The organism is Nonomuraea sp. NPDC049141 (assembly GCF_040648415.1).
In the GTDB taxonomy this organism is placed as follows: Bacteria; Actinomycetota; Actinomycetes; order Streptosporangiales; family Streptosporangiaceae; genus Nonomuraea.
The window spans coordinates 421,786-478,802 of the sequence record NZ_JBEZDR010000006.1 but is presented as its reverse complement, the minus strand read 5'-3'; the positions used below and the strand labels follow the sequence as shown (position 1 = coordinate 478,802).

At 69.6% G+C, this 57,017-nt stretch carries 49 protein-coding genes, 1 tRNA gene and 4 pseudogenes; 33 read left to right on the top strand and 21 right to left on the bottom strand.

Going from position 1 to position 57,017, the window contains the following annotated elements:
• Nucleotides 1-462 precede the first annotated feature (462 nt).
• Nucleotides 463-1,368, top strand: a complete 906-nt coding sequence (locus AB0B91_RS21135) for a LysR family transcriptional regulator (RefSeq protein ID WP_358321904.1) — start codon at nt 463-465, stop codon at nt 1,366-1,368.
• Here AB0B91_RS21135 and AB0B91_RS21130 read toward each other — a convergent pair.
• On the bottom strand, nt 1,317-2,069 hold the full coding sequence (locus AB0B91_RS21130; protein WP_358321901.1) for an SDR family oxidoreductase: 753 nt from the start codon (nt 2,067-2,069) through the stop codon (nt 1,317-1,319). The two genes, AB0B91_RS21135 and AB0B91_RS21130, sit on opposite strands and share 52 nt — an antisense overlap.
• Nucleotides 2,070-2,315: 246 nt before the next feature.
• Nucleotides 2,316-2,840: a helix-turn-helix domain-containing protein gene (locus AB0B91_RS21125; protein ID WP_358321899.1), complete on the bottom strand. Its 525-nt coding sequence runs from the start codon at nt 2,838-2,840 to the stop codon at nt 2,316-2,318.
• A gap of 108 nt (nt 2,841-2,948) precedes the next feature.
• Between AB0B91_RS21125 and AB0B91_RS21120 the strand changes: the two genes are divergently transcribed.
• Both AB0B91_RS21120 and AB0B91_RS21115 read left to right on the top strand, forming a co-directional pair.
• Nucleotides 2,949-3,302, top strand: coding sequence for a nuclear transport factor 2 family protein (locus AB0B91_RS21120; protein WP_358321896.1), 354 nt, complete (start codon nt 2,949-2,951; stop codon nt 3,300-3,302).
• A complete protein-coding gene (locus tag AB0B91_RS21115; protein ID WP_358321893.1) occupies nt 3,299-4,162 on the top strand; it encodes an SDR family NAD(P)-dependent oxidoreductase in 864 nt (287 codons plus the stop codon). Before AB0B91_RS21120 ends, AB0B91_RS21115 begins: the two co-directional genes overlap by 4 nt.
• A gap of 407 nt (nt 4,163-4,569) precedes the next feature.
• Here AB0B91_RS21115 and AB0B91_RS21110 read toward each other — a convergent pair whose 3' ends face one another.
• The 5 genes from AB0B91_RS21110 to AB0B91_RS21090 all read right to left on the bottom strand — a co-directional run bounded on the left by AB0B91_RS21110 (nt 4,570) and on the right by AB0B91_RS21090 (nt 7,717).
• Complete coding sequence (locus tag AB0B91_RS21110) at nt 4,570-4,989, bottom strand: hypothetical protein (RefSeq protein WP_358321890.1); 420 nt, start codon at nt 4,987-4,989, stop codon at nt 4,570-4,572.
• Between the two features lie 103 nt (nt 4,990-5,092).
• Nucleotides 5,093-5,758 (bottom strand): hypothetical protein, encoded by a 666-nt coding sequence (locus AB0B91_RS21105; RefSeq protein ID WP_358321888.1) that lies wholly within the window; start codon nt 5,756-5,758, stop codon nt 5,093-5,095.
• Between the two features lie 50 nt (nt 5,759-5,808).
• Entirely contained in the window at nt 5,809-6,327 is a 519-nt protein-coding gene (locus AB0B91_RS21100; RefSeq protein ID WP_358321885.1) for a hypothetical protein, read from the bottom strand.
• Between the two features lie 171 nt (nt 6,328-6,498).
• Nucleotides 6,499-6,870 carry a Tn3 family transposase gene (locus AB0B91_RS21095; protein ID WP_358321882.1) on the bottom strand — a complete coding sequence of 124 codons (372 nt, stop codon included), beginning with the start codon at nt 6,868-6,870 and terminating at the stop codon, nt 6,499-6,501.
• Nucleotides 6,871-7,111: 241 nt separating this feature from the next.
• Complete coding sequence (locus AB0B91_RS21090; RefSeq protein WP_358321879.1) at nt 7,112-7,717, bottom strand: TetR/AcrR family transcriptional regulator; 606 nt, start codon at nt 7,715-7,717, stop codon at nt 7,112-7,114.
• Between the two features lie 185 nt (nt 7,718-7,902).
• Here AB0B91_RS21090 and AB0B91_RS21085 point away from each other — a divergent pair.
• Nucleotides 7,903-8,304, top strand: a pseudogene (locus AB0B91_RS21085) (DUF1338 family protein); the annotation flags it as partial.
• 19 nt (nt 8,305-8,323) lie between these two features.
• Nucleotides 8,324-8,483, top strand: a pseudogene (locus AB0B91_RS21080) (transposase); the annotation flags it as partial.
• A 117-nt stretch (nt 8,484-8,600) separates the two neighbouring features.
• Here the strand turns inward: AB0B91_RS21080 and AB0B91_RS21075 are convergent.
• On the bottom strand, nt 8,601-9,050 hold the full coding sequence (locus AB0B91_RS21075; RefSeq protein WP_358321876.1) for a hypothetical protein: 450 nt from the start codon (nt 9,048-9,050) through the stop codon (nt 8,601-8,603).
• Nucleotides 9,051-9,528: 478 nt separating this feature from the next.
• Between AB0B91_RS21075 and AB0B91_RS21070 the strand changes: the two genes are divergently transcribed.
• Together AB0B91_RS21070 and AB0B91_RS21065 are read left to right on the top strand one after the other, a co-directional pair.
• Nucleotides 9,529-9,753 carry a hypothetical protein gene (locus AB0B91_RS21070; protein WP_358321873.1) on the top strand — a complete coding sequence of 75 codons (225 nt, stop codon included), beginning with the start codon at nt 9,529-9,531 and terminating at the stop codon, nt 9,751-9,753.
• Between the two features lie 919 nt (nt 9,754-10,672).
• Nucleotides 10,673-11,350 (top strand): site-specific integrase, encoded by a 678-nt coding sequence (locus tag AB0B91_RS21065; RefSeq protein WP_358322208.1) that lies wholly within the window; start codon nt 10,673-10,675, stop codon nt 11,348-11,350.
• 425 nt (nt 11,351-11,775) lie between these two features.
• Here the strand turns inward: AB0B91_RS21065 and AB0B91_RS21060 are convergent.
• The 4 genes from AB0B91_RS21060 to AB0B91_RS21045 all read right to left on the bottom strand — a co-directional run bounded on the left by AB0B91_RS21060 (nt 11,776) and on the right by AB0B91_RS21045 (nt 15,245).
• A tRNA-Met gene (locus tag AB0B91_RS21060) sits at nt 11,776-11,838 on the bottom strand.
• 82 nt (nt 11,839-11,920) lie between these two features.
• Complete coding sequence (locus tag AB0B91_RS21055) at nt 11,921-13,108, bottom strand: tetratricopeptide repeat protein (RefSeq protein ID WP_358321871.1); 1,188 nt, start codon at nt 13,106-13,108, stop codon at nt 11,921-11,923.
• Nucleotides 13,105-14,496 carry an AAA family ATPase gene (locus AB0B91_RS21050; RefSeq protein WP_358321868.1) on the bottom strand — a complete coding sequence of 464 codons (1,392 nt, stop codon included), beginning with the start codon at nt 14,494-14,496 and terminating at the stop codon, nt 13,105-13,107. Before AB0B91_RS21050 ends, AB0B91_RS21055 begins: the two co-directional genes overlap by 4 nt.
• A 71-nt stretch (nt 14,497-14,567) precedes the next feature.
• On the bottom strand, nt 14,568-15,245 hold the full coding sequence (locus tag AB0B91_RS21045; RefSeq protein ID WP_214636703.1) for a GntR family transcriptional regulator: 678 nt from the start codon (nt 15,243-15,245) through the stop codon (nt 14,568-14,570).
• Nucleotides 15,246-15,322: 77 nt separating this feature from the next.
• Between AB0B91_RS21045 and AB0B91_RS21040 the strand changes: the two genes are divergently transcribed.
• From AB0B91_RS21040 to AB0B91_RS20995, 10 genes are all read left to right on the top strand, one after another.
• Nucleotides 15,323-15,850: an FAD binding domain-containing protein gene (locus tag AB0B91_RS21040; RefSeq protein ID WP_358321865.1), complete on the top strand. Its 528-nt coding sequence runs from the start codon at nt 15,323-15,325 to the stop codon at nt 15,848-15,850.
• Complete coding sequence (locus AB0B91_RS21035) at nt 15,835-16,125, top strand: hypothetical protein (protein ID WP_358321862.1); 291 nt, start codon at nt 15,835-15,837, stop codon at nt 16,123-16,125. Before AB0B91_RS21040 ends, AB0B91_RS21035 begins: the two co-directional genes overlap by 16 nt.
• Before the next feature lie 27 nt (nt 16,126-16,152).
• Nucleotides 16,153-16,638, top strand: a complete 486-nt coding sequence (locus AB0B91_RS21030) for a (2Fe-2S)-binding protein (protein ID WP_358321859.1) — start codon at nt 16,153-16,155, stop codon at nt 16,636-16,638.
• Nucleotides 16,635-18,044: a molybdopterin cofactor-binding domain-containing protein gene (locus tag AB0B91_RS21025; RefSeq protein WP_358321856.1), complete on the top strand. Its 1,410-nt coding sequence runs from the start codon at nt 16,635-16,637 to the stop codon at nt 18,042-18,044. Before AB0B91_RS21030 ends, AB0B91_RS21025 begins: the two co-directional genes overlap by 4 nt.
• A gap of 2 nt (nt 18,045-18,046) precedes the next feature.
• Nucleotides 18,047-19,051, top strand: coding sequence for a molybdopterin cofactor-binding domain-containing protein (locus AB0B91_RS21020; RefSeq protein ID WP_358321854.1), 1,005 nt, complete (start codon nt 18,047-18,049; stop codon nt 19,049-19,051).
• A gap of 13 nt (nt 19,052-19,064) precedes the next feature.
• Complete coding sequence (locus AB0B91_RS21015; RefSeq protein ID WP_358321851.1) at nt 19,065-19,367, top strand: EthD family reductase; 303 nt, start codon at nt 19,065-19,067, stop codon at nt 19,365-19,367.
• Nucleotides 19,364-20,242 carry a MoxR family ATPase gene (locus tag AB0B91_RS21010; RefSeq protein WP_358321848.1) on the top strand — a complete coding sequence of 293 codons (879 nt, stop codon included), beginning with the start codon at nt 19,364-19,366 and terminating at the stop codon, nt 20,240-20,242. The genes AB0B91_RS21015 and AB0B91_RS21010 overlap by 4 nt, the downstream gene beginning before the upstream one ends.
• A 26-nt stretch (nt 20,243-20,268) precedes the next feature.
• Complete coding sequence (locus AB0B91_RS21005; RefSeq protein ID WP_358321845.1) at nt 20,269-21,441, top strand: VWA domain-containing protein; 1,173 nt, start codon at nt 20,269-20,271, stop codon at nt 21,439-21,441.
• Nucleotides 21,438-22,346, top strand: a complete 909-nt coding sequence (locus tag AB0B91_RS21000) for an amidohydrolase family protein (protein ID WP_358321842.1) — start codon at nt 21,438-21,440, stop codon at nt 22,344-22,346. The genes AB0B91_RS21005 and AB0B91_RS21000 overlap by 4 nt, the downstream gene beginning before the upstream one ends.
• Nucleotides 22,347-22,546: 200 nt before the next feature.
• Nucleotides 22,547-23,281, top strand: coding sequence for an NPP1 family protein (locus AB0B91_RS20995; protein ID WP_358321840.1), 735 nt, complete (start codon nt 22,547-22,549; stop codon nt 23,279-23,281).
• Nucleotides 23,282-23,296: 15 nt separating this feature from the next.
• Here AB0B91_RS20995 and AB0B91_RS20990 read toward each other — a convergent pair whose 3' ends face one another.
• Genes AB0B91_RS20990 through AB0B91_RS20980 form a run of 3 tightly spaced genes read right to left on the bottom strand, consistent with a single transcriptional unit; the run spans nt 23,297 to nt 27,716 of the window.
• A complete protein-coding gene (locus AB0B91_RS20990) occupies nt 23,297-24,865 on the bottom strand; it encodes a tannase/feruloyl esterase family alpha/beta hydrolase (RefSeq protein WP_358321837.1) in 1,569 nt (522 codons plus the stop codon).
• On the bottom strand, nt 24,862-26,382 hold the full coding sequence (locus tag AB0B91_RS20985; RefSeq protein WP_358321834.1) for a CocE/NonD family hydrolase: 1,521 nt from the start codon (nt 26,380-26,382) through the stop codon (nt 24,862-24,864). The genes AB0B91_RS20990 and AB0B91_RS20985 overlap by 4 nt, the downstream gene beginning before the upstream one ends.
• Before the next feature lie 17 nt (nt 26,383-26,399).
• Nucleotides 26,400-27,716 (bottom strand): citrate:proton symporter, encoded by a 1,317-nt coding sequence (locus AB0B91_RS20980; RefSeq protein ID WP_358321832.1) that lies wholly within the window; start codon nt 27,714-27,716, stop codon nt 26,400-26,402.
• Between the two features lie 103 nt (nt 27,717-27,819).
• Here AB0B91_RS20980 and AB0B91_RS20975 point away from each other — a divergent pair, with 103 nt between their 5' ends.
• The 6 genes from AB0B91_RS20975 (at nt 27,820) to AB0B91_RS20950 (ending at nt 35,777) form a co-directional block, all read left to right on the top strand.
• Entirely contained in the window at nt 27,820-28,737 is a 918-nt protein-coding gene (locus tag AB0B91_RS20975; protein WP_358321829.1) for a LysR family transcriptional regulator, read from the top strand.
• A 97-nt stretch (nt 28,738-28,834) separates the two neighbouring features.
• The gene (locus tag AB0B91_RS20970) at nt 28,835-30,046 is read left to right on the top strand and encodes a CoA transferase (RefSeq protein ID WP_358321826.1); all 1,212 of its coding nucleotides are present in this window, start codon (nt 28,835-28,837) and stop codon (nt 30,044-30,046) included.
• Nucleotides 30,036-30,926: a CoA ester lyase gene (locus AB0B91_RS20965; RefSeq protein ID WP_358321823.1), complete on the top strand. Its 891-nt coding sequence runs from the start codon at nt 30,036-30,038 to the stop codon at nt 30,924-30,926. The genes AB0B91_RS20970 and AB0B91_RS20965 overlap by 11 nt, the downstream gene beginning before the upstream one ends.
• Before the next feature lie 161 nt (nt 30,927-31,087).
• Nucleotides 31,088-32,629: a carboxylesterase family protein gene (locus tag AB0B91_RS20960; RefSeq protein ID WP_358321820.1), complete on the top strand. Its 1,542-nt coding sequence runs from the start codon at nt 31,088-31,090 to the stop codon at nt 32,627-32,629.
• A gap of 628 nt (nt 32,630-33,257) precedes the next feature.
• Nucleotides 33,258-34,598 (top strand): discoidin domain-containing protein, encoded by a 1,341-nt coding sequence (locus AB0B91_RS20955; protein WP_358321817.1) that lies wholly within the window; start codon nt 33,258-33,260, stop codon nt 34,596-34,598.
• A 297-nt stretch (nt 34,599-34,895) separates the two neighbouring features.
• Nucleotides 34,896-35,777: an IclR family transcriptional regulator gene (locus AB0B91_RS20950; protein WP_358321814.1), complete on the top strand. Its 882-nt coding sequence runs from the start codon at nt 34,896-34,898 to the stop codon at nt 35,775-35,777.
• 34 nt (nt 35,778-35,811) lie between these two features.
• Here the strand turns inward: AB0B91_RS20950 and AB0B91_RS20945 are convergent, their stop codons facing one another.
• A complete protein-coding gene (locus AB0B91_RS20945; RefSeq protein WP_358321811.1) occupies nt 35,812-36,855 on the bottom strand; it encodes a LacI family DNA-binding transcriptional regulator in 1,044 nt (347 codons plus the stop codon).
• A gap of 190 nt (nt 36,856-37,045) precedes the next feature.
• Between AB0B91_RS20945 and AB0B91_RS20940 the strand changes: the two genes are divergently transcribed.
• Genes AB0B91_RS20940 through AB0B91_RS20925 form a run of 4 tightly spaced genes read left to right on the top strand, consistent with a single transcriptional unit; the run spans nt 37,046 to nt 41,660 of the window.
• Nucleotides 37,046-38,326 (top strand): extracellular solute-binding protein, encoded by a 1,281-nt coding sequence (locus AB0B91_RS20940; RefSeq protein WP_358321808.1) that lies wholly within the window; start codon nt 37,046-37,048, stop codon nt 38,324-38,326.
• A gap of 7 nt (nt 38,327-38,333) precedes the next feature.
• Nucleotides 38,334-39,278 carry a sugar ABC transporter permease gene (locus tag AB0B91_RS20935; protein WP_358321805.1) on the top strand — a complete coding sequence of 315 codons (945 nt, stop codon included), beginning with the start codon at nt 38,334-38,336 and terminating at the stop codon, nt 39,276-39,278.
• Nucleotides 39,278-40,120, top strand: coding sequence for a carbohydrate ABC transporter permease (locus tag AB0B91_RS20930; protein ID WP_358321802.1), 843 nt, complete (start codon nt 39,278-39,280; stop codon nt 40,118-40,120). The genes AB0B91_RS20935 and AB0B91_RS20930 overlap by 1 nt, the downstream gene beginning before the upstream one ends.
• Nucleotides 40,121-40,154: 34 nt before the next feature.
• Nucleotides 40,155-41,660 (top strand): glycoside hydrolase family 43 protein, encoded by a 1,506-nt coding sequence (locus AB0B91_RS20925; RefSeq protein ID WP_358322205.1) that lies wholly within the window; start codon nt 40,155-40,157, stop codon nt 41,658-41,660.
• Between the two features lie 16 nt (nt 41,661-41,676).
• On the opposite strand, the pseudogene sbnB reads toward AB0B91_RS20925, so the two are convergent.
• Nucleotides 41,677-42,621: pseudogene (gene sbnB / locus AB0B91_RS20920) on the bottom strand (2,3-diaminopropionate biosynthesis protein SbnB); the annotation flags it as partial.
• A gap of 236 nt (nt 42,622-42,857) precedes the next feature.
• On the opposite strand from sbnB, the gene AB0B91_RS20915 reads away from it, so the two are divergent.
• Complete coding sequence (locus AB0B91_RS20915) at nt 42,858-43,715, top strand: MMPL family transporter (RefSeq protein ID WP_358321799.1); 858 nt, start codon at nt 42,858-42,860, stop codon at nt 43,713-43,715.
• Complete coding sequence (locus AB0B91_RS20910; RefSeq protein ID WP_358321796.1) at nt 43,676-44,995, top strand: MMPL family transporter; 1,320 nt, start codon at nt 43,676-43,678, stop codon at nt 44,993-44,995. Before AB0B91_RS20915 ends, AB0B91_RS20910 begins: the two co-directional genes overlap by 40 nt.
• A 56-nt stretch (nt 44,996-45,051) precedes the next feature.
• Here AB0B91_RS20910 and AB0B91_RS20905 read toward each other — a convergent pair whose 3' ends face one another.
• Nucleotides 45,052-45,882 (bottom strand): MBL fold metallo-hydrolase, encoded by an 831-nt coding sequence (locus AB0B91_RS20905; RefSeq protein WP_358322203.1) that lies wholly within the window; start codon nt 45,880-45,882, stop codon nt 45,052-45,054.
• Between the two features lie 101 nt (nt 45,883-45,983).
• Between AB0B91_RS20905 and AB0B91_RS20900 the strand changes: the two are divergent.
• From AB0B91_RS20900 to AB0B91_RS20890, 3 genes and pseudogenes are all read left to right on the top strand, one after another.
• A pseudogene (locus tag AB0B91_RS20900) lies at nt 45,984-47,282 on the top strand (nucleotide pyrophosphatase/phosphodiesterase family protein); the annotation flags it as partial.
• A 264-nt stretch (nt 47,283-47,546) separates the two neighbouring features.
• Nucleotides 47,547-49,244 (top strand): DEAD/DEAH box helicase, encoded by a 1,698-nt coding sequence (locus AB0B91_RS20895; RefSeq protein ID WP_358321793.1) that lies wholly within the window; start codon nt 47,547-47,549, stop codon nt 49,242-49,244.
• Between the two features lie 368 nt (nt 49,245-49,612).
• Nucleotides 49,613-51,454, top strand: coding sequence for a glycoside hydrolase family 97 catalytic domain-containing protein (locus AB0B91_RS20890; RefSeq protein WP_358321790.1), 1,842 nt, complete (start codon nt 49,613-49,615; stop codon nt 51,452-51,454).
• A gap of 44 nt (nt 51,455-51,498) precedes the next feature.
• Here AB0B91_RS20890 and AB0B91_RS20885 read toward each other — a convergent pair whose 3' ends face one another.
• From AB0B91_RS20885 to AB0B91_RS20875, 3 genes are read right to left on the bottom strand one after another with little or no spacing between them, the layout of a single operon-like run.
• Complete coding sequence (locus tag AB0B91_RS20885; protein ID WP_358321788.1) at nt 51,499-52,329, bottom strand: carbohydrate ABC transporter permease; 831 nt, start codon at nt 52,327-52,329, stop codon at nt 51,499-51,501.
• Nucleotides 52,319-53,218 carry a sugar ABC transporter permease gene (locus tag AB0B91_RS20880; protein ID WP_308127419.1) on the bottom strand — a complete coding sequence of 300 codons (900 nt, stop codon included), beginning with the start codon at nt 53,216-53,218 and terminating at the stop codon, nt 52,319-52,321. The genes AB0B91_RS20885 and AB0B91_RS20880 overlap by 11 nt, the downstream gene beginning before the upstream one ends.
• Nucleotides 53,185-54,444: an extracellular solute-binding protein gene (locus AB0B91_RS20875; protein ID WP_358321785.1), complete on the bottom strand. Its 1,260-nt coding sequence runs from the start codon at nt 54,442-54,444 to the stop codon at nt 53,185-53,187. The genes AB0B91_RS20880 and AB0B91_RS20875 overlap by 34 nt, the downstream gene beginning before the upstream one ends.
• 199 nt (nt 54,445-54,643) lie before the next feature.
• On the opposite strand from AB0B91_RS20875, the gene AB0B91_RS20870 reads away from it, so the two are divergent.
• Nucleotides 54,644-56,914: a glycoside hydrolase family 95-like protein gene (locus AB0B91_RS20870; RefSeq protein ID WP_358321783.1), complete on the top strand. Its 2,271-nt coding sequence runs from the start codon at nt 54,644-54,646 to the stop codon at nt 56,912-56,914.
• Nucleotides 56,915-57,017 lie beyond the last annotated feature (103 nt).

Genomic DNA, 57,017 nt, shown 5'->3' with positions numbered 1-57,017 from the left:
GTGCCCCGGCAGAAGAGCTCTGATGCGCTGACCACCTGCCGGCGACAATACAACAGAATGACGGTTGTAAACCGTATTGTAGAACGCTGTGCCAGGGAGGCGTCGACGTTGGTCGGCCGACCAGGGCGGAGCAGATAGCCGCGTCGGCTCGGACAACCCAGGACTTGCTCGTTCGCAGCGGCCCCGTCTCGGATTCCCGCGGTCCTTGACTTTGCCTGTACGGGCGTTTCCGGCGCCCGGGGAGGTGCAGGCTTGCCCATGTGGTGTCACCGAAACGGCAGGGCCGATCGGCGAAGACCGGGCGCGCTGACCAGCGGGAGCCGCGCTAGCGCCGGATTCCATTCCAAAGCTCTCTGACCCCCGACTCGCCGCCCCCGAGAACGGACCTCGTAGCCGTATCGGCCGACGAGGTCGGGAAGAACGTCAGCCGGTCACCGCTGCCGCGGCTGTACTTTTATGGCTATGGACCACCTGGAAGTGCGAGAACTCCTCTACTTCATCGCCCTGGCGGAGAAGATGCACTTCAGCCGCGCCGCCGAGCAACTGGGCATCGCGCAACCGGCGTTGTCGCGGGCGATCAGCAGGCTGGAGCGCCGGATGGGGGTCCAGTTGTTCGAGCGCACCAGCCGACGGGTCAGCCTGACCGAGGCCGGCGAGGTGCTCCTGCGCGAGAGCCGCAAGGTCCTCGCCGCGGCGGACGGCGCGGTACGTCGTGCCCAGCGGGCCGCGCGCCCGCAGCGGTTGGTGATCGCCGCCCCGCCTGGCACCGGCGCGGCCCTGCTGTCCCTGGTGCTGGACGCGTACCGGAGCGGCCCCGATCCGGTGCCGGTGGAGGTGCTGTTCACCGTCGATCTGGCCGCTGCCCTGCGGGACGGCACCGCCGACCTGGCGCTGATGTGCGGCAGCGACGATCTCGACGGCCTGGACACCGTCGATCTCCTCGATGAGTCCCCGGTCGCGCTCCTCCCGGCCGGGCACCCGCTCGCCGCGCGTGGCAGCCTCACCGCCCGCGACGTGCGGGCCGATACCGAGTTCCGCGAGCAACCCCCGCGGGTCGGACTGGACGAAGATCATCGACCGGGTCGCGATCGGAGACCTCGTGGTCGTACTGGGGGCGAGCGCGACCAGCCGGCTCGGGCCGTCCGTCGTGGCCGTCCCGGTGACCGGCGCGCCACGCAGCCGACTCGTTCTGGCCTGGCCACGCGCCACCCCGCTGGCCGTCCGCGACCGGCTGACCGGCGCCGCGGCCGCGGTGGCGCGGAGCCGACCGGACGTCGACCCGGTGTCGGCAGGCCGGGACCACGATCGGCTGTCGGTCAGATCTGGTTGATGCCGCCGTCCACGAGCAGTTCGATGCCGGTGATGTAGCTGCTCTGGTCGGAAGCCAGGAACAGGGCCGCCGCGGCCTGTTCGGCCGGCTCGGCGACGCGCCCGAGCGGCACTTGTCCGGCCAGCATCGCGCGGAACTCGTCCAGGCTGGCCCCTTCCGGGGTGGCGGCCGCGAAGGCCGGTGTCTCCGTACCACCCGGTGCGAGGGCGTTGACCCGGATGCCCCGGTCTTTCAGCTCGTTCGCCCAGGTGCGGGTCAACGACCGGACCCCGGCCTTGGACGCGGCGTAGACGCCGACGCCCGCCGACCCCCTCCCGGCCGTGGTGGATGAGGCGAGGATGACCGACGCGTTGTCGTTGAGCAGTGGCAGAGCCTTCTGCACGGTGAACAGCGCGCTGCGCACGTTGAGCCTCATGCTCCGCTCGTAGTCCTCCTCGGTCACGTCCGCCAGCGGGACGAAGGTCGTACCGCCGGCGTTGGCGAAGAGCACGTCGATGCGGCGTCCATCGGCGTTGATGGACGCGAAGAGCCGGTCGAGGTCGGCCAGGTCCGTGACATCGCCGGGCACCCCGGTGGCGCGTGCCGCGCCGATCTCCGACACCGCCGCGTCGAGCTCCTCCTTGCCACGTCCGGTGAGGTAGACGTACGCGCCTTCCTCGGCGAAACGCAGGGCGGAGGCGAACCCGATCCCCTTGCTGGCGCCCGTCACCACCGTGACCTTGCCGTTGAGCTGACCCATATTAGATCTCCCCTGATTCCTCTGTGGACGCGGGCCCATGGCGGCCCGCCTCTCCAGCACACCCCATGCCACCTGCGCGAACAATGATCGCTTTGGCATGATCCGATGCCGGGCGGTTATCGATGGGAGCTCGGTCCGGTGATCGCGTTCGGTCGATCGGCATCCCCGCCGACACGCCCGAGGAGATCTACGGAGGTGCCTGGGTGACAGCCCCCTCCACGGCGGCGGAGCACGGTGTGCAGCATGTCACCGATGATCATCGGGGGATCGGTCGCCGCGTTCCCCTTGCTGCGGGGTGTAGCGGGCGCGCATGGCGGGGCCGGCGGCCGGGCCGGCGGTGAAGACGTACGCGCGGCTGTCGTCCAGGCGGCGGCCGGTCTTGGCGTCGATCATGACGGGCTCGACCTCCTCCCCGGTGGCCGTGTCGACCAGGATCATGCTGCGCTCCTCGGGCGCCAGGCGGGCATTGCCCCAGGCGGCCATCGCGACGATGACCGGGCGCAGCGAACGGCCCAGCTCCGTCAGCACGTACTCGTGGCGCACCGGGTTCGTCTGGTACGGGCGGCGCTCCAGGAGGCCGTCGGCGACCAGGGTCTTGAGCCGGCTGGTGAGCATGCTGGAGGAGATGCGCAGGTTTTCCTGGAACTGGTCGAAGCGGGTATAGCCGTCGAAGGCGTCATGCAGCAGCAACAGAGTCCACCACTCGCCGATGTGCTCGATCGTGGCGGACAGCGGGCACTCACGGTCTTCTTGCCTGATCCGGGCCGGCATGGGACAACCCTCCAACGGTCACTGCTATTGTCGAAGTAAGTAGGTTTCATTTTAGCAGTAACTAGGTCGCCTGTGCGACGCCCACCATCGACATGCGAGGGACATGCCATGCCCGACAACCAGGCAATCGCCTTTGACGTGCTGCCCGGCACCATCACCGCCTACCTCACCGCCCACCGCGACCGCGCCATCGCAGCCCAGCTCGGTCTGTTCGCCGCCGACGCCACGGCGGTCGACGAAGGCCACACCCACGTCGGGAGCAGCGCTATCGCCGCGTGGATGAACCGTTCCGCCGGCGCCTATACGTACACGATCACCCCGATCGCCGCCGAGCAGTCCGGCGAGGGCGACTACAGCGTCACCCAGCACCTGGCCGGCGACTTCCCCGGGGGCACCGTGGACCTGCGCTTCCGCTTCACCCTTCGCGACGGCCTCATCCAGCGCCTGGTCATCGAGCCATGAACAGGACCTGGTTCATCACCGGAGGCACGCCCGGCGGGTTCGGCATGGCCTTCGCCGACGCGGCCCTGGAGTCCGGCGACCGCGTCGCCCTGACCGCCCGCAGGCCCGGGGAACTGCGCGACTGGGCCGAACCGCACGGCGACAGGGTGCTGGTGCTTCGGCTCGACGTCACCGACACCAGGCAGGTCCACCAGGCCGTCGCCGCCGCCGAGGCGCACTTCGGCGGCATCGACATCCTGGTCAACAACGCCGGACGCGGCTGGTACGGCTCGGTGGAAGGCATGGATGACGCGGCCGTCAGGCAGCTGTTCGAACTGAACTTCTTCGCCGTGCTGACCGTCACCCGCGCCGTCCTGCCCGGCATGCGCGCCCGGCGCAGCGGCTGGATCATCAACCTCTCGTCCGTCGCCGGGCTGAGAGGGGTGCTCGGCTTCGGTTACTACACCGCGGCCAAGCACGCCATCGAGGGCATGACCGATGTCCTGCGCCAGGAGGTGGCTCCACTGGGCGTCAAGGTGCTGGCCGTGCAGCCGGGGGCCTTCCGCACCCGTGCGTACGCCGGGTTCGCCGACGAGCCGGTGCGGGAGAGCATCGAGGACTACCGGCCGATGCTGGACAACGTCCGCGCGGTCATGATCGAGCAGGACGGCAACCAGCCCGGAGACCCACTCCAGGGCGCGAGGGCCGTCGTGGCCGCGATCGACCGGGACGACCCGCCTCACCGTCTCGTGCTCGGGGGCGCCGGATACGACGCGGTGATCGGCGAGCTGGAGCCCATGCTCACCGAGATCCGCGCCCACGAGAACGTCTCCCGCTCCGTGGATTTCCCCCAGGCCGATGACCCGTCGCCCAGGACGTAGATCGAGTCCTTGGCGTGGGTCTACGAGCCCGAACCGCGGACATGCAGGTGGAGGTCGAGCCGGACCAACCACGGGCTCTGCGACCACGGCCCGGCACGCATGGAGTAACTGCGACGAACCGCGGGACTTCAACCTGCTGCCGAGGATCCTTCTGTCGGCTCGGGTTCCCAGCAGTTCCGGTGCCCGCGCGACGGCTGCGGCGTGACCTAGCTTTCACGGGCTGGTCGGAGCACGCTACCAGCGTCCATCACTCCGTCCGCGGGCACGCCCGACCGTAGCGCCCCGCCCATCCCGGGCAGTGACCCGTCCGCCAAACCCAGAGGTGGCCGGGTCACTGGACGTCATCGGCTACGACGCGGCGCACAGATTAAGAGATAAGCCTCAGGTTCCCTGAGGCCACAGTGGCCTCAGGGAACCCAAGGCTTATCTCTTACCAGGGCGGCCTGGGCGAGCCGTACGAGGATGTCATTCTTGCCGCGCACCCGGGCGAACTCGGTGCTGATCTCGTTTTCGACCTTCTTCTTCTGTGCCCGCATGCTGATCGTGTGCACGAGCTGGATCAGCAGCCACCCAGGCCGTCGATCATCTCGGTCTTGCGTAACCAGCACTGCGCGGCCAGCAGCCTCGCCCGGACCGGCGGCTGGGCGGCGGCGAAGTCGGAGGGGTACATCTTCATCGCCCGGCCCGCCAGCCTCCACGACCTTCTCCGACGCCCCCTCCGGCAGCCCGATCGCCTTGACCCGCTCCAGCTTGACGATCTCGCCCAGCGGCGTCTCCAACTGCCGCGGCCCGGGATTCTCCTTCGACTCCTGCAGGAAGCTGCGCATTCCGCCGCCCGATGCGCCCTCGGTATCGGGGTCCTCGATCGTGATCAGCTCCTCCAGCCGCGCTATCGCCCGACAGCGGTCGCGGGCGCAAGGGTCTGGTTGTTTATGGGAATGGGATGGTCTGGAAGTCCTGTCGCACCAGGGATTTACCGTTCGGCAAGGGGTACTCGCAGCGGCCCAGGGCTGCGAACCCTGCATCCGACATCGCTGAGGTCAGCGTCTCGGGGTCGATGTCCGATGACACCGAGGCGAGGGTGTCGAACGACGATGAGTAGTCCGTCGAGCTGACGAAGCCTGCCGCGTCGTTGCGCTGGATCACGCACGACAGCACGCCGATGGAGCGGGCGTTCGCGGCCGCGAAGGCGACGAACTCTTCGACGCCCACATACTCGATGATGAGGTTGGCGATGAGGAGGTCGACGCGCTCGATCCTCACGGAGCGGTCGATGCTCGTCTCGATCAGATGGAGGCGATCGCCGAGGGTGTCGCGATATCGGGTCTCGCAGGCGTCGAGGTAGTCGGGGTTGATGTCGTACCCGTACACGGCGTCCGTGGTCTCCGGGTGGATGAGGTCGAGTCCGTTGCCTCCCGCGATTCCCAGCACGCCGATTGCACGGAATGGGTACGCCGCGAGCTGTTCACCGGTGATATCGCGGAGCCGCTGAAGCTGCCCTACCCCTGGGTCGCCCATGTGTCGCTCGTACACGTCGAGGTGAATTCCACGCCAAGGATGCTCGGGCGTGCCCCGGCGGCGATCGGAGGTGGTCATCGCGCCGGACCAGACGGGTGCTGTCGTGGCTGCATCAGCCGGTTCGCTCCTCAACTGCTCCGCCGATGGAACGGAGGTACTGGCGGAACGTCGTGCCATCCTGCTCGCACGGCGAGGCAGCCGGAGAACCTGGCCTGGTCTCGGAGGCTGTCGCCGAGGTTCATGCGAGCAGTCTGGCGCCGTTCGGTGTCTCTGATCCTACTCGCCGGCTCGGCGATGTCCGCGGCGCGGTCGAGCGGGAGGCACAGCACGCCGTCGTCGGCGAGGACGAAGTCATCCCCGGTCACGAGGTGGTCCCAAATCGCGCGGAGGCGAGCGCGTCCGGTTCCTGCGCGTCGAGTCGTTGCGGGCCCACGGGGGAGCGCTCCCTGGCTGACCACGGGCAGCCGGATGACGCACAGCTCGGAGGTGTCTCGGTGCAGACCCCAGATCACGATGCCGGAGAGCCCGGAGTGCCGGACCTCGAGGGTAATGAGGTCACTGACGCAGGCCTCGTCGTCTCGTCCGGCGTTGTCGACCACGAGCACGTCCCCCGGGCTCGGCGTGTTCGAGGGTTTTGAGCAAGACATCGACGCTGCCGTAGTGGCGCGCTGGTTGGACCCGGCCGACGATGTGCGTGCCACCCCATACGGGGTGGACGTTCGCCGGTGCCCGTCGGACGGAGATACCGAGGCGCATGATCGCATCGGCGACATGGGGCGTGGTGAGGCCGAGGTAGGTGCGTTGCAGCTCAAGCGGGTTCATAGGGCGGGTGCTAGGTAGTACTGGTCGACGTGGACCATGCGGGCCCGGGTGAGCGCCGCGTAGTCCGGGTTGATGACCGGGGTCATGCCGATGTTGCAAGCCTCGCTCATGAGCATGGCGACGACCGTGGTGGTGAGGTCCTTCACGCGGGCCCGGCCGTCGCCCAGGTGTACGAAGGCGTCCAGGAACCTGGTCCAGGCGTGCACCTCGAACAGCAGGTCCGGCAGGTCGGTCTTCGGGAGCATCTTCTCGACCCGGCAGGCGGGCGCGCGGGTCGGACCAGCGCTGCGAGGAGAGGCGTAGATGTCGCGGCGCTTGAGCCTGTGAAGAGCTGCCAGTACGCACACCACGTAAGCGTCGCGGTCCACCGCCCTCTCCGGGCAGGTCCGCGTTCGCGTAAGTCGGTCTCCTCGATGAGCTCCGGCTCCTCGATGAACACCTTCGCCGTCCTGGCCACGATCCGCGACGACTTCTTCAGCTGCGGCAGGGTCGAGATCCGCTGACGACGTGTTATGGCATGCGACCGCAGAAGGGTGAAGGCCCTCAGGAGCTTTGATTGGATGCGTAAGCGAGAGAGGCTGAGAATCGAGTCGCAAGATTAGCGGCTCGTCAGCGGAAGTTCGCCCAACCGCGGATGGCGCCCTTGAAGGCGCTCACCATGCGTCGCTTGATCTCGTCGTCGCTGAGCCCCAGGTCGTTGAGATCGAGGATCTCCCGCGCGTCGAACATCAGGTTGTGCAGGAAGAAGGCGGGCTCGAAGGTGTCGTCGGCGAGCCTCTCGCTGCGCAGCACGGCCCGGATGGGGCGTTCCCATGCGTCGCGGCTGGCGGTGATGACGGAGTCGTGAGCGCGCAGCCGGGCCAGTAATCCCGTACGGGGGCGGAGCTGGACCATCGTACGCCCGTATACGTGCACGAGCCGGATCCACTCGTCGATGACGCGCGAGTAGAGCTCCAGTCCCGTGGCGGGGCAGTCATGGCTGAAGTCGCGCAGTTGTACCAGCACGCTGTACAGGTAGTGATTGAGCAACTCGCCGAGAGTGGGGTAGTAGCGGTACGCGGTGGCCGTGGACAGCCCGGCGGCTTTGGCGATCTTCGGCATCGTCGCCTCTTCCGGGGATGTCCTGATGATCTCGCCGGCGGCTTCGAGCAGTCGTTGACGGTTGCGCACGGCATCCTTGCGCGCTCCGCCACCGGCCCAGTCGTTTGCGATCACAGGCCCAAGCGTAGGGGCTGACAGGGACGGCGCACATGACCTCGGTACCTAGAACCGAGAATCAAGTCTCAAATATTCTCCAGTAAAATATGCCAGAATAGTTGCTTGACGGGCATATTGGCTGGCCATCATGCTGAGAATTCGAGAATAGAGTCTTAGATTTACACTTCGGGGAGGGGTTAACTTTGGCCACCACCTGGCAGTTGCGGGCGTGGTTCGCGCACCGCCTCTCCGAGCTGTACGGAACCGAGGTCGCGGCGGACTCGACCTTGCTGGAGGTCTCGAACGAGGTAAACGTCGACGTGCTCGAACGCCGCGGAGGCGACGCCGCGCCGATCGGCTCCATCGCCAGGGTCACCGCCGAGCGGCACGGAGTCATCAGAGTGGGCAGTCCGCGGGAGCTCACGCCGCGCGTCCTCGACATCGATGAGCTCTACCGGCGGATGGTCGCACGCGGCATCGAGATGATCGACCGGCTCCAAGGGCCGCCGAGGTGGCAGGGGCCCGACATCTCGCTGCGCCAGACCTTGTTCCGCGCTCTCGCGGAACCCCGGCGCTTCCGCGAGAGCGACGGGGCGGTGAGCGAGGGGGAGCTGCGGTCCGCAGCGCGAGTGGGACACCCGCGCAGGATCGGTCGAGCTGGCCATCCCCAAGCTCCGCTCCGGCTCCTACTTCCCCCGACTGGCTGCTGGAACGACGGCGGCGGGCCGAGCAGGCGCTGATCAGCGTGATCGCCACCAGCTATCTGCTCGGCGTCTCGACCCGGCGCACGGACTGCAGGACGGAGGGGGCGGACTACGAGAGCACGGCCGATCGTCCTGCCTGCCTCCGAGGATGGGCCGATCAAGGGTGAGGACTACTCCAGTCTGCCGTGAACGAGAGGCTACTCGGGAGCGTCTTTAGGGGGCTCAGAAGATCGCCGTTTCCTCCTCGCGGCTTCAACCCACTCAGCGAACTTCGCCCACTGTCGCTCTGTACGGATGTCTGGCTCTGCTTCCACCCATGGCCCCTGGCTGATGATTCCCAACGCGCCGAGTTCCTCAGCTCGTTCGGCGAGTTCTTCGGCGGCTTGCTTTCTCGCGTGAGGGTCGAGTTCCGTCGCTGCTCGTTCCACGAGAGATTGAATTTCGTCGCGAGCCTGCTGTTCGGCCACTTTCAGGCGAATCTCAAGCCCACCGGGAAGCATGATCTGTTCCAGCCGGTCAATGAGCCGGGCAACGGCATCCTTGTGGCGTCGCATCACAAGCCACACCGCGACGGCAAAAGCCGCAGGCCAAGCGACAGCCCCTACCAAGCCTGCGACCGCTTCGATCAACTTCGCCCAGTCCGCCATGGCCTGAGCATCGCGGCGCTAACAGCCGTACGGAAGGCCAGTGCCCAGACCGTGACCAACCAGGTGCCGCCATTGCGGAGCGGATTCCGATGTCGGCTTGACCAAAGGCTGACCTATTGCGCTGTCCTAACTCGGCTCTTCTGGTCGGTATTTAGATAAGTGACGGGATGAGTTGGCCCGCCGGATCGGGGCGTTTGATTGTGACCGTAAAGTCCAGCTACTTCGCCGCCTCTTCATGCTGTGCCTTTCACGCCAGATGGGGCGGCCGCCATGTGATCAGCGCGGGGCCTTTGTGCGTAAGGCTGGCGTTTTCCGGTTGAGGTACGTAACCGGATGCCCGAGCTTGGCCGGAGTGGGGCCGGGGACATGCGACCAGCGGATATCGCTTGACATGGGTGGTGGAGGTGGGCGTCGATACCGACCGCCCCGGGCCAGCCGGTGGCCCGCACGTCCCCGCTGCGGCCCCCATAACGGGCCTGTGCGGGCCGACGGGGCCGCCCTCCGGCCCCGGGGCACGGCAACCCCCCGCTCCGGGCCGCCGGACGGCGACCCCGCGGTGATGGGCCGGGTACGCGATGCCGCCGGCGCCGCCGGTGGCGTCCTGCACGGGCCGTACCGTACCGACGGCGCTCGGCGGGGGCGCGGGGGCGGGGGAGCGCCGCAGGGACGCGACGCCGAGCAAGCGGTGACGCGAGGTCAGTGAACAAGGGAAGGTACGACAGCGACGATGAACGGAACCACCTTCAAGACGTGTTCCTGCCGGGATGAGGCGATCGGCAAGAAATTGGGCAAGGCCTGCCCGAAGCTGCGCCGCCCGGGCGGTGGGGAGTGGTGGAGCAGCACCCACGGCCGCTGGGCCTACCAACTCGAGTTGCCCGCGCACGCGGACGGGCGGCGGCGCAACCCGCTGCGACGGCGCGGTTTTGCCACGCTGGAGGAGGTCGAGGCCGAACTGGAGCACGCCCGCGCCCTGCTGGCGCTGGATGAAGACCCGCACATCCAGCGGAAGATCACCGAGCTGATGCTGGCCATGCTCAAGGACACCAAGACCCTTCCCGCGGTGGAAGAGGTCCGGCGCAAGGTCCGCACCCGCCAAGACCTCAACCCCACCGTCACCGTCGCCGAATGGATGCAAGAGTTCCTGCGGCGCAAGCGGAAGATCGACGCCACCACCCGGCGCTCGTATGAGGCGCACATCCGCCTGTACTTCACCCCCTACCTGGGTGACATCCGGCTGGATCGGCTGCGGGTGTCCGATGTGGCGGGGATGTTCGACGCGATCGAGGAGTTTAACGACGTCATCACCTCTGCCCGCGCCGGCGGCGTGCGGTATCGGCGGCCGGTCGGCCCGGCCACCATGCACCGCATCCGCGCCATCCTCCGGCACGCGCTGAACATCGCGATCAAGCAGGACCGGCTGATCGACTTCAACCCCGCCGCGGTGGTCGAACTCCCCGACGCCGACCGCCCCAAAGCACTGGTGTGGACCGATGAGCGGGTCGCCGACTGGAACCGCCACCTGCAAGACCGGCTCGGCGTCGAGCAGCGGCGGCGCGGGGCCCGGCTCAGCCGCGCCAGCATGATCAACGTGTACGCGTCCGTGCCGGAGGCCGTCGCCGGTGATGGTCTGGACGCCCTCCCACACCTACACCTTCCTCGCCCAAACAGCCACCCACCGGCTGTCGGCTCTCTATCGGCTGATCGCCCTGCGCGGGCTGCGCCGGGGCGAGGCGGTCGGGCTGCGCTGGAAGGACGTCGACCCGACCGCCGGGACCGCCGGGGTGCACTGGCAGATCACCCAGCTGGGCTGGGAACCGGTACAGGGCACGCCGAAGACCGAGGCCAGCGACCGCACCATCGCCCTCGACGAAGACACCATCACCGGGCTGCGCGGGCATCGCAAGCGGCAGGCTGCTGAGCGGCTGGCTGCGGGCGAGGCCTGGACGAACAGCGGGTTCGTGTTCACCGACGAGATCGGCGGGCCGCTGCATCCGCAGCAGGTCAGCGACCAGTTCTACCAGCTGGCCTTTCAGGTGGGGCTGCCACCGGTGCGGCTGCACGATCTCCGCCATGGGGCCGCCTCGCTGATGCTGGCCGCCGGGGTCGATCTGAAGGTCGTGCAGGAGACCCTCGGCCATGTCTCCTCCACCTTCACCCGCGACACCTACACCAGCGTCTACCCGGAGGTGGCCCGCGCCGCCGCCGAATCCACCGCCGCCATGGTCAACACCGCGGCCGCAGGCGCCCAGACCGCCCGGCTAATCACACTGCCGACCCACATCGGCGACACCACCAGCTGAACCACCAAAACCCAACAGGCCCGCCGATCCTCCGGCGGGCCTGCCTTTGTCTTCAGCAGCTGTCGTGTAGGTGATGTAGCCGATCGATCCTGAGCCTCGCGTGAACCGGCCATGCGTAAGCGCTTCGAGAAGCAGCGGATCTTTTATCTGCTGGTCACGAACGGCCTGGCTGGCGAGACGAGCCCACTTGGATAAGGTTTGACCGGTCATGAAGCCACCACTGACCAGCAACGATGTGCAGACGTTCCCGCTTGATCTTCGGATGGTCATCTCTGGGCTCTGAGCTTACGGTGACGTTCTAGATGATCTACCGCGATACACGGTCCGTACACAAGAGCAACCAGCGAGCAACCAACCATGATCAACAGCGAGCTCAGAGGCCGACGGGAACCGAGAAACCCCAGGTCGAACGCGGTATTGGAGAGTAGGGCGGATGGGACTTGAACCCACGACCCACGGATTATGAGTCCGATGCTCTCTATCGCCCTGCCGATGACTCCTTCTGCGGTCGTGCCGGACTATGACGGTGTGTGCTGGGCCGTACCGCAGGCGACCGACGTCACCAGCTAACTACCCCTCGTGGCCGAGCACGCGCCGCACTCCCGCCGCCCCCCAGATCGTGGCCAGCCCGGCATACACGCCCAGCAGCGCCATGCTCGCCGACCCGAGCACCACCGACGTGACGATCGCCAGGACGAGCACGGCCGTCCAGCCGTACAAGAGCGCCCGCCCGCGAGCCGAGCCCGTGTGCACGGCCTCCTGGACCGCGGTGACCAGAGCCATGACGGCCACGCCCGCCGTGCCGAGGGCGTCCTGGCCGAGAGCCACGCCCAGGACGAGCAGCGCCGCGCCCGCGATCACCAGGCCGCAGCACAGGACGGCCACGCGGGACTCCGCGCCCTCGAAGAGCAGCCGGGTGGCCTTGGCGCGGGCCAGCCGGAGCGTGGTCCAGGCCTCGGCGACCCACGCCGCCCAGTGCAGGACCGCGATGAGGATGAAGACCACGATGAGGGGCGGGACCGCGGGCAGCAGGAACACCAGCCGCCACCCCCCGCGGAACCTGCCCCGCAACCGCGAGAGCTGCCGGTAGAGGGGATTGCGCTGCTTCAGCGCGAGCACGAGCAGATCCCGGGCCTGGTCGAAGCCGGGGTCGAGGCGGAGGACCTCGCGGAAGGCGTCCGCCGCCCGGCGGGGGTCGCCGAAGGCCAGCTCCGCGCGGCCGTACGCCAGGTGCGCGGTGGCGCTCTCCGGGTCCAGCTGTACGGCGTGCGCGGCGGCGGCCGTGGCCTGCTCCGCCTCGCCGAGCCCGGTGAGGGCCACCGCCAGCAGGCTGGCCAGGTCGGACTCCTGCGGATCGACGGCCAGTCCACGGCGGGCCGCATCGGCCGCCTGCGGCCACTGGCCCTTGAACACGTGGACGCGGGCCAGCAGCTCCCAGGTCGGCGCGTACTCGGGCTCGAGGTCCAGGGAGGCGTGGACGGCGGTCAGCGCCTCATCGGGCCGGCCGGCTCGCAGATGCACCTGTCCGGCCACGTAGTGCGTGAACCACTGGTCGGGCGCCAGCCGTACCGCCTCATGCGCCTCCGCGATCGCCTCGGCCACGTTGCCCTGCTGGACCAGGGCGAGGGCCAGGAAGGAGTGCGCGGTGGTGTGCTGCGGTTCCTGGGCGAGGGCGCCGCGCAGCTCCCGTTCGGCCTCGGCCGGGCGGCGCATCTGCAGCAGTGTCCGCGCCCGCTGCACCGGGTCGGCGACGGTCACCACTTGCCCTTGACCCAGGGCATCAGCTCGTCCCAGGCGCCGGAGTCGTTGGCGTGCATCACGTAGTTGCGCGCGGTGGCCATCCACTCGCGAACCGCGGTCGGCCGTACGCTCTGCGCCGCGGCCAGCAGGTCGGGCGTCGACAGCGGGATGGGCCGGCCCGCGCTGATCGACTGCTGGAGCTTGACCTCCACCGCCCGGTCCACCACACCCTTCAGGTCCGCTCCGACGAAGTGGTCGGTGACCCGCGCGACCGCGTCGAAGTCCATCTCGGCCAGCGGCTTGTCACGGCACAGGATGCGCAGGATGGCCGCGCGGGCCGCGGGGTCGGGCGGTGGTACGAACACCGGCTGGTCGAAGCGGCCGGGACGGCGGAACGCCACGTCCACGTACCAGGGGGCGTTCGTGGCCGCCAGCACCAGGACACCCTCGTTGGCGTTCTGGTCCACGCCGTCGAGCTCGGCCAGGAACTGGTTGACCAGCTGCCGCGTGTGCGCCTGGCGCATGTCCGAGCGGCGGGCGGCCAGCGCGTCGACCTCGTCGAAGAACAGCACGCACGGCCGGTTGCGGCGGGCCAGATCGAACGTGGCCCGCAGGTTGCGCTCGCTGGAGCCGATGTACATGTCCAGGATGTCGGCCAGCCCGACGTTGACGAACGACGCGCCGAGCTCACCGGCGGCGGCCCTGGCCAGGTGCGTCTTGCCCGCTCCCGGTGGGCCGTACAGCAGCACCCCGCCACCGGCGCGCTTGCCGTACGCGGCGAACAGCTCCGGCTGCTGGATCGGCAGCAGGAGCTTGACCCTTAGCGACTCCTTGACCGCCTCCATGCCCGCCACCTCCGCGAAGGTGAGCTTGGAACGCTCGACCTCCGCAGTAGCCTGGTCCGCCGGAGCGGGCGCGGGCGGTGCCGGGTAGGGCGCCGCGTGCGGGGCGGGCGCGGGGTAGGGCGAGGCGGGCGCCGGCGGTGCGGCGTACGGCGACACGGGTGGGGCCGACAGCCGCGCGGCGAGGTCAGGATCGCCTACGGACGGATCACGGGAGACCGCCTCGTGGTAGCGGTAGGCAGCCCCGGCCGTGTCCCCCTCCCCGAGCAGCGCCCGAGCCGCCAGCACACCCAGCTTGGGCTGGTAGGCGGACGAGGTCAGCAACGGCTCGAGCGCGGCCAGCGCGGCGCCATAGGCGCTCTGCCGGACGAACGCCTCCGCCAGCCCGGCCGTGATGTCCGCGTCCTTGGGCGCGAGGACGAGCGCGGCGCGGTATTCGGCCTCGGCCTCGCCGAGATACCCCTTGGCCAGGAGCTGCCCGGCGAGATGCTGCCGGAGGGGAAGGTTGTCCGGAGAGAGACGCGCCGCATCGCGGAGCGCCTGGAGACCGGCATCGTCGAGCACGTGCCATCCCTTCTGTCGCAGGTTTCGGTCCGTCTTGAACTACGCAAGATACCGAAACCCACCCACACCGGTTAGCCGGCGGCGGAGTCGCGGGTGCGGCCGTGGGCGTCGTGCGGGAGGTCGGCGTAGTGCCACTGGTGGTCGCGGGCCTGCCGGCACGCGGTCTCCAGGTCGCCGTCCTCCATCGCGGCCAGCAACTCGGCGTGGTCGCGCACGATGTCGTGCAGGTCGACCTCGGTGGCGACCATCGTGACCGACGTGCGCGCCTCGATCTGCAGGCCCTCCCAGGAGAGCTTGAGCAGCTCGTTGTGCGCGGCCTCGACGATGCGCCGGTGGAAGGACACGCTGGCGCGCGCCGACGCCTCGCCGTCACCGCTCTCGGCGGCGGCCCGCATCGCCGCCACATCCGCCCGCAGCGCCTCCACCGGCACGGTCCCGGCCAGCAGGGCGAGCCGGGTGGCCGTCTCCTCCAGCGCCGCCCGCACGACGTAGCTCTCGCGCAGCGTCTCCTGGACGAAGGGACGGACGAAGGTGCCGCGGCGCGGCTGGGTCTCCACCAGCCGCATGACCTCCAGCTCGCGCAGCGCCTCGCGCACGGGCGCCTGGCTGGTGCCGTAGGTCGCCGCGAGCCGCGTCTCCACCAGCCGCTCGCCGGGCCTGAACTGGCCGGACACGATCCTGCTGACCAACGAGTCGCGGATCTGCCGCGCCAGCGTGAGCCGCGGCAGCTTGGAGGGCTCTTCGGTCATGAAACCGATCCTAAAGGCTCCTCTTGACGATGTCCGCACGATAATCAATTATCGATAATTAACGAAAGGGGCCGCACATGGTGATCCAGGCCGTGCACGTGCCGGAATCGGCCGAGGCCGCGGTCACCTACTCGGCACGGGGAGCCTGGATCATGGGCGGCGGCACCGTGGTGATGCCGCTGGTGAACAGCGGGGCCGCGCCCGCGACCGAGCTGGTCAGCCTGTGCCGGGCCGGGCTGGACGGCGTCGAAGTCCGCGCAGGGGTGGCCAGGATCGGCGCGGCGGCCACCCTCACCGCCGTCGGCGAGCATCCCGGGCTCGCCTTCCTGCGCCCGGCGCTGCGGACGATCGCCTCCCCGACCATCCGCAACCAGGCCACCGTGGGCGGCAACCTGTTCGTCGCCCAGCCGTACGGCGACCTGGCCATCTGCCTGCTCGCCCTCGACGCGACCTGCGAGATCGCCGGGCCGGACGGCCGGCGTGACGCGCCCTTGGCCGAGGTGCTGACCTCCGGGTCGCCTCAGGGGAGATCGTCGTGGCGGTACGGGCCGCGCCTCCCGAGCCGGGTGCCTGGCGCTACCACAAGGCCATGCGCCGCCGCCTGAACTCGGCGGCGATCGTGACCGTCGCCTCCGTGACCCGCACCGCCGACGGCCTGGTCACCTTCTCCAGGATCGCGCTCGGCGGAGTCGCCGCGCGTCCGGTCCGCGCGCTGTCGGCCGAGCGCCTGCTGCTGGGCCGTCCGCTGACCCACGAGGTCCTCACCGAGGCCGGCGTGGCGGCCCAAAGCGACATCGACCCCTTCGACGACGCCTACGCCAGCGCGTGGTACCGGGCTCGGGTCCTGCCGGTGCATCTGCGCCGCGCCTTCGTCCCCTGAATGAGTTGGCCAGATGAGAGGTGGGCCGTGCCGTCACAGATCGTCTCGCTCGTCGTCAACGGCGAGCGACGGGAGTTCATCGCCGCGCCGGGGGCCACGCTGCTCGCGAGCCTGCGCGAGTCGCTCGGGCTCACCGCGGCCAAGCGCGGCTGCGCGCAGGGCGCCTGCGGCACCTGCACCGTCCTGGTCGACGACCGGCCCGAGGCCGCCTGCCTGGTCGCGGTGGAGACCGTCGCGGGCCGCTCGGTCCGTACGCTGGAGGGGGTCGCCGCCGGCGGTGAGCTGGACGAGGTGCAGAGCGCCTTCGTCGACTGCTTCGCCACCCAGTGCGGCTTCTGCACGGCCGGCATGATCATGGTCGCCGAGGCGCTGCTCGACCGGAACGCCGATCCGAGCGAGGCCGACGTCGTCGAGGCGATCTCGGGCAACGTCTGCCGGTGCACCGGCTACCGGCCCATCGTGATCGCCATCATGGAGGCGGCCAGACGCCGTCGCGCGGCGGTGTCGCGATGACCTACCGGCTCGCCCCCATCGACACGAGCACCTTCGCCGCCGAACGCTCCGCCGCGGGCACGGGCGTGGACGGCGGCGACTTCACCGTCATCGGCTCGGTCGTCCAGCGCTCGGACGCGCGCGGGCACGTCACCGGGCGTACCGAGTTCTTCGAGGACGTGCTCCCGCCGCGGCTGGCGCACCTGAAGATGCACCGCTCGGCCCGGCATCACGCCAGGATCCTGGACGTGGACCTGACCGAGGCCCTGGCCGTGCCGGGCGTCCTGCGGATCCTCACCCACGCCGACATCCCGAACAACCTCTACACCCCGCTCAAGCTGATCGGCGTCGGACCGGACGACGAGCCCATCCTGGCCGTGGACAAGGTGCGCTACCTCGGCGAGCCCATCTGCGCGGTGGTCGCCGAGACCGAGTCCGCCGCGCTGGAAGGCGCGGCGAGGATCAGGGTCGCGTACGAGGACCTGCCGCCGGTCTTCGACGTCGAGGAGGCGTTGAAGGACGGCGCGCCGCTGGTCAACGAGTACCACGGGCAGAACCACTTCATCTACGAAGGCCACCACTGCCGCCGGATCCGCTTCGGCGACGTGGAGGAGGCGTTCGCGCGGGCCGACCACGTCTTCGAGTGGCGTTACCAGTCCGCGCCGATCGAGCAGGCTCCCGCCGAGACCACCGGCTGCGTCGTCGTCCCGCAGGCCGATGGGCGGCTGCGCATCCACTCCGACACCCAGGCGTGCTTCTTCACCCTGGACAACACCGCGCTGATCCTGGGCACGCCGTTCAACAAGCTGCGCATCGTCGGCGGGACGGTCGGCGGCGGCTTCGGCGGCAAGGTGGACGTGGTGGTCGAGCCGGTCGCGTGCGTGGCCGCGATGGCGGCCGACCGCCCGGTCAGGTTCGTCTACGACCGGGCCGAGGAGATGCAGGTCTCCTCGCCGCGCGCGGCCGAGCGCATCTACATCAAGGACGCCGTGATGGACGACGGCCAGATCATCGGCCGCAAGGTCACGCTGTACGTCGACGCCGGCGCGTACGCCCGCCACAGCCCGTACGGCACCACCAAGGCCGCCGCGCACCTGCCCGGCCCGTACGCGATCCCGAACGTGTGGGCCGACTGCCACTGCGTGTTCACCAACCGCACGCCGTCCAGCGCCATGCGCGGGTTCGGCGTGACCATCGCCGACTTCGCGCTGGAGTCGCAGATGGACCGGATCGCCCGCGCTCTGGACCTGGATCCGCTGCGGCTGCGCCTGCTCAACGCCTACCGCGACGGGGACCTCAAGGCCCACCGCAAGGTCGCCGAGGGCACGGCCCTGGTCGAAGTGATCCAGAAGGCGGCGGAGATGGCGGGGCACGAGCTGCCCGAGGCGTACCGCCGCATGTCCTCCACGAGCAGGGAAGGGCGGTAGCCATGGCGAAGCTGCGCGGGCGCGGGTACGCGTCGGTGAACTACCCGACCGGCATGAACCTGGGCGGCGACCCCTCGCAGGCGCTGATCCACGCCACGACCACGGGCACGTTCGTGATCTCGCTGTCCTCGGTGGACCTCGGCCAGGGCATCAAGACGATCGCCGCACAGTGCGCCGCGGAGACGCTCGGCCTGCCGATCGGGAACGTGCTGGTCGACACCGCCGACACCGACACCGGCCCGCACTGCATGGGCACCTTCGCCAGCCGCGGCACCCACCGCGTCGGCAACGCCGTCATCATGGCCGCGGCCGAGGCGCGCGGCGTGATGCTGGAGGTGGCCGCCGAGGAATTGGAGGTCGACGCCGCGGACCTGGAGACCGACGGGACCGGCTACATCAGGCTCAAGGGCGCGCAGGAGAAGGCCATCCACATCACCGACCTGGCGCTGGCCGCGCACTTCAAGCACGGACGGACGATCTCCGGCCGCGGCATCTATCTCAAGGAGCCGAGCGCACCGGTGCCCGAGACCGGGGAGATGGACCCCGACTCCTGCCAGGCGCACGCGTGCACGGCCGCCGTCGTCGAGGTCGACGACGAGACCGGGGTGGTCGAGGTGCTGGAGCTGTACAACGCCTACGAGATCGGCCGGGCGCTCAACCCGGCCATGGCGACGCAGCAGGTGGAGGGCGGGGCCTGGATGGGCGTGTCGCACGCCCTGTTCGAGACCACCGAGCCGTACTACCCCTCGCGCGACCACGGGCCGCACGACTTCGCCGGGTACCTGATGCCCGGTCCCGCCGACATTCCCATCCAGCACAGCCTGTTCCTGGAGCGCCCGGCCGGCAACGGGCCGTACGGCGCGAAAGGGATCGGGGAGATGACGGCGAACGCCCCGATCCCGGCCATCGCCAACGCCATCTTCGACGCCTGCGGCGTGCGCCTGGAGTCGATGCCGTTCACCCCCGAACGCGTCCTGCGCGGGCTGGACGCCCTGCGCGACACCTGAAACCGGAGGAACCATGCTGAAAGTCGTCTCGCTGCTCAAGCGCGCCGAGGGCCTGTCCCACGAGGAGTTCGCGAAGTGGGTGCTGGAGGACCACGCCGAGTTCGCCAGGCGGCTGCCCGGCCTGCGCAAGTACACCGTCAGCGTCGCCACCGGCGACGGCGGTCCCTACGACTCGGTGAACGAGCTGTACTTCGACGACGAGGACGCCCGCGCCGCCGCGTTCGGCTCCGAGCACGGCAAGGCCGCGGCGGCCGACGCCGCCGCGCACACCTCCCAGCGCGTCCACCTGCTGACCACCGAGCACGCGCAGTTGTGACCCCCGCCGCCTCCTGGCTCTCGCACGAGCGCGAGCTGGCCGCCGCGCTGGCGGGGGAGGGGTACTTCGCCGACGAGGGGCTGTGCACGGCCGTCCACCTGGCGCTGCGGCTGGGCCGGCCGCTCCTGCTGGAGGGCGAGCCGGGCGTCGGCAAGACCGAGGTCGCCGCGGTGCTCTCGCGCGTCACCGGCCTGGAACTGATCCGCCTGCAGTGCTTCGAGGGGCTGGACTCGGGCCAGGCCCTGTACGAGTGGGACTACCCCAAGCAGCTCCTCCACGTCCGGGTGGCCGAGAGCCGGGGCGAGGACATCGGCGATCTGTACCGCGAGGAGTTCCTGCTGCGCCGGCCGCTGCTGCGTGCCGTGCGGGCCGAGCGGGGGGCGGTGCTGCTGATCGACGAGATCGACCGGGCCGACAGTGAGTTCGAGGCGTTCCTGCTGGAGTTCCTGGGCGACTTCCAGATCACGATCCCGGAGCTGGGCACGGTGCGGGCGGGCACGCCGCCGATCGTGGTGCTGACCTCCAACCGCACGCGCGAACTGCACGACGCGCTCAAGCGGCGCTGCCTCTACCACTGGATCGCCTTCCCGGAGCCGGACCGGGAGCGGGCGATCCTGCGCGCGGCGATCCCCGGGCTGGAGGACCGGGCGGCGGACGGGCTCGTCCGGGCGGTAGAGCGGGTACGGCGGCTGCCGCTGCTCAAACGGCCCGGCATCGCCGAGTCGGTGGAGTGGGCACGCGGTGCGCTGGCGCTCGCCGAGGGCGGCAGCCCGTGGCCGGTGGCACTGCGGCGGGCACTCGGCCTGCTGATCAAGGACGAGGAGGACACCCGGCTGCTCCTCGAGCACGCGGAGGAGCTGTTCGGTGGTGTGTGAACCGGTCGCGCGGAAGCTGTTCGGTGGTGCGTGACCCGGTCGCGCTCGCTGCGGACCTCCTGTGGGGGTTCCTGACCGCGCTGCGCGGCGCGGGCGTGCCCGCCGCGCCGGCCAAGCGGGCGGACCTGCTGCGGGTGATCGCCGAGTCCCCGCCGCCCGACCTGACCACGCTGTACTGGTACGCCCGGATCACCCTGCTCCAGGACATCGGCGACCTGCCCGCCTTCGACCGGGTCTTCGATGCCTGGTTCCGGCAGGGCGGCCCCGGGCCCGCCGGGCCGCCGCCCGAAGGCGACAACGGTGGTGCGCCGTCCCCCGGCGGACCCGGCGAGGACGACCCGCCGCCTCATGAGGTGCGGCCGGGCGACGGTGTCGAGGCCAGCACTCTGAGCACGTACGGCACGCGCGAGTTCGGCCGGACCGGCGAACGGCGGCGCGTGCTCATGCGCACGCTCGAAGCCGCCTGGCCCGCCGTACTGCCCGCGACGCCGTCACGGCGGCGTCGACCGGCCCGGTCGGGGGACCGGCTGGACGTACGGCACGCGTTGCGGCGCGCCCACCGCCACGACGGGGAGATCATCGAGCTGCGGCGCCTGGCCCGCCCACCGCGCCCGCGCCGCCTGCTGATCCTGGTCGACGTCTCCGGCTCGCTGCGGCAGCACACCCCGGACCTGCTCCGCGTGGCGCACACCGCGCTGCGCGCGGCGCCGGCCCGTACCGAGGTGTTCTGCTTCGGCACCCGGCTCACCCGGATCACCGCCGCGCTGTCGCACCCGCACGCCGACCGGGCGCTGCGAGCGGTGTCGGGGCTGGTCACGGACGCCGACGGTGGCACGGCGATCGGCGCCGTGCTGGAGCGCTTCCTGGGCAACCCGCGGTTCGCGGCGCTCGCCCGCGGCGCGCTCGTGATCGTGCTGTCCGACGGGCTCGAACGCGGCGACTGCGCCCCCATGGTGCGCGCCACGGCTCGCCTGTCGCGGCTCGGCCACCGGCTCGTCTGGTGGTCCCCGCTGGCCTGCTCGCCCACCTACCGCCCCGCCACGCGCGCCATGGCCGCGCAGCTCCCGAGCCTGGACCACCTCGGCGGCGTACGCGATCTGGCCACCGCGCTGGCGGAGGTACGCCGCCTGCCCGCCGTCCTGTCCGGCCCCCGCCACACCGCGGCGCGGCGCTGGTCCACGATGGGAGAGACCCGATGACCTCCTCTTTCGCCCCCGATACCGGAATCGTCGACGCGCATCACCACATCTGGCGGGCCGCCGACCTGCCCTGGCTCCAAGGGGAGATGGTGCCGCGCATCTTCGGACCGTACGAGCCGATCCGCCGCGACTACCCCGTGTCCGAATACGCCGCGGAGGCCACCGCCTGCGGTATCACCTCGGCGGTCTACGTCCAGGCCAACTGGCCGCTCGACCGGTCCGTGGACGAGGTGCGGTGGCTGCGCGACGTGCACGCCGAGACGGGCTGGCCCACCGCCGTGGTGGGCTCCGCCGACCTGTTCGACGAGGGGGCGGCCGACGTCCTGCGGCACCAGGCCGCCATCACGCCGCTCGTCCGCGGCACCCGGCTGCAACTGCACTGGCACGAACGGCCGGAGTTCCGCTTCGCCTCCGCCCCCGATCGTATGAAGGACCCCGTCTTCCGGCGCAACCTCGCCGCGCTCGCCGATCTGGGCTGGCTGTTCGAGCTCCAGGTGTTCCCCGCCCAGATGGCCGACGCCGCGGACCTCGTCAACGATTTCCCCGATGTGACGTTCGTGCTGGTCCACGCAGGGATGCCGGTGGGCGCCGAACCGGCGGCCGTCGCGGAGTGGACGCGTGGCCTGGGGCTCCTGGCCGGGTGGCCCAACGTCGTGGTGAAGCTCACCGGCCAGGGCACCTTCGTGCACCGCGTGGACCGGCCGCTGATCGAGAGGGTGGCGGGCACCTGCCTGGACCTGTTCGGCTCCCGCCGCTGCATGTGGGGGAGCAACTTCCCGATCGAGAAGCTCTGGACCGACCTGCCCACCCTGCTCTCCACCTGGCAGGACGTGCTGTCCGGCAGATCCGCGGCGGAGCTCCGGGACGTGTTCACCGCGACGGCCACCCGGGTCTACCGCCTCTGACCGGCTCTACAGGATGATGTGGGCCCCTGTTGCGAATGCGTCCGAACACTTCTCCATTGTGCCGGGAAAGCCGTTGGCTAATTCTGCTGATTATTGCTTTGTCGGGTTAGCCGTCGTCTGATATAGGCATGATCGATGCGAAAGATCTCCAGAGTGCTCGGCATCCGGCGGTCGGGTGGTCAAGGCGATTATCGTTCGCCGTGCGCGTGCTGGTGGGCGCCGTCGCGATCGTCTTAGCCATTCCGGGCATCGCCTACGCCGTCCCGCCGACCGCCCTCGACGGGGCCGCGCCGTCGAGTGACCGCACCTACCAGCCGGCGTTCGACTATGACGGAGACGGCTGTTATCCCACGCCCGCCATCGGACGCGACGGAACCATCGCGCCGGGCCTGGCGCTGGGCGGCGCGGTCAACGGGCAATGCCATGACCTGTCCGACCTCGACAACACCAACTCCTATTCACGTTCCAAGTGCAATAACGGGTGGTGTGCCTACATTTACGGGCTCTACTTTGAAAAGGACCAGGCATTGCCCGGATGCTGTGGGCATCGGCACGACTGGGAGCACGTCGTGGTCTGGGTCCAGGGCGGCACCGCGCAGTACGTGGCGGCGTCCGCGCACGGCAGCTACAGCATCCGCTCGCGTGCGCAGCTCCCCTGGGATGACACCGGAACGCACCCGAAGATCATTTACCATAAGGACGGGCTCTCCACCCACGCGTTCCGCTTCGCCAACTTCGACGAGCAGCCGGAGAACCACAAGGGCACGTGGCAGTTCCCGGCACTGGTCGGCTGGGACGACTACCCGCCCGGCTTCCGCGACCTCCTGGTGGCGCACAATTTCGGCTCGGCCGTCTTCGGGCTCAAGGACGCCTCCTTCAACGGGGAACTGGCGAAGGCCAAACCGGCCGGCATCCCGTTCGACCCCAATGCCTGAACCGGCGTCGGCCGGTCAACACGTGAAGGGCCTGAGCGGACGGGTCAGCGCGACGCCGTCCGCCGGGTTGTCGTGCACGTACTTGGTCGCGACGATCTCGGCCGGCGCCGTTCCCCGCTCGACCCAGCGCACGATCGGGGTCAGCGTGTCGAAGACGTTCGGGCCGGGGCCGCCCGCGCAGTGGGTCATGCCGGGGACCATGAACAGCCGGGCGAACTCCTGTGTCCGCCGGACGGCCTGATGCGCGCCGCCGGTGGCGCGGACCACCTGGCGGTAGTAGTCGATGGTGTCGTAGGCGGAGACGACCGGGTCGGCCCAGCCCGTGTACATGATGAGCTTGCCGCCGCCGCGCCGGAACGGCGTGAGGTCCGGGTCGGTGGCGTCGATGATCGAGCCGAGTTTCTTCTCCGCGACGCGCAGGTCGCGGTGGTAGTCGAAGGACCACCAGTTCCAGTCCGGATCGTTGAAGACCCAGTAGCGCCAGAAGTTCGCCCGGGTCGGCGCGGTGGTGCCCCAGTACCCGTTCCATCCCACCCGTACGGTGCCCGACGCGTCCACCACGGGCGCTTCGCTGCCGACCGGCCAGCCTGGGTAGATCTGTTCGCCGGTACGCGGGTCGCGGGCGCCGGCGTACATCTCTCGTACCGCCTGTACCTGACGCTTCGTCAGGCAGGTGGGGGAGTCGTCGGCGGGGCACTGGAGCGAGGCGGGATCGAAGGAGCAGCGGCGCGGGTCGGTGAGGAAGTCGTCGGTCACCAGGCCGCCGTCCCTGCCTCGGCACTGCCGGACGGCCGCGTTCGTCAGCAGGGGCAGCTTGGCCGCCGGGAGGATCGGGTCAGGGGTGCCGGCGGTGTGATTGCGGAGGAACTGCCAGAGGAATCCCGCGTTGAGCGCGACCCGGTTGTTTCCCGGGTCACCCGCCACGATGCCGTCGAAGTCGCCCGGGTAGCGCTGGGCCTCCATCAGCGCTTGGTGACCGCCGGTGGAGCAGCCGATGAAATAGGAGTAGCGCGGCTTGGACCCGGTGTACGCCGCGACGATCGGCTTGGCGTTGACGATCGTCTCGTGGACCGCGCGGTGGCCCCAGTCCACGATGATCTCCGGGTTGGCGGCGCCCTGGCGGAACACGTCAGGGTCGTCACCGGTGTGCCCGGTGTCGGTGGCGACGGTCGCGTACCCGGCCGCCAGCGCGGCACTACCCATGGACGGGAAGTCCATGGCCGAGCTGTATCCGCCGTTGCCGAACATCAGCAGCCGCTGATTCCACCCCTGGCGGGGGATCCACACCTCGAAACCGATGGTGGAGCCGGGCACCGGCTTGGCGATGCCGTGGACCCGGCAGAACGCGGGCACCGACGGCAGGACCCGGCCGTCGGGAGCGGTGTAGCTCCCCGCGGGGACCGCTTCGGCGAGGGTGACGGTCGCGTCGGGCAGCGTCGTGGCGGTCAGGCTCTCGCACGTGCCGCTCTCCGCCGCCGCGGCGGAGGGAACGCTCAAGGGGAACGCCATCGACAGTACGGCGATCGCGGCCAAAAGCGTCCGAAAGCGGATGTCCTTCCCGGTGACCGTCCTCAGGCGGATCATGGCGTGACCGTGCCGAAGCGGATTTCGGTCCCGCCGTGTCCCACGCTCAGCCGGACCCGGCCCGCCGGGGCGTCGGAGTCGATCTCGGGATAGTCGTCGCTGGACACGGTCACGCGCAGGCTGTGGCCGGCGCTCAGCCGATAGTGGGTCGGCCAGGTGCGGATCTCCAGGTCATAGGTCTTGCCCGGCCGGACGGGGACCGCGCGTTCGTGGCCGGACCGGTGGCTCGCCTTCAGCCAGCCCTGGGTGACGCGGCCGGCCGTGCCGTCGGGGGCGACGTCCTCGACCACGACCGCGATGTTGCCGTCGGTGGCGCTGAAGGTGGCGCGCACCTTCGCGGTGACGTCACCGGCGAGGACGGTGTCCTGCTGGTAGGGCCGCGTCTGGAAGGTGAGCTTCTCGTCCGGGGCCGAGGGGGTCGTCTCGGTGTTGACGGTGAAGCCGAGGGTGGCCGGCTTGCTCCAGCCGGTCGTCAGCGCACCGTCGGCGCTCAGGCCGAGCCGGGTCCGCCGGGTGCCGGGAGGCGGCCAGGTGGTGAACTGCTGCCAGCCGGTGCCCGGAACCTGGTAGGAGGTCACTTTGGCGGCGGGCAGCGGCGCGTCACCGCGGTTGCCGAGCCACCGGTCCCACCAGGCGAGGTAGGCGCCGTTGCCGAGATCGGCGGGCTGGCCCGACGGCCAGCCGTGCACCCACGGGCCTGCGACCAGCCACACGTTCTTCGGACGGGCCTGGTAGTTCGCCACCATGGCGGCTCGGTACCTGTCGTACCATCCGGCGATCTCCAGGACCGGGACGTCCAGGTTCTGCCAGCGGGCCTTGACGCTGCGCTCTCGCCAGTAGTCGTCGTAGAGCGGGTGCTGGGCGTAGGTCACCAGGGTGTCCGGCGCGACGGCGCGCTGCCAGTCGCGGATCCTGGCCGAGTAGATGCCGCCTCGGTAGATGGTGTTCTCGTACCAGTCGCTGATGCCGTCGACGGGGATGATCGCGGCCAGGTGGGGCGGCTTGTTCACCGCGACCAGCAGGGAGGTGTGGCCGCCGTAGCTGACGCCGGTCTGCCCGATCCGGCCGGTGGACCAGGGCTGGGCGGCCAGCCACTCGATGAGGTCGTAGTTGTCGCGTTGTTCCTGCGCGCTGAACGGGTCGAGGCGTCCGGGCGAGGCGCCCGTGCCACGGACGTTGCACACGGCGGCGTTGTAGCCGCGGGTGACGAAGAAGGCGGCCGCTTGGCCCTGCCCCTGCAGTTGGTCGTAGGCGTTGTAGTCGTAGACGATGCCGGGGAAGCGGCCGTCGGCGGGCCGGCCGTCCGCGCCCGCGGGCCGGTGCAGGTCGCAGGCCAGGTGACCGCCGTCGCGCAACGGCACCGAGACCCGCTCGGTGTGCACGCCGTACGTGGCGGCCCGGTCGTAGGAGAAGAAGGGATCGGCCGGCAGCACGGTGTCGGCGTGTACGGGGGCCGGCGCGATGAGCGGCAGCGTCAAGACGGCGGACAGGGCGGCGGCGATCCTGCCGTACTTCATGGGGGGCTCCAACACGGTCAGAGGGAGATGGCGCCGGTCAGGAGAGCGGCCACGGTCATGACCAGGGTGGTGGCGAACGCCCAGCCGAAGATGAAGCGCTGGTGCCGGCCGAGTTGCACGCCGCTGAGGCCGATGAGGATGAACGTCGCGGCGGTGAGCGGGCTGAGCGGGAAGCCGGTGGTCATCTGGCCGAGAATGGCGGCCCTGGCCACCTCGGCGGACTCGATGCCGAAGCCGCCGGCGGTCTGGGCCAGGACGGGCAGCACGCCGAAGTAGTAGGCGTCAGGGGTGAAGACCAGGCTGAGCGGCATGCTCGTGATCGCGACCAGCACCGGCAGGTGACCGCCGAAGGAGTCGGGGATGACGTTGACGAACGCGGTGGCCATCTCGTTGATCATCTTGGTCCCGGTGAGGATCCCGGTGAAGACCCCCGCCGCGAAGATCATCGTGGTGACCAGGACGACGCTCTTGGCGTGCCTGTCGAGGAGCTCCTGCTGCTTCTCCCAGGAGGGATGGTTGACCAGCGCGGCGATCGCGAACCCGATCACGAACAGCACCGGAAGCGGCATCACCTGAAGGATCAGCCCGGCCAGCAACGCGATGGTCAGCGCCAGGTTGAAGGCGGTCAGCAGCGGGCGGGTGCGCGGCGGTGCGAGGGGCGTTCCGGGCCCGTCTCCGACTACCAGCTCGGGCTCCGGCTCCGGCTCGGGCAGGGACACGGTGCCGAGGCGGCGGCGTTCCCGCAGGCCGATCAGGTACGACGCCACCAGCACCCAGACGATGCCGATGACCATCGCGGGCAGGACCGGGGTGAACACCTGCGAGCTGTCCAGCTTCAGCACGGCCATCGCCCGCGCGGTGGGACCGCCCCAGGGGATCATGTTCATCACGCCCGCGCCCAGGCAGACGACACCGGTGAGCACCAGGGGGCTCATCTTGAGCCGCTTGTAGACGGGCAGCAGGGCGGAGACGGTGATGAGGAAGGTCGAGGCGCCGTCGCCGTCCAGGGCCACGCACATCGTGATGACGGCGGTGCCGACGGCGATCCGCAGCGGGTCGTCCTTGGCCAGGCGCAGGATGCCGCGGATCAGCGGATCGAAGAGCCCCGTGTCGATCATCAGGCTGAAATAGAGCACCGCGAAAGCGATCATGATGCCCGTGGGCGCCACCTTGCCCAGGCCGCTGAGGATCATCGGCCCCATCTCGGCACCGAAGCCGCCGGCCAGCGCGGTCAGCACCGGCACCAGCACCAGCGCGGTGAGGACCGAGACACGCCTGGTCATGGTGAGTGCCAGGAACAGGCCGATGGTGAGAAAGCCGAGGAGCGCGATCATCGAGGACCTTTCGGAGGGTTACGGAGAAGTTTCCGAGCGCTGACCTTTCGCGTCCACCATCAAAAGAGGATTTATCCATGCGGTATATGCATAGGTTGGTCCCATGGACGCTACCCTCCGGCAACTCGCCGCCTATGTCGCCGTGGCCAGAGCGGCGAGCTTCACCGCCGCGGCGGCGAAGCTGCACGTCTCGCAGTCGACGTTGAGCCGCGCGGTCGCCGACCTGGAGCGGGTGCTCGACGTCCGCCTGCTGGAGCGCGACACCCGCAACGTCCAGCTCACCGCGGCGGGCCTGGAGACCCTGCGGGTGGCCGAGCAGATCGTCGGCGCCCACGAGTCGGGGATGAAGGAGCTGCGGCGCTTCCTGCTCGGTGAGTCGGGGGTGGTGGCCGTGGCCACCCTGCCCTCGGTCGCGGCGGTGCTGCTGCCGCGCATGATCTCCGCTTTCCGGCGGCAGCGCCCGCAGGTGGCGGTCCGCATCATGGACGGGCTCGAACGGGCCGTGCTCGGCCGGGTGCTGTCGGGCGACGCCGACTTCGCGATCACCACGGTCGGCGCGTCGCCGGACCGGCTTGAGCATCGTCCGCTGATCCGCGACCAGTTCCACGCCGTGCTGCCCGAGGGGCACCCGCTCGCCGACCGGGACGAGGTCACCTGGGAGGACCTGGCCGCCGAGCCGTTCCTGGCCGTCGGGCCGGAATCCAGTGTCCGCAGGCTCACCGACGCGGCGTTCGCCCAGGCGGGAGCCCGCCCGACGCTCGCGGCGGAGGCCGGCAACGTGGCGACGGTGGGCGGCCTGGTCGCCGCCGGTCTCGGGGTGTCGGCCATGCCCGCCCTGGTGCTGCCCCTCCTGGGTCCGGGGCGCGTCGTGCATCGCCGGTTGACCGGTCCCGTGGTCGAGCGGCGCCTGGACGTCGTTGTCCGCGCGCGCCGCACCCTGCCGCTGGCGGCGAGCGCGTTCCTCGGCCTGCTCGAAGAGTTCCGTACGGAGCTGCCGGCCGGGGTCTCGTGGATTGGTTAATGCGTAAATAGCATGAATTTATCGATCTTTTGTGCTGGACCCGCATTTCTCGCCTTGGGCAGGATGACAGGACCGGACAGTGCGAAGGAGCTCATGCGTGGCGACCGAACAGCAGCACGGCCAGGGGCAGTTGCGTGGTCTGAAAGTGGTGGAGTTCGCCCATGTGGTCGCCGGGCCGCTGGCCGGGTCCATGCTCGCCGACCAGGGCGCCGACGTGATCCACGTCGAACCCCCGGGCGTCGGCGACGCCGCCCGTGCCATGGGCCCCACCCGCGACGGCGTGCCGTTGTGGTTCAAGGTCGCGGGCCGCAACAAACGCTCCGTCACCCTGGACCTGCACGACCCCGACGGCCGGCAGGTGGCGCACCGGCTCGTGGCCTGGGCCGACGTGGTGATCGTCACGCTCCGCCCCGGCCGGCTGCGGGCCTGGGAGCTCGACTGGGAGGCCGTACACCGGATCAACCCCAAGGCCGTCCTGCTGCAGATCTCCGGATTCGGCGCGACGTCGTCCCTGGCGGACGCACCGGGCTTCGGCAAGGTCGGCGAGGCCAGGAGCGGCGTGGTGCACCTGACCGGGTTCCCCGACGGTCCTCCTGTGCACACCGGATTCTCCCACGGCGACGCGGTGACCGGGCTGATGGGCGCCTACGCCGTGCTCGCCGCCCTGCACCGCCGGGCGCACGACCCCGGCTTCGACGGCGAGTGGATCGACCTGGCCCTGTTCGAGCCCCTGTTCCGGCTCGTCGAATGGCAGGTCATCACGCACGACCAGCTCGGCGTCGTACCCGGCAGGTCCGGCAACCAGCTTGCCGTCGCCCCCGCCGCGGTCATCAACACCTACCTGTCGCGCGACGGCGACTGGATCACCGTGACCTCCGCGACCGTCCGCTCGGTGCTGAACGTCGTCCGGCTCCTGGGCCTGCCCGAGGAGGAGTACGCCACGACGCAGCGGCAGCTCGCCGGACGGGAGACGCTGGACCAAGGGCTGCGTGACTGGGTGGCCGCCCGCGGGACCGCCGAGTGCCTGCGCGCGTTCGCCGACGCCGAGGTGGTCGCCTCACGCGTCTTCACGGCCGAGGACATCGCCGCCGATCCCGTGTACGCCGAACGCGGCGACATCATCACGGTCGACGACCCCGACCTCGGGCCGGTCCGCATGCAGGCCGCTCTCCCGCACTTCCATCAGCGGCCCGGGCACGTCTGGCGAACCGGACCCGCGCTCGGCCAGGACAACGCCCTCGTCTACCGCCAGTGGCTCGGGCTCGGCGCGGACGAGCTCGCGGAACTGGAGAAGCGCGGTGTCATCTGAACGCCTCCCGCTGCGCTCCCTGCTCTTCGTCCCGGGCACCAGAACCGAGTGGCTGGCCAAGGCGGCGGCCGCCGGAGCCGACGCGGCCATCCTCGACCTGGAGGACGCCGTCCCGCCGGCCGGCAAGGCCGCCGCGCGGGCCCGGGTGGCCGACGCCATCGCCGGCGCGACGGGCGACATGGCGCTCTTCGTCCGGATCAACCCGCTCGACGGCTGGACGGCCGCAGAGGACCTGCGCGCCATCACGCACGCCCGCCTCGCCGGAGTGGTCCTGCCCAAGGTCGGTGACCCAGAGGACGTACGCCTGGCCGACCGGCTCCTGACCTGGTGCGAGCGCGAACACGGCCTGCCCGAGGGCCACCTCGCGCTGGTGCCGCTGCTGGAGAGCGCCGCCGCGCTGCGTGGGGCGTACGACATCGCCAGGGCCGCTCCCCGCGTCGCCTACCTGGGCGCGGTCACCGGCAAGGGCGGCGACGTCGAGCGGGCGATCGGCTACCGCTGGAGCCCGCAGGGCACCGAAACCCTGACACTGCGTTCCCGGGTCCTGCTGGACGTCCGGGCGGCGGGCGCGCCCTGCCCGATCGCCGGCCTGTGGACCAACCTCGCCGACCTCGAAGGGCTGCGGGCGTTCGCCGAGCAGAACCGCTCCCTCGGTTACGAGGGCATGATGGCCATCCACCCCTCCCACATCCCCGTGATCAACGAGGCGTTCTCACCCACCCCCGAGGAGCTCGCCCGCTACGCGCGGATGATCGCCGCCGTGGAGGAGGCGCAGGCACGCGGCGCTGGAGCGATCACCTTCGAAGGGGACATGGTGGACGAGGCCATGGCGGCGCGAGCACGAGCCGTTCTCCAGAAGGCCGGAATGTCTTCCATCTGACGGGGAGAGCGGTATCCGGGAGACCGAGCGAGATCTATGGTTCAGGCGCACGAAATCGGCAGGTCCGTCCTGGATGTTCCGAAGGAGTCGCGTACATGCCTGAAATTCTGGATTCGAGGATGTTATCCAACCGGAGGCGAGGCCGTCGCGTCCTCGCGCTGGTGAGCGCGGTCGTCGCCCTGCTCGGCGGGTTCCCCGCCGCCCCCGCTCTCGCCGGCGCGTCACGCCCGGTGGTGCGTACCGAAACCGGCCTGCTCAAGGGCGCCGAGGCCGAGCGCGTGGACCGGTTCCTGGCCGTCCCGTACGCGCAGCCGCCGGTCGGCGAACTGCGCTGGAGAGCGCCCCGCCCGGCCGTCCCGTGGACGGGCGTCCGTGACGCGGCCGGGTGGGGCAACCGCTGTCCCGCCACGGTCAGCGGCAACGGGCCGCGCTCGGAGACCGAGGACTGCCTGTACCTCAACGTGTTCCGGCCCGCCGGCACCCGGGCCGGGCAGCGGCTGCCCGTGCTCTTCTGGATCCACGGCGGCGGCCTGGTCAACGGCTCCGGCAACCAGCACGACGGCAGCCTGATCGCCCGGCTCGAGAACGTCGTGGTGGTGAGCATCAACTACCGCCTGGGCGTGCTCGGCTACCTCGCGCACCCGGCGCTCACCCGGGAGTCCGGCCAATCCGGCAACTACGGGCTCCTCGACCAGCAGGCGGCGCTGCGGTGGGTGCAGCGCAACATCGGCGCCTTCGGCGGCGACCCCCGCCAGGTGACCATCGACGGTGAGTCGGCCGGCGGGTTCTCCGTCTGCGCGCACCTGACCGCTCCCGGATCGAAAGGGCTGTTCGAGCGGGCGATCATCCAGAGCGGCTCCTGCGTCAGCCAGCCCGTCAGCCAGGCAGAGCAGTCCGGCACGTCGATCGCCACCCAGCTCGGCTGCGCCGACGACGCGACCGCCGTCGCCTGCCTGCGCGCGCTGACCCCGGCGCGGCTGATCGACGGGCCGCAGTACAGCTCGTTCACGCACGGCGGTCCGGTGCTGCCGGAGGGCCCCGGCGACGCCGTCCGTGCGGGTCGCTTCCAGCGCGTACCGCTGATCGTGGGTTCCACCCGCGATGAGGGCCGTACGTTCGCGCAGGGCAACCTGGGGTGGACCGAGGAGCAGTACGAGGGCTTCGTCCGGAGCCTGTACGGCGACAAGGCCGACGCCGTCCTGGGACGGTATCCCTGGCCGGCGGCGCCGGACCAGTTCACCTCCGCGTACCTGACGGCGGCGATCCTCACCGACTCCGGGTTCATCGCGGGGCTGGGCGGCTGCCCGACGCTCACGTTCATCAAGGACCTGTCGGCCTACACCCGCGTGTTCGCCTACCGGTTCGACCACCGGACAGGTCCGGGCCTGCGCCCCGAGCCGGTCGGCTACGAATGGGGCGCCGGGCACGCCGCCGAACTGGCCTACCTGTGGCCGAGTTTCGACAACGGCACGCCGATCGCGCCCACTTTCGACGCGGCCGAACGCCGGCTGGCCGCGGACATGGTGCACTACTGGGGATCGTTCGCCCGGCTCGGCCGGCCGCAGGCGCCGTTCGCGTCCTCGTGGGCGGACTACAACCGCGCCTCGCGCGTCATGTCGCTGCGCGCGGGCGGACGGTCGATGATGGTCCCGGTCGCCGAGATGGCCGCCGAGCACAACTGCGATCTGTGGAACGCGCTCTGACCTTGATCGGTCCTTGAAACCCTTCGTCCGCCTCCGCGACGGTGGAGGCGGACGAAAGAGCCCGGCGAGCGCACGATGTTGATCGTCGGTGCCAGGGCGATGTTGTGGCCCTTGCCGGCCTGCTCGACGCGGGAGCGCTGTCCCCGGCCGCCGGTGGCGGCTGGGCGACACCCGTCAGCACAAGGAGGGCGGCGGCTGCCAGGGCGGTCGCGCCATGGAGTCGTCCGGGCATCTGCGAGGTCCTCTCTCAGGAGGTGGCCAGGGCTCGGGGGACCGTGACCTGAGGTGGGACTGGTCGATGCGGACGGCGGAATGATCTTCGCCATATGTTGTGCCCGACAACATATGGTCAGGTCGAATGCCCGGCAAGGGCCTCTTCCGCCGTCCGGAAGACGATGGGGGAGAGCGCTATTTATCTTCCGTTCAGCGGTTGGATGCCTTTTTAGGCCGCATATCACCGCATATGGTTCGGGGCGCGTCGCATCAGCTCGACATTCATCGATGGATGTACCCCAAGAGCGCTCTCACGGCCCGGCTCGGCTCAGAGCCGTGTCCTGCGGCGCCGTCCCTTCCTGTCCCCGTGTCGGCGGAGCCATGCCCGCCGAACCCGTTCCGGAGAGGTAAGACCATGACATCCCCCCTCGATCGAGCGCGGGGCCGCGCCCGATCCGCCTGGTCGGCGGCGTTACTCGCGCTGACCGTCGCCGTCGCGACCGCGCTGGCCGGCGGCGCCGTCACCGCCCGGGCCGCCGTCACCGTCCGAGCCGCCGACGAGCTGCTGTCCCAGGGCAAGCCGGCGACCGCGTCGTCCGTCGAGAACGCCGGCACGCCGGCTTCGGCGGCCGTGGACGGCAACGTAGCCACCCGGTGGTCGAGCGCCTTCAGCGACCAGCAGTGGCTGCGGGTCGACCTCGGCGCCAGCGCCACCATCAGCCAGGTCGTGCTGAACTGGGAGGCCGCCTACGGCCGGGTGTTCCAGATCCAGACCTCCGCCGACGCTCTCACCTGGACCACCGTCTATCTGACCGTCGCCGGCACCGGTGGGGTGCAGACGCTCCCCGTGACCGGGACCGGGCGGTACGTACGGATGCTCGGCCTCACCCGCGGGACCGCCTATGGCTACTCCCTGCGGGAGTTCCAGGTCTACGGCTCAGGGGGCGGCACCACGCCGCCGCCGGGGAACGGCACCATCCCCGACCCGACGATCGCCTCGCTGGAGGCGACCGCCGGTCCGCTGGCCACCGCGACGTACACGGTCCCGAGCCCCAGCGGGTACAAGGCCGGCACCATCACGTACCCGACGGCCGGCGGCTCCTACCCGGGCATCGTCCTGATGCCGGGCTACCAGGGCACGCAACAGAACCTGAGCTGGCTCGGCCCGCGCCTGGCCTCGTGGGGCTTCGTCGTCGTCAACGTCGACACCAACACGCTGACCGACACTCCCGACCAGCGGGGCACCGAGATCCGGGCGGCCGGCACCCAGCTGCTCAACCTGAGCAACGCCACCGGCAACCCCATCTCGGGCAAGGTGAACGGCACGCTCGGAGTGTCGGGCCACTCCATGGGCGGTGGCGGCACGATGGTGGCGCTGCGTGACGACAGCCGGTTCGCGGCGGGCGCGCCCCTGGCCCCGTACCACACGAGTCCGAACTTCGCCGGCGTCACCAAGCCGACCTTCTTCCTGACCTGCGCGAGCGACGTCGCCGCGCCCGGCGCCACCTACGCCAGGCCCTGGTACAACAGCATGACGCAGGCCGAGAAGCTGTACATCGAGGTTCCCGGCGACCACCTCTGCCCGATGACCGGCTACGGCAACAAGGCCAAGCAGGGCAAGTGGCTCGTGTCGTTCTTCAGCCGCTGGCTGCGCAACGACACCCGCTTCACCCCGTTCCTGTGCGGCACCCAGCGTGACGCCGACCGGACCAACACCTCGCTGGTGACCCAGTGGACGGACACCTGCCCGTTCTGACCACACCGGCCGGAAACAGCCGGGCACGGTGGCCGAGGCCGCCGTGCCCGGCTTTCCATGCCGCGTCACCTGCGCGTTCGCCGCTATTCGCCGCCGGCGTGCTGACCCAGCACATGACAGACGTGTTTCTAGATTGTTATCGACGGCAACCAATTAGCCCGGAAATGGGGCTAGACCCGCTCGCCTCCGCGGATTACGTTGCCGCAAACAACATTCAACGAAATGGTGAGGCCGGGATCCGGTGCATCTGACGACGTGGGCGTTTCGCAGCACGATCGACAGTCGGAGGCAGTGCCCATGACCATGACCACAGCGACGATGTCAAGCCCGTCCGAGCAACCGGACTCCGGCCGATCCGTGGCCAGCCGGGTCCTCAGCGTCTTGGACGCGTTCTCCGGCGAGCGCCGCCGGCTGACCCTGTCCGACATCAGCCGGCGGACCAGGATGCCGCTGACGACCGCCCACCGTCTGGTCGGCGAGCTGGTCTCGTGGGGCGCGCTCGAACGTGACCGTGACGGCCGCTACCAGATCGGCCTGCACCTGTGGGAGGTCGCGGCACTGGCCCCTCGCGGTCTGGGGCTGCGCGAGGTGGCCATGCCCTTCCTCGAAGAGCTCTTCGTGGCGACCCGTCAACACGTCCAGCTCGCCGTCCTCGACGACCTGGACGTCGTGTACATCGAGCGGATCTCCAGCCGGGACGCCGTCGGCGTGCACAGCCGGGTCGGCGGACGGTGGCCCGCGCACACCACCGGCGTCGGCCTCGTGCTGCTCGCGTACGCGTCCCGGCCGGCCCAGGAGCGCTACCTGGCCAGCCCGCTGGCGACCTTCACCAAGAAGACCATCATGACGCCGGACGCCTTGCGCCGGGTGCTGGCCGAGGTACGGCGCACCGGCTACGCCGTCAGCGACCGGCAGGTCACCCTCGACGCGGTCTCGGTGGCCGCACCCGTGCGTGACGCCGGCAACGAGGTGGTGGCCGCGCTCTCCGTCGTCGTCCGCGCCGACGGTGACGGCGGCGCCGTCTCGGGCGTGCCCGCGAAGAGCAGCCGCATCGCCCTGCCGGGTGCGTCCATGCCCGGCTCTCCGCAGGGCACGCACACGCCCGGCGTCGTGCCCGCGGTCCTGGCCGCCGCCCGCGGCATCAGCCTGCAACTCCTCCGGCACCCGGAAAGACCGTAGCGATTACGTACGGGATGGAAACCAAAAGTTTCGGCTAGCGTGCGAGAGCGGCGGTGCTGCTCCGCACGATGAGCTCGGTGCCCAGCTCGATCCGGCTCTGCGCCACCGGCTCGCCCCGCGCCAGCCGCACCAGCATGGTGGTCGCGGCGGAGGCCATCTCGGTGAGCGGCTGGCGGATCGTGGTCAGCGGCGGGATGGCCCACCGCGTCGGGGGGAGGTCGTCGAAGCCGACCACGTTCAGGTCGTCCGGGATGCGCAGGCCCAGCTCGTACGCCGCCCGGTAGACGCCCATGGCCTGCCCGTCGTTGCAGGCGAAGATCGCGGTGGGTGGATCGGGCAGCCGCAGCAGCCGATGGGCCTGGGCCAGGCCGCCTTCGACGAGGAAGTCGCCCCGGCAGATCAGGTCCGGGTCGACGGGCACGCCGGCCATGTCCAGCGCGGCGCGGTAGCCGTCGAGGCGGGCCCGGCTGGACAGCGCGTATTCGGGGCCGGTGATGATGCCGATCCGCCGGTGCCCGAGCTGCACCAGGTAACGGGTCGCCGAGAGCCCGCCGTGCCAGTTGCCGGCGCCCACCGAGGGCACCTGATGGCCGGGTTCGCCGCTCGGGTCCAGCAGGACGAGGGGGATGCCACGGGCGGCGAGCTGGTCGTGCTGGGCGTCGGTCAGCCCGCTGAACACCGCGATGACGCCGGTGGGACGGCGGCCCAGCACGCCCTCGATCCAGCTCCGGCCCGGAACGTGGCGGTGCTGCAACTCCGACAGCACCACGGCCAGGTCGTGCTCCCGCGCCACCTGCTCGACACCCTTGATGATCTCTATCGGGTAGTCGCCCTCCAGCGCGTGGAAGACCAGCTCCACCAGGGCGGCCGGGCTCTCGCGCCGCCGCTGCCGCCGGTAGCCGTGCTCGCGGATGAGCCCCTCGACGAGGGCCCGGGTCTCCGGCGCGACTTCGGAACGGCCGTTCACCACTTTGGAGACCGTCGCCGTGGAGACCCCGGCCAGCTCGGCGAGCTGGGCGAGCGTCAGAGACTGCTTGTGCGTGGTGCCGGGGCCGGGCGGCTCCTGGGTCGCGGTCATGGCCGCAGTCTAGACGCAGAGGTTTCGGAAACAAGGGCGATTGTTTCGTACGTCTTACCGGCAGATTGTTGACGAGTTTCCAGGTAGGTGCCTAGAGTCCCCGGTTAACGATCGGCCAAATATCCGAAAGTTTTCGGCAACTAGTTCCGTACCAGCTCTTCAGCATCGGCCCCCAGTAGAAGAGATCGCCGTGAAGCTCCGCATCGTAACCCCGGTCGCCCTCGCCGCGGCCCTCGCCCTGACCACGGCCGCCTGCGGTGGCGGCGGCGGCACCTCCGCCGTCGCGCCGCCCGAGGGCGGCAAGTCGTTCGACTTCTGGTCGTTCAGCGGGATCAACCAGAAAGCCTCGGTCGAGGACTACCAGAAGAACAACCCCGGCATCCAGGTGAAGCTCACCGAGGTCGGCAGCTCCGTGGAGACGGCGCAGGCGCTGACGACGGCGCTGGCCGGCGGCAAGGTGCCCGACCTCGTGCTGATCCAGGGCGATGACCTGCCCAAGTTCGTCCAGCAGCCGCAGAACTTCTACGACCTGCGGCAACTGGGCGCCGACAAGATCAAGGGCGACTATCTGGACTGGGTGATCAGCCAGAGCGTGGCCAAGGACGGCACGATCATCGGCATCCCGACGGACGTGGGCGGCATGGCCGTCGCCTACCGGACGGACCTGTTCAAGGCCGCCGGACTGCCGACCGATCGCGAGGAGGTGAGCAAGCTCTGGCCCACCTGGGACGCCTTCATCGAGACCGGCAAGAAGTACACCGCGGCGACCAAGAAGGCGTTCATCGACAACGCCGGCACCAGCGTGTTCTACCAGGCGGTCAACCAGGGGCCGCAGAAGTACTACGACCCGTCGGGCAACGTCGTCTACAGCACCAGCCCGCAGGTCAAGGCGGCATTCGACTACGGCATCAAGGCCGTGCAGGCGGGCATCTCCGCCAAGCAGAGCTCCTTCACCGAGGGATGGACCGCCGGCATGGGCAAGGGCCAGTTCGCGGTGATCTCCGCGCCGTCCTGGATGCTCGGCGCCATCCGGAGCAACGCCCCCAGCACCAAGGGCAAGTGGGACATCGCCACTATCCCGGGCGGCGCGGGCAACTGGGGCGGCAGCTACCTGGCCATCCCCAAGGGCGCCAAGAACCCCAAGGCCGCCTGGGACTACATCACCAAGACCCAGTCCCCGCAGGGCCAGCTGACGCACTTCGTCGACTCCGGCGCGCTGCCCACCACCCCGTCGGTCTACAAGGACGCCAAGCTCACGTCCCTGAAGGACCCGTTCTTCTCCGACGCGCCGACCGGGACGATCTACACCAACTCGGTGCTCGGGCTCAAGCCGTTCTACATCGGGCCGGACAGCTCTCCCATCGGCTCGGAGTTCCTGAACGCGATCACCAACGTCGAGCAGGGCAAGGGCGACGCGGCCAAGGCGTGGGACGCGGCCCTGGCCAACATCAAGACCGCCATCGGCAAGTAGGACGAGCGTGACGACGACTCTCAGCACCCGGCGGGCGCAGGCCGTGCCCGCCGGGGCGACCTCGGTGCGGCAGAGCATTGCCGAACGCATCGCGCCGTACGCCTACATCGCGCCGTTCTTCGTGCTCTTCGCGGTGTTCGGGCTGGTGCCGCTGCTGTCCACGTTCTACGTGGCGCTGTTCGACTGGAACCCCATCGGCGAGCACGTCTTCATCGGCGTGGACAACTTCACCCGCTTGTTCGCCGACGCGCGGTTCTGGAACGCGGCGTGGAACACGATCAGCATCTGGCTGCTGTCCACCGTGCCGCAACTGGTGGTGGCGCTGGGCCTGGCGCACCTGCTCAACCACGCCCGGCTCCGGCTGGCGGTGTTCTTCCGGATGTCGATGATGGTGCCGTACATCACGTCGGTGGCGGCCACCGCGATCGTCTTCGCCCAGATGTTCGACCGCGACTTCGGCCTGCTCAACTGGCTGCTCGGGTTCGCCGGTGTGGGGCCGATCGACTTCAAGCAGTCGGTGCTGGGCAGCCACGTGCTGATCGCGGCCATGGTGGCCTGGCGCTGGTTCGGCTACACCACGCTGCTCTACCTGGCCTCCCTGCAGGCCATCCCGCGCGCGATCTACGAGGCGGCGGCCGTGGACGGCGCGGGCGGGTGGAAGCAGTTCCGCCACATCTCGATCCCGTCGCTGCGGCCGGTCATCGTGTTCACGATCGTGACCTCGACGATCGGCGGCCTGCAGATCTTCACTGAGCCGCTGCTCGTCTCCCGCAGCACGACCTGCGGAGCGGTCCGGCAGTGCCAGACACTGACGCTGTTCCTCTATGAGCAGGGCTTCGGCCAGTACCAGTTCGGGTACGGCGCGGCCATCGGCGTGGCGCTGTTCGTGCTGGTGGTCGGGCTCGCGACGGTCAACTACCTTCTGTCCACCCGCATCCGTCCGGAGCGATGATGACCAAGACGATCCGGCGCTCGGGTGAGCGCGTCCGCTGGTGGGCTTACGTCCTGCTGGGGCTGGCCGTGTTCGCCTGCCTGTTCCCGCTGTACTGGATGTTCGTGGTGGCCACGACCGACACCGCGACCGCCGCGCGGCTGCCGCCCGCGATCGCGCCCGGCGGCAACTTCTTCCATCTGGCCGACCTGGTGTTCACGACGGTGCCGTTCGTGAGCTCGATCGTCAACAGCCTCATCGTGGCCGGCACGATCGCGGTCGGGCAAGCCCTGCTGTGCTCGCTGGCCGGGTTCGCCTTCGCCAAGTTGCGCTTTCCCGGCCGCAATGTGCTGTTCCTGATCGTCGTGCTCACCATGACGGTGCCGACGCAGCTCTCCGTCATCCCGCAGTACATGATCATCTCCTCGCTGGGCTGGGTGGACACGCTCCAGGCGCTCATCGTGCCCGGCCTGGCCAGCGCGTTCGGGATCTTCTGGATGCGCCAGCACCTGTCCACCACGATCAGCGACGAGATCCTCCAGGCCGCGCGCATAGACGGCGCCACCACCTGGCAGATCTTCTGGCGCATTGCGTTCCCGCTGGTGCGGCCGGCCGCGTTCGTGCTCGGCCTACTCGCCTTCGTCACCGCCTGGAACGACTTCCTGTGGCCGTTCATCGTGCTGAAGTCGCCGGAGATGTACACCGCGCAGATCGCCATCAAGGCGCTGCAGAACAGCTTGAACATCGATCTCGGGCTCGCCATGTCGGGCTCGTTCCTGGCCACCATCCCGCTGCTGGTGCTGTTCGTCTTCGTGGGCCGGCGCATGGTGGCCGGGATCATGGACGGCGCCTTCAAGGGCTGATCCTCTCGCAGAAAGGAAACCGCTCAACGTGCCGATGTACGACAATCCGGTGATCAGCGGATTCCACCCGGATCCGAGCGTGTGCCGGGTCGGCGAGGACTACTATCTCGTCTGCTCCAGCTTCGAGTACTTCCCCGGCGTCCCGATCTTCCACAGCCGGGACCTGGTGCACTGGCGGCAGGTGGGCAACGTCCTCGACCGGCCGTCGCAACTGGAGCTGCCCCCTGAGACGCTCGCCTCCGGCGGGATCTACGCGCCGACGATCCGGCACCACGACGGCCGGTTCTACCTGATCACCACCAACGTGGGCGGCCGGGGCAACTTCATCGTCACCGCCGACCGTCCCGAAGGACCGTGGTCGGACCCCGTCTGGATCGACCTGCCGGGCATCGACCCCCATCTGTCCTGGGACGAGGACGGCTCCTGCTGGTGCGCCTTCTCCGGTACGGAGGTGGCGCGGATCGACCCGGTGGCCGGCAAGGTGCTGGAGGGGCCGTATCACGCCTGGTCCGGTGTGGGCATGAAATATCCGGAAGGCCCGCACCTCTTCCACGTGGGCGACTGGTGGTACCTGCTGATGTCCGAGGGCGGCACCGAGCGCGGCCACAGCGTCTCGATCGCCCGCGCCCGCTCGCCGCGCGGCCCGTACGAGGCGGGCCCGGTCAACCCGATCCTGTCGCACAGCGGCACCGACCGGCCGATCCAGAGCACCGGTCACGCCGACATGGTGCAGGCGGCCGACGGCACCTGGTGGATGATCCTGCTCGGCACCCGCCCGCGCGGCTACACGCCGGAGTTCCAGGTCCTCGGGCGCGAGACGTTCCTCACCCCGGTGGACTGGGTGGACGGCTGGCCCGTCGTCGGCCCGGTCCTCGAACGCCATCCGGCACCGGCCGCCTGGCACCCCCTCCCTGAGCTCCCGCCCCGGGACGATTTCGACTCCGGCGCTCTGGCACCGCACTGGGTCTCGCCGCGCGGCCGCCCGGACGACTCCTGGTCGCTGGCCGAGCGCCCCGGCTGGCTGACCCTGCACGCCACCGGCTCCACGCTGGACCGCCCGGGATGCACCTTCGTCGGGCGCCGCCAGCAGCACCACGACTGCCGCGTCACCGCCCGCCTGGACCCGGGATCGGCCACGGCCGGACTGTCCGTCCGCATGGACGAGGCGCACCACTACGACCTGGAGGTACACGAAGGGCGCGCCCGCCTGTTCGCTCGGATCGGCCCGCTGCGCCAGTGCGTGGCCGACCATCCGGTCTCTTCGGGCCCGCTCACCCTCGCCATCGACGTCCGTACGCGCGACCTCCTGCCGCCGTCGGTGACCGCGCCCATCGCCGAGCCGGTCGGCGTCGGAGCCCGAGGCCCGGACACCATCGCCTTCTCCGCCGACGGGGTCCTGCTGGCCGAGCTCGACGGCCGCTACCTGTCCACCGAGGTGGCGACCGGCTTCACGGGGCGGGTCATCGGCATGTACGTCACGGACGGCAGCGCGGGCTTCGACTGGTACGACTACCAGGGCGGCGTCGGCCGCATCCCCTAGCACGGACCGGCCGAGGTCAGCCGTAGCGGCTCATGTCGTAAAAGAAGTCCGGAACGGTTCGCAGCTCCCGCGAGTCGGCCACCCGGTCGTAGACGTACTTGGCGACCGCGAGGTCCAGGACGCCGAGGCCGAACGGTGAGAAGATCACCGGCTGACCGGCCGGTGGCCGCAGTTCCCCCGCGAGGACGTCGTAGAGCGTGCCCGCCACGAAATCGCGGTGGCCGACGTGCTGCTCGGCCCGATGCGGCGAGGTGCCGGCCTTCATGCAGTGTTCGACGTCGTCGAGCACGTTGTACGACGACAGGATGATCTCCGGTGACAGGTCGCGTAGCGAGACGTGGAGCACCAGGGGGTTGTGCGCGAGACAACGGGGATCGGTGACGTGCGGCTCGCCGGCCACGGTCGCGAAGACGATCAGATCGTACGACCGGATCAGATCGTCGGCGGTGTCGTGGATCGTGATCCGTCCCGGTTCGCTACGTTCCAGGTAGTGCTTGAAGCCTTCCGCGTGCTCGGCCGCCAGGTCATGGATGCCGAGTTCCTGGAACGTGAAACCGTTGCCGGCCAGGTAGGTGTGGATGTAGCGGGCGATCAGCCCGGTTCCCACGAAGCCCACCCGGGTCGGCCGCGCACCGCGCAGGTCGCTCAGTTCGGCCGCGGCCAGGGCGGCTGACGCGGCCGTGCGCGCGGCACTGATCACCGAACTCTCCAGGCACGCGAACGGATAGCCCGTCTCGGTGTCGTTGAGGATCAGTACGGCGGAAGCCCGCGGGATGCCGGCCGCGACGTTCTCCGGGAAGCTCGAGATCCACTTGATTCCGTGCACGTCGACATCGCCCTTGACCGAGGCGGGCAGCGCGATGATCCGAGACGACGGACGGTCCGGAAAACGGAGGAAGTACGAGTCCGGATTGATCGTCGCACCCCTGCCGTGCAGCTCGTAGGCGAGCCGGACCACGTCGGTGACTTCGGCCTCTTAGTGCGCGATGGCTCGGCATACCTGAGCGCCGGAGATCACGGCGAAGGAGGGTGACTCGCTCACGTTCGGCTCCTGATTTCCATCATCGACGAGACGCGCTGGGCGTCGCTTAGGGAAGGGCGGGGATTCCGTGCTGCCGGCGGCATAGGCCTAGACCCCCTCAAGTCAGGGGTTTCACTCCACTGACGGTCGAGATCAACGGATGCATCGTTGGTGGCATGACGAGATCGATAGGCAGGTTCTGCTTCGAGCATCGCTGGAAGGTGGTCGTCGCATCGCTGCTGTTGATGGTGGCCGGGTTCGCCTCCGCAGGCTCGGTGGTCGGCGGGATGTCGGCCGTCCAGCAGCGGAACGTACCGGAGTCGCTGCAGGCCAGACAGCTGCTCGGCGAAGGCGGTTCGCAGGTGGTGCTGCTGGTCGAAGGGGTGGATCCGAAGGCGGCGCGGACTCAGGAGGCGCTGCGTGAGACGGCCGCCGCCGCCCGGACCCTGAAGGGGGTCACGGGCGTCGAGCAGCCCCGCACCGCATCCGATGGCAGCGGCGTCATGCTCGCCGTCGGCATCTCGCAGACCGAGGAGGAGGAGACCGCGGTACGTGTCGCCGACCGGCTGCGGATGATCCGCGACAGCCTGCCCGGGGCGAAGGTGCGCATCGGCGGGGACGCGTGGCTCCGGTACGAGACCAAGGGCACGGCGCAGAAGGACATGCGCGACGCGGAGTTCAAGGCGCTGCCCCTGACGTTCGTGGCCTTGGTGGTGGTGTTCGGCGGGCTGGTCGCCGCAGGGCTGCCACTGATCACCACGATCATCAGTGTCGGCGCGGCGTTCGTGGTGCTCCTCGCGCTCTCCCAGCTGATACCGCTCGACGGCAACGTCACCACGGTGGTGACACTGCTGGGGCTCGGACTGTGCATCGACTACGGTCTGCTGCTGGTCGGCCGATACCGCGAGGAGCTGGTGCTCCCGTACCGGCGGGCGACGGCCGCCGGGCGGAAGGGGATCAGCCGGGCCGAACGCGCCGCGGCGGTCGAGCGGACGTGGGCCACGGCGGGCCGGACGGTGATGTTCAGCGCCTGACCGTCGCCGCGGCACTGAGCGGGCTCATGGTGTTCAACGCCACGGGCCTGCGCGCGGTGGCGGCGGGCGGCGTCGCCGCCTCGCTGGTCGCCATGACGACGGCCCTGACGATGGCCGCCGCGTTGATGAGCCTGTTCGGCGGGCGGATTCATCCCTCGCGAAGTGCCCTGCGTGGTGAGGACCGCGTGGGAGGGTTCTTCGCGAAGCTGATCGGCTTGGTCCAGCGGTCGCCGCTGCTGGTGGCGGTCGGAATCGTGGCCGTGCTGCTCTCCTTGGGCGCGCCGATGCTCGGTGCGAAGATCGCGCTGTCGGGCACCCGGATTCTCCCGCCGGACCTGGAGTCGGTCCAGGTGACCAATGTGCTCGCCGCCAACTACGGGCGAACCGAGCGGCCCGCCGTCCTCGTGGTCGCCCAGGCCGATCCGGCTCGCCTTTCCACGTGGGCGGCCCGGTGGAGCGGTGATCCGGCGGTCGTGCGGGTCGAGTCGGCTCGGCCGGACGGAGCGGGGTTGTCCTCGGTGGTGCTGGCGGTGCGGGGTGACTCGCAGGGGCCGGCCGCCCTTGGGCTGGTCGATCGGGTGCGCGCGGAACGACCGGCCGACTACCGGATCTGGGTCGCCGGACAGGCGGCCGAACTCGTGGACGTCACCACCCTGCTGCGCGAGGGGATGCCGCTGGCGGTGACCGTCACCGCCACTGCCATGCTGGTGCTGCTCTTCCTGCTCAGCGGGTCGATCACGATACCGCTGACGGCGGTGGCCATGGCGGTGGTCTCCCTGGGAGCCACGTTCGGGGTGCTGGTGCTGGTGTTCCAGGAGGGATGGCTGTCCGGGGTGCTGGACACGCTCGTCGTAGGAGGGCTCGACCCGTTCGCACTCACGGTCATCTTCGCCTTCGCGTTCGGTCTTTCGATCGACTATGAGGTCTTCCTGCTCGGCCGGATCCGTGAGCATGTCAGTGGGGGTCTCGACACCCGCGACGCGATCCGGGCGGGGTTGCGGGACACCGGGCGGATCATCACCTCGGCCGCGTTGCTGATGCTGGTGGTGTTCGGCGCGTTCGGAACGGCGAGGATGGGGGACATCGAGCAGATCGGCATCGGGCTGTTCGCGGCGGTTCTGGTGGACGCCACTCTCGTACGGTGCCTGCTGGTGCCATCGGTGATGACGCTGATGGGAAAGGCGAACTGGTGGGCCCCCACGCCGCTGCGCAGACTCCATGGACGATTCGGCCTGCGGGAGGAGAGCCGCCACGAGCCGAGAGTCGAGGTCCGTCAATGAACGGAAGCCGGCCATCGAGCCGGCTTCCGCTCAGAGTCGATCAGCGGCGCCCGTGGTCACCAACGCCACTCGCGCTGGTTCAACAGGTGCCCGGCCTCGACGTCGTGGGCCTTGCACCAGCCGAGGAACTCCTCGATCTGCTGCAACTGGTACGAGCTCTCGTCATAGCTGGTCGCCATGACGTGACCCAGCCAGCTCTCTTCGCCCATCGCGTACACATACGCTTCGCGGGCACCGAGTTCGGTGACGATGTCGGCCGCCTGTACGGCGTTCGAACCGGAAAGCTTCCGCGAGTCGCTCATGCGCTTGGGGATCGGCCGGGTCAGCAGAGCCTGGTAGAGCCAGGTCAGCGGAGCGCCGTCGCATTCCATGCCCAGGAAGGCCATGTCCGTCGCGCCCAGATGCGAGCGAACATGACGGTAAAGGGCCGGATCGACGCCGGACGAATCCGCTCCGATGAATATCGACCGCCCGGCCAGCTGCACCCAGTAAGTCGACTTGGCGCGGATGTCCAGGTCCGCGTGTTCGCCGAGGAACGGCGTGGCCACCAGTCTTCCGCCCGGGAAGGGCACCTCCTCGAAGATGTCGGCCTCGGTCACATCCATGCCCAGCGCCGACAGGTAGAGGGCGAGCGATGGATCCGAGAGGTTGCCACCCGAGGAACGCGGCACGACGACCGTGCCGATGCGGCCACGCAGCTGGAGCAGCGATTCGAGCACGATGTGGTCCTGATGACCATGGGTGATCAGGCAGACGTCGATGTGGTCGGGCAGGTCGTCGTAGGTGTACCGGCCCGTCGCCGTGCTGTCCCCGCTGATGAACGGATCGGTGATGATGGTCGCTTCCGGCGACTGCAGCACGAGGCAGGCATGGCCGAAATAGCGGATGCGGCCACCGTTCTCGATGTGGCGGCCGGCGCGTTGCGGAGACTCGTGAGTCAGCAGGCCGGCGAGACCCGCGGCGGTCTCGTCGTCGTCGATCTCAAGCGCTTCCGGCCGTCACGTGCTCCGTGCAGTCCACCTTCCTGACCGGCGCGCCGCCGAGCACGCATGGCATCGTGGTCAACGGGTGGTACTTCCGGGAACTCGGTGAGGTGTTGCTGTGGCGCCAGCACAACGGCCTCGTCGGGGGTGACAAGATCTGGGACGACGCGCGGCGCGTCAAGCCCGGCTATCGGGTCGCCAACGTCTGCTGGTGGTATGCCATGGGTGCCGCGACGGACTTCTGCGTCACCCCACGGCCCATCTACCACGCGGACGGCCGCAAGTCACCCGACTGCTACACGGTGCCGCCTTCCTTACGGGTGGACCTCACCCGGGAGCTCGGCAGATTCCCGCTCTTCTCCTACTGGGGTCCCAAGGCCAGCCTGGCCTCCAGCCAGTGAATCGTCGACGCCGCACGCCTGCTGCTCGAACGAGAAAGCCCGGATCTCACTCTCGTGTACGTACCCCACCTCGACTACGACCTTCAGCGCTTCGGCCCAGACGGCCCGGAGGCGATGGCGGCGGCCAGGGACGTCGACGAGATCCTCGCCCCGTTGCTCGCCGATGCCGCCAGGGCCGGCATGATCACGGTCGTGCTCTCCGAGTACGGCATCACGGGCGTCTCCCGCCCGGTCGACATCAACCGGGCGCTGCGCCGGGCCGGACTGCTGTCCGTTCACCGGCAGGCCGGCATGGAATACCTCGATCCATGGAGGTCACGGGCGTTCGCGGTCGCGGACCACCAGATCGCACACGTGTACGTCCGCGACCCCGCGGACCGGCAGACCGTCCACGCCGTGTTGAAGGAACTGCCCGGCGTCGAAGAACTTCTCGATTCCTCCGGAAAGAGCTCGTACGGCCTTGACCACCCCAGGGCAGGAGAATTCATCGCGGTGGCCGAGCCTGACGCGTGGTTCACGTACTACTACTGGCTCGATGCCGCCCGTGCCCCGGATCTCGCCCGCCAGGTGGAGATCCATCGCAAACCCGGCTACGACCCGGCGGAGCTGTTCTTCGATCCGGCGGATCCGCTGGTGAAGGCCCGTGCCGCGGCGGCGCTCGCGCGCAGGCACCTGGGCCTTCGCTATGCGATGAACGTCGTTCCCCTCGACCCGCGGCTGGTCCGCGGCAGCCGCGGGCGGCTCCCCGCCGATCCCGCCGATGGGCCGATACTGCTGTGCTCGGAACCACTCGACCGGGATGTCTACGCGGCCACCGACGTCAAGGCGCTGCTGCTCTCGCTGGCCGGTCTCGCCGGCCCGGGGCGGCATGGACAGTCCGGTACCACCAGCTGTCCGTCCTGACCGGGCGATTCAGCCTCGCGCGCCTCACTTCCGACGGCCGCCTCGAGATGTTTCCCGGCTCTTTGCGAGGATAGAGCAGCGGTATCGCCCGCAGGGGGATCGCGACGGCTGCCATGCTGGACGGGGACGAGTCTGCACCCCTTATGCTCCCGAACAGGCCTGTCGTCGGCGAGGGCGAGGATTTGGGCGCATCGACGCCTTCCCAGGAGCTGACCGGCAGCAGGGATGTCGAAGTAAGGTGTGGAAGTTTGTGAGGAGTCGGCGATGACCATGAACGCAACCGGCGGCGAGGCAACCTTCGCCGATCTGGGGCTCCGATCTGAGCTCCTGGATGTGCTGTCCGCTCTGGGGTACGAGGAGCCCACTCCGATCCAGGCAGAGGCGATCCCCCCGTTGGTGCAGGGGCGTGATCTGCTCGGGCAGGCGGCGACGGGCACGGGGAAGACCGCGGCGTTCGCGTTGCCCGTGCTGCAGCGCATGTCCCACCCCGGTGATGGTGACGGGCCGGTGACAGTGGTGCTCGTGCCCACGCGTGAGCTGGCCGTTCAGGTCTCGGAGGCGTTCCATCGGTATGGCCGCACGCTCGGGACCCGCGTTCTGCCGGTCTACGGCGGAGCGCCCATCGTCCGGCAGTTGCAGGCGCTCAAGCGTGGCGTGGACGTCGTGGTCGCGACACCGGGACGGGCCCTCGACCTCATCGGCCGGGGAGCGCTCGACCTGCGGGGTCTGCGCACGGTCGTGCTGGACGAGGCGGACGAGATGCTCGACATGGGGTTCGCCGACGACATCGAGGCGATTCTGGCGGAGACTCCGGAGGATCGCCAGACCGTGCTGTTCTCGGCCACGCTTCCGCCGCGCATCGACGGGATCGCCCGCCGCCACCTGCACGACCCGGTCCGGCTGGAGATGGGACATGCGGCCGCGGAGGGGCGCCAGGCGACGCCCTTGGTGGAGCAGAGCGCGTACCTGGTCGCCAGGGCGCACAAACCGGCGGCGCTGGGCCGCCTCCTCGACATCGAGGCGCCGACGGCCGCGATCATTTTCTGCCGTACCCGTGACGAGGTCGACCAGCTCACCGAGACCATGAACGGGCGCGGACACCGTGCCGAGGCGCTGCACGGCGGGATGGAGCAGGAGCAACGCGATCGCGTGATGTCACGGCTGCGGGCCGGGACCGCCGACCTGCTCATCGCGACCGACGTGGCCGCGCGCGGCCTGGACGTCGAACAGCTCACGCACGTCGTCAACTACAACGTCCCGTCCGCGCCCGAGGCGTACGTACACCGCATCGGCAGGGTGGGCCGCGCCGGCCGCGAGGGGGTGGCGTTGACCCTGGTGGAGCCACGCGAGCACCGCATGCTCAAGGCGATCGAGCGGGTGACCAAGCAGCGGATCACGGTGGAGCGGCTGCCGACCGTCGCCGACCTCCAGGCGCGCCGGATGGAGCTGACCCGTTCCGCGCTGGAGGAATGCCTGCTCCAGGACGACCTGGAGCCCTTCCACGTCGTGGTCGAGTCGCTCACCGACGAGTTCGACCTCATGGAAGTGGCGCTCGCCGCCGTCAAGCTGGCGCACCAGGCCAGCGGGGCCGCGCTGGACGAGCAGGAGATTCCCGAGGTGGCCCCGCGGGCCGTGGAGAAGCGGCGTGACCACCGGGACGGCGGCCAGGACGGCGCGCGATACGGCCGCGCCCCGGCGGGTGGGATGGTCCGCCTGTTCTTCAGTGTGGGACGCAGCGCGGGCATCCGGCCACAGGACCTGGTCGGCGCGATAGCCGGCGAGTCGAGCCTGAGCGGCCGCGACATCGGCGCGATCGAGATCGCCGACCGGTTCTCGCTGGTGGAGGTGCCGCAGGCCGCGGCCAACGAGGTGATCGCGGCCCTCCGGCAGGCCACGATCAAGGGGCGGAGACCGACCGTCCGCCGCGAGCGTGACACGCGCAGCAGGCCGACACGACAATGAGGCCGAATTTCCCGTCCGGCTAGGGGAGGCGGTTGCCGCGTTCGTCGCGTACCTCGAACGGGCCCGTTCTGCCCTGTCGCTGGGCAGCCGCTTCCAGATCATGGCGGCGTCACGCAGGACGTCGCCGTAGACGTTCGTTGACTCCGGCGCGGCCTGCGCCCACGCGGGGGAGGCCGCGACCACAGCGGCACCGCCTGAGGCGATACCTCCGAGGAAATGTGCGCCGTGCGGTGGGATTTTGATGACCGCATGACCGCCTCTGTCAAGCTCCTTGACCGTGATCGCGGAGGCGTCGGGCGAATTCAATTCTTGAAGAAGTTAATTATGGCTACAATCGGTTGCAACCCCCAGCCTTCGGGAGGCACCTGTTGAACTGGCTACTCACCGGCGCGTTGCTGGCCGGACTGATGACAGCCCCCGCCACCCCCAAGCCCACCGATACCTGGACCGTCAAGGCCCCTGCGGGCGGCCCCGTCGCCACCGTCCACCTCGACCCGCAGGGCCGCCCCTCCGTGGCCGTGGCGCGGGACGGAGCGGCCGTGCTGGCCCCCAGCCCGCTCGGCGTCACCACCGAACAGGCCGACCTCACCACCGGCCTGAGCCTGACCGGCCGCTCCAGCCGCGCGGTCGTCGAGAAGTACACCACCACGGCGGGCAAGCGCCTCGATCGCCTGTCCGTGATGAACGAGACCCGTTTCCGCTTCACTCGCGGCGATGCCAAGCTCGACCTGGTCGTCAGGGCCGCCCGCGACGGCGTCGCCTACCGCTACGAGCTGCCCGGCGCGGGCGCCGTCCTCGGCGAGGCCTCGGCGTTCACGATTCCGGCCGGGTCGACCGCGTGGCTGGCCGGGCATCGCCGCGACTACGAGAACCCGTTCATCCAGTACGCCGACGTCCCCCCGGCCGAATACCAGATGCCCGCCCTGTTCGGGGTGGGCCAGAACTACCTCCTGCTGGCCGAATCGGCGCTGAACGGCTCCTATACCGGCCCCCACCTGGTCAGCGACCAGGGCACCTACAAGATCGCCCTCTGGGACGCGCGGGTGCCCTACGACGCCGGCCTGACCACGCCGTGGCGGGTCATGGTCACGGGCGACCTCGCGACCGTCACCGAGTCCACCCTCGTCGACGACCTCGCTCCCGGCTCCCGGCTCACCGACACCTCGTGGATCAAGCCGGGCAAGGTGCTGTGGAGCTGGCTGGCCGGTGGCCGGCCCGTGCAGCAGAGCCTGGATCGTCAGAAGGAGTTCGTCGACTACGCCGCGCAGCACCGCTGGCCGTACGTGCTGGTCGACGCCGGTTGGTACGACGATCCGGTCACCGGCGAGCGGGCCTGGACGGATCGGACAGCCGACTTCACCTGGATGCCGCAGCTCGTCGAGTACGGCAAGGCGCACGGAGTCGGCATCATGACGTGGCTGCGCTTCTCCGACTTCGACACCCACGACGAGCGCGTCCAGCGCTTCGGCCTGCTGCACCAATGGGGTGTGAAGGGCGTCAAGCTGGACTTCATCGACTCCGAGGCGCAGGAGCGGCTGCAGTGGTACGACGGGACACTGCGGGACCTGGCCGACAACCAGCTCATGGTCAACTTCCACGGCTCCACCGTGCCCAAGGGGATCAACCGGACGTGGCCCCACGTGATGAGCATGGAAGGGGTGCACGGCGCGGAGAAGTCGTCGAACCTGAACACCAGCCACCTGGCGGCCCTGCCGTACACCAGGAACGAGATCGGCTCGATGGACTACACGCCGATGGCCTTCCAGCGGGAGAGCCGGCCCACCTCCGACGCTCACGAGCTGGCGCTGTCGGTGGTGTTCGAGTCGGGGCTGGAGAATCTGGCCGGGTCGCTGGAGGCCTACCGGGAGCGGCCCGAGGCCGAGCGCTTCCTCGACCAGGTGCCCAACGTGTGGGATGAGACGCGGCTGCTGTCCGGGAAGCCCGCCGACCACACGGTGATGGCCAGACGCAGCGGCGACCGCTGGTTCATCGGCGCCGGAGTCTCCGGGGCGGCCCGTACGCTCCAGGTGCCGACGGGCTTCCTGCGGGGGCGCTGGCTCGTCGAGGTGACCAGGGACGGCGCCGACGCTCTTGTGCGCGAGCCGCACGTGGTGCAGGGCGGCACGCTGGCGGTTGAGGTCCCCGCCGAGGGCGGTTTCGCCGCCATCGCCTGCCGCTGGCGCCCCGGCCTGACAACCTGCGCCCGCTGAGAACATTGGTGTGGCGGACCGCTGGATACGCGGTCCGCCGCACCTCAGCCCTTGAGGCCCGTGGTCGAGATGCCCTCGGTGATGCGACGTTGGAAGATCAGGAAGAAGCCCAGGATCGGGACCAGCGACAGCACCGCCATCGCGAGCATCGGACCCCAGGAGGAGCCGCCGCTGGAATCGAGGAACGCCCGGAGCGCGAGCGGCACCGTATAGGTCGACACATCGCTCAAATAGACGAGCTGGCTGAAGAAGTCATCCCACGTCCAGATGAACGTGAAGATGGCGGTGGTGATCAGCGCCGGCCGCGACAGCGGCAGGATGATCCGCCAGTACACCAGGACGGGCCCGCACCCGTCGATGCGGGCCGCGTCGTCCAGCTCGCGCGGCAGCGACCGGATGAACTGCACCATCAGGAAGATGAAGAACCCGTCCACGGCCAGGAACTTCGGCACGATCAGCGGCAGGAACGTGTCCACCCACCCGAGATACTTGAACAGCGTGTACTGCGGCACGATCAGCACGTGGATCGGCAGCATGATCGACATCATCATGATCGCGAACCAGAGCTTCCTGAACCGGAAACTCAGCCGGGCGAAGGCATAGGCCGCCATCGAGCACGACATCACGTTCCCCACCACGGCCGCCGCGGCGATGAGGAACGAGTTCGCGAAGAACCCGCTGAAGGGCACGCCCAGGGCGGTCCACCCGGTGGCGTAGTTGTCCGCGACCACGGTCTGCGGCACCAGCCCGGGATTGCTGAAGATCTCGTCGTTGGGCTTGAACGAGGAGCTGATCAGCCAGAACAGCGGGTAGAGCATGACGAGCGCGCCCACCACGACCAGCAGGTGGACGGCCCAGCGACGGCTAGTCGGCATAGTGCACCCAGTACCTCGCGGAACGGAAGGCCAGCCCGGTGAAGGCCGCGGTCACCAGGAGGAGCACCCAGGCCAGCGCGGAGGCGTAGCCCATCCGGAAGTTCCCGAAACCCTCCTGGTAGATGAACAGTGTGTAGAACAGCGTGGAGTCGGCCGGTCCGCCGGTGCCCCCGCTGATGATGAACGCGGGGGTGAACGCCTTGAAGGAGTTCACCGTCTGCAGGACCAGGTTGAAGAAGATGATCGGGCTGAGCATGGGCAGCGTGATGCGGAAGAACGCGCGTACCCGCCCGGCGCCGTCCACCGCCGCGGCGTCGTAGAGCTCGGCGGGGATCTGCTTCAACCCGGCCAGGAAGATCAGCATGGGCGAGCCGAACTGCCAGACGTGCAGCACGATCAGCGTGTAGATCGCGTACTGGGGAGTGGAGATCCAGCTCGGCCCCACGATCCCGAAATATCGCAGCCCGTCGTTGATCAGGCCGTCCGCCCCGAAGATCTGCCGCCAGAGGATCGCGACCGCGACACTGCCGCCCAGCAGCGACGGCAGGTAGTAGGCGGCGCGGTACACCCCGGTGGCCCGCATGGGCCGGTTCAGCAGCACCGCCACCAGCAGCGCGAACGCGCCGGTCAGCGGCACGGAGAAGACGACATAGATCAGTGTGACCCGCACGGCGTTGACGAAGTGCGGGTCGTCGGTGAGCATCCTGGCGTAGTTGTCCAGCCCCACGAAGGACGGAGGGGTGAGCAGGTCGAAGTCGGTGAACGACAGCGCCAGCGAGGCCAGGATGGGCCCGCCGGTCAGCAGCAGCAGACCGGCGAACCACGGCAGCAGGAACAGGTAGGCCGAACGTCCCTCTACTTGAGCACTCGTCCGGCTTCTTCGAAGAATCGGGACACCCCCTGATCGATCGTCAGCTTGCCGAAGCCGATCTGCTGGTTGATGTTCATGAGCACCTTGTTGTGCAGCTCACCGGCGCCGAGCGGCTGCGGTGGGGGGAGCGGGCCGACCTTGTCCTTGATCGAGTCGATGTAGCCGTAGACCAGTTGCTCGGACGGCGACGCCTTGGGCCGCAGCGCGGTGCGGATCGCGGCCGCGGGCGGGATGCCGCGCTCGGAGCCGAGTTGGGCGGCCACGTCCACGTCCGAGACGAGCGCGTTGACCAGCGCCACCGCGTCGTCCTTGGCCTTGCTCCCGGCGCTGACGGTCAGGAGCATGGACGGCTTGTAGTACTGGCCCGGCTTGTCACCCGTCGGGAAGGCATGGATGCCGATCTCGTCCTTGGTGAGCGACATGTAGGCGGTGAGCTGGTTCGACCAGGCGAAGTCCATGACCGCCTTGCGGGTGGCGACCAGGCTGTTCTGCACGTCGCCCAGCGCGGTGGCCTGGACGTCCGGCGGTGTGGCCGCGCCGGCCTTGCGCAGGCCGTCCCAGAAGGTGAACCACTCCTTGAGGTCGTTCTCGTCGTAGGCCAGCTTGCCGTCGGGGGTGAAGAACATCTTGCCCCGCTCCAGCAGCCAGTTCTCCAGCGCGCCGCCGTCCTGGGCGCCGTCCTCGGTGCCGAAGACGCCCTTGCCCGCCAGCTTCTTGGCCAGCTCGCCGTACTCGGGCCAGGTGAAGGTGTCGGGGATCTCCACCCCGCGTTCGGCCGCCAGGCTCTTGTTGACGATGAGGGCCATGGAGTTGATGCCGAAGTTCACGGCGTACTGCTTGCCGTTGATCTTCCCCGCGTTCACCACGTCGGGCTCGAAGCCGGACAGGTCCAGGCCCTTGCCGACGTACGGGCCAAGGTCCAGCAGGCTGCCGCGCCTGGCGTACTCGCCGAGGTAGGAGTAGTCCATCTGGATCACGTCGGGGGCGTTGCCGCCCGCGGTCTGCGTGGCCAGCTTCTCCCAGTACCCGTCCCAGCCGGAGAACTGGGTCTTGATCTGGACACCGGGTTTCTTCTTCTTGAAGGCGTCGATGGCCTTCTGCGTCGCGGTATGGCGTGCCGTGCTGCCCCACCAGGCGAACTGGAGGCTGGCACCCGAGCTTCCCCCTCCGGCGCAGCCGGCCAGCGCGAGAGTCGCGGCGGCCGCGCCGACTTGGAGGAATCCTCGTCTGCTGAGAGTACTCATGCGGGGGTGTCCGTCCATGAACCGGGCAAAATACTTAACTCAGGACGTTAATTGGGACGTAACATTACGTCAACGCCCCCCGGCAAACGGTTGCAGCTTCGAGACCCTCGGATCTTTCATGGCCCTTGACCGCGATCCGGTGCAGAAATACCGTCATGGGTGCCTAACACATCCGATCTATCTACGATGAGGGGCACCCATGGCCGGAGGCGTTCTGTCCAGGCGCGCACTGCTCGGCTCCGCGCTGGCCGCCCCCGCGCTCGGCGCCCTGGGTGGTTCCCCGCTGCTCCGCGACGAGATCGACTGGAAGGGCTTCCTGGCCGACGCCGACCTGGTGTGGCAGCGGATGCCGCGGACCTGGTACGAAGGGCCGTTCCTGGGCAACGGTTTCCTCGGCTCCGGCATCTACGCCCAGCAGGACGCCAACGCGGTGCGCTTCAACGTGCAGCACAGCGAGGTCCAGGACCACCGTCCCGAGTACGGCGCGCTGTTCGGCCTGGCCCGCCTGCCCATCGGCCACCTCACGCTGGAGCCCGTCGGCGCGATCACGGGCGTCGACTGGCGGCTCGACCTGTGGAACGCCGAGCTGACCGGCACCATCACCACCGCCTCCGGCAGCCTGACGATCAGCGCGCTGATCCACAACGACCGCTCCGTGCTGGCCGTCGACGTCGTCCCGAGCGACGGCGAGCGGGACTTCCGCTGGACCTTCCACCCCGAGGAGGCCATCAGCCCCCGCGCCAACCCGATCTTCAACAAGCCGCCCCCGCCCGGCTACACCACCAACCCCGCTCCGGCCGTGACCCGCCACGGCGACCTGGAGCTGATCACCCAGCCGCTGGTGGCCGGCGGTGGGCACGCGACGGCCTGGCAGGAGGTACGGCGCGGCCGGCGCCGTACCCTCTACGCCGCGGTCGCCTGGTCCTTCCCGGGCGACACGGCCGCCGACGAGGCGGTCAGATCGGTGCGCTCGGCCGCGCGGCTGCCCATCGAGGCGCTGGCCGTCGACCACCGGCACTGGTGGCACCGCTACTACCGCATGAGCTTCCTGTCGGTGCCGGACCAGCGGACGCAGAGCTTCTACTGGATCCAGCTCTACAAGGTGGCCGCCGCCGCGCGCCGGGACGCGCCGCCCATGGCGACCTCCGGGCCGTGGCTGGAACCGACGCCGTGGCCGGCGACCTGGTGGAACCTCAACGTGCAGCTCGAATACTGGCTGATCCACGGGTCGAACCACCTGGAGCTGGACGCGGTCACCAGGAGCCTGTCGCAGTACCGGCAGCGCCTCATCGACCAGGTGACGTTCCCCGAGGACTCCGCGGGCATTCCGCGCACCACGGACATGACCCTCGACAACGGCGCCGGAATCGGCAACAGCGGTTTCCCGGTGGGCATCCCCGGCCGGGACACTCCCGTCCCCGAGGTCGGCAACCTGACCTGGGCGCTGCACAACGTCTGGCTGTCCTACCGGCACACGATGGATGTTCGAATCGTCCGGGACGTGCTGTTCCCGCTGCTGCGCCGGGCGATCAACTACTACCTGCGCTTCCTGGCCCCCGGCGCGGACGGCAAACTGCACCTGCCCGCCACGTTCTCTCCCGAGTACGGGGTCAACGCGCCGGACACGAACTACGACCTGGCGCTGATCCGCTGGGGCTGCCGGACGCTGGTCGAGTCCGCGCGCCTGCTGGGCGTGCGGGACCCGCTGCTGCCGAAGTGGCAGGACGTGCTGGCGAACCTGGCCGCCTACCCGGTCGACGAGAACGGTTTCATGATCGGAGCGGGCGCGCCGTTCGCCAAGTCACACCGGCATTACTCCCACCTCCTGATGATCTACCCCCTGTACCTGCTCACCTGGGAGCAGCAGGACCAGCGCGAGCTGATCGAGAAGTCGCTCAAGCACTGGATCAGCTTTGAAGGCGCCCTGCAGGGCTACAGCTTCACTGGCGCGGCCTCGATCTCCGCGCAGATGCTGCGTGGCGACGACGCCCGCTTCTACCTCGACGAACTGCTGCGCCGCTTCGTCCAGCCCAACACGATGTACAAGGAGAGCGGCCCCGTCATCGAGACGCCGCTGTCGGCCGCCCAGACCATGCACGACATGATCTGCCAGAGCTGGGACGGCGTCATCAGGGTGCTGCCCGCCGTACCGGCCGCCTGGCCCGACGTGACCGTGCACGACTTCCTGACGCAGGGCGCGTTCCTGCTCTCGGCCGCCCGGCGCGGCGGTCGCACCGACTTCGTCCGGCTGGTCTCGCTGGCGGGTGCGCCGTGCCGCGTCCGCACCGGCATCGACGGCCCGTTCACCGTACGATCCAACGGCAGGAAGGTGCCCTGGCGGACGCTGCCCGGCGGCGATCTCGAGCTCGACCTACGCCGCGGCGAGGAAGTGCTGATCCAGGCCCGGGGCGACGCGGTGATCCGGCCGGTGACGGCGCCGAGTCAGCCCCGCTGGGGCCTGCCCGCCTGACACCACCCGGACCCGTCTGAAGGGTAGATCAACAACGTCGCGAACGCCGCGCTGGCCGGGATTTGACACACATCTGGCGACCAGGTCATTCTGATCCGCGGCG

Bases quoted from the DNA above. Each gene is read 5' to 3' on its own strand.
- AB0B91_RS21135 (WP_358321904.1), top strand. From the start codon at position 463: ATGGACCACCTGGAAGTGCGAGAACTCCTCTACTTCATCGCCCTGGCG.
- AB0B91_RS21130 (WP_358321901.1), bottom strand. From the start codon at position 2,069: ATGGGTCAGCTCAACGGCAAGGTCACGGTGGTGACGGGCGCCAGCAAG.
- AB0B91_RS21125 (WP_358321899.1), bottom strand. From the start codon at position 2,840: ATGCCGGCCCGGATCAGGCAAGAAGACCGTGAGTGCCCGCTGTCCGCC.
- AB0B91_RS21120 (WP_358321896.1), top strand. From the start codon at position 2,949: ATGCCCGACAACCAGGCAATCGCCTTTGACGTGCTGCCCGGCACCATC.
- AB0B91_RS21115 (WP_358321893.1), top strand. From the start codon at position 3,299: ATGAACAGGACCTGGTTCATCACCGGAGGCACGCCCGGCGGGTTCGGC.
- AB0B91_RS21110 (WP_358321890.1), bottom strand. From the start codon at position 4,989: ATGCGCAGCTTCCTGCAGGAGTCGAAGGAGAATCCCGGGCCGCGGCAG.
- AB0B91_RS21105 (WP_358321888.1), bottom strand. From the start codon at position 5,758: ATGACCACCTCCGATCGCCGCCGGGGCACGCCCGAGCATCCTTGGCGT.
- AB0B91_RS21100 (WP_358321885.1), bottom strand. From the start codon at position 6,327: ATGTCTTGCTCAAAACCCTCGAACACGCCGAGCCCGGGGGACGTGCTC.
- AB0B91_RS21075 (WP_358321876.1), bottom strand. From the start codon at position 9,050: ATGGCGGACTGGGCGAAGTTGATCGAAGCGGTCGCAGGCTTGGTAGGG.
- AB0B91_RS21065 (WP_358322208.1), top strand. From the start codon at position 10,673: ATGGTCTGGACGCCCTCCCACACCTACACCTTCCTCGCCCAAACAGCC.
- AB0B91_RS21045 (WP_214636703.1), bottom strand. From the start codon at position 15,245: ATGACCGAAGAGCCCTCCAAGCTGCCGCGGCTCACGCTGGCGCGGCAG.
- AB0B91_RS21040 (WP_358321865.1), top strand. From the start codon at position 15,323: ATGGTGATCCAGGCCGTGCACGTGCCGGAATCGGCCGAGGCCGCGGTC.
- AB0B91_RS21035 (WP_358321862.1), top strand. From the start codon at position 15,835: ATGCGCCGCCGCCTGAACTCGGCGGCGATCGTGACCGTCGCCTCCGTG.
- AB0B91_RS21025 (WP_358321856.1), top strand. From the start codon at position 16,635: ATGACCTACCGGCTCGCCCCCATCGACACGAGCACCTTCGCCGCCGAA.
- AB0B91_RS21020 (WP_358321854.1), top strand. From the start codon at position 18,047: ATGGCGAAGCTGCGCGGGCGCGGGTACGCGTCGGTGAACTACCCGACC.
- AB0B91_RS21015 (WP_358321851.1), top strand. From the start codon at position 19,065: ATGCTGAAAGTCGTCTCGCTGCTCAAGCGCGCCGAGGGCCTGTCCCAC.
- AB0B91_RS21000 (WP_358321842.1), top strand. From the start codon at position 21,438: ATGACCTCCTCTTTCGCCCCCGATACCGGAATCGTCGACGCGCATCAC.
- AB0B91_RS20990 (WP_358321837.1), bottom strand. From the start codon at position 24,865: ATGATCCGCCTGAGGACGGTCACCGGGAAGGACATCCGCTTTCGGACG.
- AB0B91_RS20985 (WP_358321834.1), bottom strand. From the start codon at position 26,382: ATGAAGTACGGCAGGATCGCCGCCGCCCTGTCCGCCGTCTTGACGCTG.
- AB0B91_RS20980 (WP_358321832.1), bottom strand. From the start codon at position 27,716: ATGATCGCGCTCCTCGGCTTTCTCACCATCGGCCTGTTCCTGGCACTC.
- AB0B91_RS20975 (WP_358321829.1), top strand. From the start codon at position 27,820: ATGGACGCTACCCTCCGGCAACTCGCCGCCTATGTCGCCGTGGCCAGA.
- AB0B91_RS20955 (WP_358321817.1), top strand. From the start codon at position 33,258: ATGACATCCCCCCTCGATCGAGCGCGGGGCCGCGCCCGATCCGCCTGG.
- AB0B91_RS20950 (WP_358321814.1), top strand. From the start codon at position 34,896: ATGACCATGACCACAGCGACGATGTCAAGCCCGTCCGAGCAACCGGAC.
- AB0B91_RS20945 (WP_358321811.1), bottom strand. From the start codon at position 36,855: ATGACCGCGACCCAGGAGCCGCCCGGCCCCGGCACCACGCACAAGCAG.
- AB0B91_RS20930 (WP_358321802.1), top strand. From the start codon at position 39,278: ATGACCAAGACGATCCGGCGCTCGGGTGAGCGCGTCCGCTGGTGGGCT.
- AB0B91_RS20925 (WP_358322205.1), top strand. From the start codon at position 40,155: ATGTACGACAATCCGGTGATCAGCGGATTCCACCCGGATCCGAGCGTG.
- AB0B91_RS20915 (WP_358321799.1), top strand. From the start codon at position 42,858: ATGACGAGATCGATAGGCAGGTTCTGCTTCGAGCATCGCTGGAAGGTG.
- AB0B91_RS20895 (WP_358321793.1), top strand. From the start codon at position 47,547: ATGACCATGAACGCAACCGGCGGCGAGGCAACCTTCGCCGATCTGGGG.
- AB0B91_RS20885 (WP_358321788.1), bottom strand. From the start codon at position 52,329: ATGCCGACTAGCCGTCGCTGGGCCGTCCACCTGCTGGTCGTGGTGGGC.
- AB0B91_RS20875 (WP_358321785.1), bottom strand. From the start codon at position 54,444: ATGAGTACTCTCAGCAGACGAGGATTCCTCCAAGTCGGCGCGGCCGCC.
- AB0B91_RS20870 (WP_358321783.1), top strand. From the start codon at position 54,644: ATGGCCGGAGGCGTTCTGTCCAGGCGCGCACTGCTCGGCTCCGCGCTG.